Consider the following 56539-nt stretch of genomic DNA (forward strand, 5'->3'; position numbering starts at 1 on the left):
CGGAAATTCTCAAAAAAGGCCGCATTTTGCGGTTATCACCAGACTATCCCCTATTTAGGACGCTTGCCGCAAAAGGCAACCCCACACGTCTTTCTATTCTTGGCCAGCCCTCTCAGCCATGGCCGAAGGCCGGCCCCTTCACCCGGCCGGACATGACCCCGAAACCATCGATGATCGCTTCCTGATTTTCCATGCGGCCGATTTCCAGCTGCACTTCGGCAATCGCCCGCACCAGAAGCGTGCCACGCTCGTCATCGGTCGCCTCGGCGATTTCCCGCTCCAGCTCCCGTTTCTGCCAGAGCAGGGATTTCGTCCTCTTGTGCAGCGAAAGCGCCTGCACGTAACCTTCGCGCGCATCCTCCATCGCCGCCTGTTCGGTCGCCGTCCACAGGCGGGCATTGCGCACCTGTTGATCCATGACCTTCAAAAGCGCCTCGAAACCCTGCTGCGACAGCCGTTCGATCAGCCCCGCCCGCGATATGTCCGCCGCACTCTCGGCCGCATAGGTCAGCACCGTCGACCACAGCCGCTGCAGATCGCGGCTCTCATAATCGATAGCGGCGATCTCGTCATATTCCTCCAGCAGCAACTCGGGATGGTTGACGATGGTAATAGCGAGAACGCTCTCCCGCAGAGACGGCTTGGTCTGATGCCCCCTGACAAGGCCGGATTGCGTCAGCCGGTCGGAAATGCTGCTGGCCGGTGCGGACATCGCCCCGCCCCGCCCGGGCGCATTGCGCTGGAAACCGCGACCGGCGCCCTGACCGCCCTCGCGGCGGAAATTCCCGCCCTGCGAGCCGCCCTGCTGAAAGCGCGGCTGGAAGAAACCATTCAGCCTGTCGCGCATATCCTGCTGGTAAAAGCGGCGCACCGTTTCGTCGGCAATCACCGCAACGATCTGGCGCAGGCGGCTTTCAAGCTGAGCCCGTTTCTCTGGCGTATCGAAGGTAACGCCAGACGTCTCGCGGCTCCAGATCATCGCGGCAAGCGGCTTGGCTTCCGAAAGCACCCGGTCGAAGGGCGCGCGCCCCTCCAGCCGCACAAGATCATCCGGGTCCTTGCCGTCAGGCAATAGGGCAAAGCTGACGGAGCGATCCGGTTTGATATGCGGCAAGGCGAGATCGGCCGCACGGTTGGCAGCGCGAATGCCGGCGCCATCGCCATCGAAGCAGAGAACCGGCTGCGGCGACATCTTCCAGAGGAGATCGAGCTGGCTTTCGGTTAACGCCGTACCAAGCGGCGCGACGGCATTTTCGACACCGGCCTGATAAAGCGCGATGACATCCATATACCCTTCGACGGCGATGACCGTGCCGCCGGCGGCCTGCGAGGCGCGGCGCGCACGGGCGAAATTGTAGAGAACATTGCCCTTGTGAAAAAGCTCGGTCTCGTTGGAATTGAGATATTTCGCTACCGCATCCGCCGCCATGGCGCGGCCGCCAAAGGCGATAACCTTCTCACGGGACGACAGGATCGGGAACATAATGCGGTCGCGGAACCGGTCATAGGAGACCGGTACATTTTCATGCACCACCAGCCCGCAGGCCTCCATCTGCTCCTTGGACACGCCCTTGCTTGCAAGATGCTCCTTCAGCGCATTGCGGCTATCAGGCGCATAACCCAGCCGGAAGGTCTCGATGGTACGCCCGGTCAACCCGCGATCCCGTAGATAAGCCCGCGCCCGCGCGCCGAGCGCGGTCTGCAACTGATCCTGAAAGAACAGCGTCGCCATTTCCATGACGTCCTGCAACGAAGTGCGCTCGCGCTCGCGCTTCTCCGCCTGCGGATCGGGCTGCGGCATGGAAATGCCGGCCATATCGGCGATCTGTTGCACGGCTTCCGGGAAACTTAAGCCCTCAAGCTCCGTCAGAAAGCGGAAATGATCGCCGGAAACGCCGCAACCAAAGCAATGATACCGCCCCTTGCGGTCCTCGCAATGAAAGCTCGGGCTTTTTTCGCCATGGAACGGGCAGCAGGCCCAATAATCCCCCCGGGGCGCATTGGTCTTCTTCTTGTCCCAGGACACACGTCGGCCGATCACATCGGAGATGTTCACGCGGTCGCGTATCTCATCGAGGAAAGAATTGGAAAAGCGCATGGGTTACCTGTTCGAGGCCAGTCTTTCATATAAGCGCAGAAAGGCTTGAGCACCAACCCAAAGAAAGACAATACCCGATATTCACAGGCCACAGAGATGAAAACCAACGCCGCCATTGCGCCTGCTTCCGGCAAATTTATGGCAGTGCAACATCACTAAAAATTATGTTTTTGTAATTTGAGCGGCGCGTTGCGACGATGTAAAAACAAAACACAGTCAAAGGCAGTGTTTGAAATTTCCATACACCTGCCGACACCCGCAGGCACGTCCCCCCGAAAAAGCCTGCGTGGAAGAGCATTTTGATCCGCCGGAATGCATCTTCGTCGGCAGAAAAAAGGCAGGGTAGCCATGGCTACCCTGCCTTTACTTTTTCGGAAGTGGCGAAAGCTACTTCAGCAAATCCTTGACGACGCCGGAGGCCTTCGCAAAGTCGATCTGGCCGGGATAACGCTCTTTCAGCGCATTCATGCACTTGCCCATGTCGCGCAGGCCGGATGCGCCGGTCTCAGTGATGACGGCCTGGCAGAGTTCGCGCACCTTCTCAGCCGGGATTTCTTCCGGCATGAATTCCTTGATGATGACGATTTCTTCGCGCTCCTGAGCGGCAAGCTCAGGACGGCCGGCACCCTCATAGATGGTGGCGGACTCTTCCCGCTGCTTCACCATCTTGGTCAGGATCTGCATGATGTCCTCATCGCTGACGGGGTCCTTGCCCACGCCGCGATTGGCGATATCGCGATCCTTGATGGCCGTCTGGATGAGACGCACGGTCGATGTGCGGCGCGCATCACGAGCCTTCAGCGATTCCTTCAAAGTATTAGCGAACGTGTCGCGCAGCATTTTTCTTCTCCTTGGGAAAGCTCATTCCGCAGCTTCCTGATCGGCAAACTTTCCGCCTTATTTTTCGCAACGACATAAACGAGCAAACACGCTCAAGCAAATCAATTGCATAAGCCCTTGAATCTACGACAGCTTAAATCCGCGTAAATCTTGGCCCTGCGGTTGACCGCTTGGGCTGCTTTCGTTATTTTCCGGCACCTGCACGAGATTTTAACGAAGGGTCGGAACGCGAGCTTTATCGCGCGCCCCTTTATGTCACGAAGCCTGCGACAAAAATGGCCCCTTACCCCCTGCCTTTCAAGAGGCGGGGTGCGAAGCGGCAGAAACGGAACGAGATGACCGAGACAGCGCCCTGGACTACCCGCAAACCGACAGCAATGCTTGTTCTTGCCGATGGCACAGTGATCGAGGGAACAGGCATCGGCGCAACCGGCAAGGTTCAGGCCGAAGTCTGCTTCAACACGGCGCTGACGGGTTACGAGGAAATCCTCACCGACCCCTCCTATCTTGGCCAGATCGTCACCTTCACTTTCCCGCATATCGGCAATGTCGGCACCAATGAGGAAGACATTGAAGACCTGACGCCCGCCGCCCGCCGCGGCGCCGTCGGTGTCATCTTCAAGGCCGACATCACCGATCCGTCGAACTTCCGCGCCGTCAAGCATCTGGATGCCTGGTTGAAGGCCCGTGGCGTCATCGGCCTTTGCGGCATCGATACCCGCGCGCTCACGGCATGGATCCGCGAAAACGGCGCGCCAAACGCAGTCATCGCCCATGATCCGAACGGCGTCTTCGACATCGAGGCGCTGAAGGCCGAAGCCAAGGCATGGAGCGGCCTCGTCGGCCTCGATCTCGCCATCGAAGCCACATCCGGCCAGTCCTCCACCTGGACGGAAACCCCGTGGGTGTGGAACAAGGGTTACGGCACGCTCGGTGAAGCCGATGCGAAATATCATGTCGTCTGCGTGGATTTCGGCGTCAAGCGCAACATCCTGCGCCTCTTTGCCGGTCTCGATTGCAAGGTGACGGTGGTTCCCGCCCAGACCTCGGCTGAAGACATTCTGGCGCTGAAGCCGGATGGCGTGTTCCTTTCCAACGGTCCGGGAGACCCGGCCGCGACAGGCGAATATGCCGTGCCTGTTATCCAGAACCTCATCAAGAGCGAGCTGCCCATCTTCGGTATCTGCCTCGGCCACCAGATGCTCGGCCTCGCCGTCGGCGCGAAGACCGAAAAGATGCATCAGGGCCATCACGGCGCGAACCACCCGGTCAAGGACTTCACGACAGGCAAGGTGGAAATCGTCTCGATGAACCACGGTTTTGCGGTCGATACCAAGTCGCTGCCCGAGGGCGTCGAAGAGACCCATATCTCGCTGTTCGATGGCACCAATTGCGGCCTGCGCATCACCGGCAAGCCGGTCTTCTCCGTCCAGCACCACCCGGAAGCATCTCCCGGCCCGCAGGACAGCCACTACCTCTTCCGCCGCTTCGTCAACCTGCTGCGCGAAAACAAGGGTGAGGCAGCGCTCGCCGAGCGCTGATCCTTTTTAAATCCGGAAGTTACATGCGGCCCGCTTCTCAGCGGGCCGTTTGCATTTCACGCTTCACCAGCAGCACGAAGCGGATGGTCAACAGAACGGCGGCCGTCGAAAGACCGATAACGAAGCCGAACCAGACGCCGCGTCCACCAAAGCCGAGCGGAAAGGCCATCGTCCAGGCAAGCGCCAGCCCGATCGGCCAATAGGAAATCAGCGCCAGCATCGCCGGAATGCGTGCATCCTTCAACCCGCGCAGCAAGCCCGCCGTCACGGCCTGAATGCCATCCACCAGCTGGAAGATGCCGGCAATCACCACGAGACTGCTGGCATAGGCAAGCACTTCCGCAGCCTCCGGCAATTTCGGATCGAGGAACCATTTCGCCAGAAATTCCGGTACGGCCGCAAACAGGATGCCGCCGCAAATGGCAATGCCACAGGCAATGGCATAAATCATGATCGAGGCACGGATGAGATTTTTGAAATCCCCCTGCCCCCGCGCCACGCCCACGCGAACCGTCGCCGCCTGGGAAAGACCAAGCGGAATCATGAAGGCGATGGAGGCGAGCTGCAGGGCAATACCGTGGGCGGCAAGTTGCACCGTGCCGATCTGCCCCATCAGGATCGAGGCGGCAGCAAACAGCGTCACTTCGGCAAGAATGGTGATGCTGATCGGCAGGCCAAGACGCAGCACTTCAAAGAGCGCATGCCAGTCCGGCCGCCAGAAGCGCACGAACAGCTCGTATTTCTTCGTTTCCTCGCGCGTCTGCACATAAGCGACGATGAAGATGAAGCTGAAGGCATTGACGATGACGGCAACGACGGCTGCGCCATTCATGCCCATCGCCGGCAATCCGAAATGGCCGAAGACCAGCGCATAGGCCATCAGCCCGTTCATGACGAGCATGATGATGGTGACATAAAGAATGATGCCCGCACGGCCGATGGCGCTGACAAGGCCGCGCAGCACGTAAAAAAGCAGCGCCGGCACCAGGCCGAACTTGGCAATGGCGAGGTAATGGCCGGTCAGTGCCGCAACATTGGGGTTCTGCCCGAGATAGACCAGAATGCGTTCTGCATTGAAAAAGATCGGCAAGGCGAGCAGCCAATAGGCAATCGCCACCCACATGCCCATGCGCAGCGAGCGGCGTGCCGATGTTGCATCGCCCTGCCCGTAGGCCTGCGCCACCATCGGCACGACGGCGACGGAGAATCCCGAACCGAAAATGAAGACGACGAAGAAGAACTGCCCGGCCAGCACCATGGCCGCAAGCTTCTCTGCTCCCAGCTGGCCGACGATGACCATATCAGTGGTATGGATGCCAAGCTGTGCGAGCTGCGCGCCGATAAGCGGAATCCCGAGAACAAGCGTAGCCTTGAAATGCGAAAACCACGACCCCGATCCGGAAGGAACGGTTCCTGCAATAACCGACGAAGACATTGTAATTCACCTGAACCTTGGCCGTTGCCCGCGAATTGCGCAACGGCAGCAGGTTGATGAATAAAATATTCCCTTCCTGCACGCAACCGGCAGCAGCAAATGATTAAAAATTACGCAGATCGGCGGCCACGCGAAATCCGACTGTATTGCGCCCTGACAAAAGACAAATTTAGTCCAATTTTACCATTCGCCCTTATCCATTAGAACATCGGATAGTTCTTTTAAAACCAAAAGCTGCATGATGCAGAATATTCCCGCCTTTGAGGCATGTTTCCTCCATCAATGTCAAAGATGACCTCGACGGTACATCCGGCTTCAAGGATTCGTAGCTTGCCAAAGAAATCCAATCTTATGACGCGCATTCTGATTGCAGCGTCATCTCTTGTCGTCGCAGCCTTTGCGGGTTTTTCTTACTACATCGACAGCCTCCAGCATCGGGTTACGACCGAATCTGTGGCGGAAAATATCGATTCTTCGGGCAAGCAGGCCGCGCAAAGCATCGCCAACTGGCTGAACGGACGCATCATGCTGACCGAAACGGTGGCAAAGACGCTTGCCAAGCTTCCGGATGACGAAGCGAAGCTGCACTTTCTGGAAAATGACGTGCTGACGGCGCAGTTTATGTCGACCTATTTCGGCAATGCCGAAACCGGCAGCTTCACCACCTTCCCGAAGACGCCGCTGCCCGAAGGCTACGATCCGCGCAAGCGTCCGTGGTATCTGGATGCGGTGAAAGCCGGCAAGACGGTTCTGACCGAACCCTACAATGACGCCTCGACCGGCGGCCTCATCATCACCGCCGCCATTCCCGTTTCCATCAATGGCAAGCTTACCGGCGTCACAGGCAGCGACTTCTCGCTGGATTCGCTGGTAAAGATGATCAAGTCGGTGGATGCCGGCACGGATGGATATGCCTTCCTCGTCAGCAAGGATGGCAAAATCCTCATTCATCCCGATCCGAAATTCGTCGACAAGCCGCTGGCCGATCTCTTCAAGGTCGATACGCCGGCGATTTCCTCCGCGATTTCTGAGACCGAAATTGACGGCAAGGGCAAGATCACCAGCTTCATCCCGGTTGCCGGCCTGCCTTCCGTCGACTGGTATCTTGGTTTCGTGGTCGATTCCGATGTGGCTTATAGCGCCATCGGCCAGTTCCGGCTGGCGGCCACCATCGCCACGGTTCTTGCCGCCACAATCATGATCGCTCTGCTTGCGACCGTGCTGTCCCGCTTCATCGTCCGCCCCGTCACGCAAATGACGTCTGCCATGGAAGGCCTTGCCGCCGGCAATCTCGATGTCGCCATTCCCGGCCAGGAGCGAACCGACCAGATCGGCTCAATGGCGGCGGCCGTTGCCGTGTTTCGCTCGAACGCCACAGAGCGCCTGCGCCTCGAAGGGGATGCCGAACAGAACCGCACGCTTTCCGAACAGGAACGCAACGAGCGCGAAAGGACGGCAACAAAAGACGCGGCGGACATCCAGTTCGCGGTCGATTCGCTGGCCAAGGGGCTGGCGCATCTTTCGAACGGCGATCTCAATTATCGTATCGATACGCCTTTCGTGACCCGCATCGACCGCCTGCGCGACGACTTCAATAATTCCGTCGCCAAGCTCAATGAAGCGCTCAGCACCGTCGGCCAGAACGCGCTCGCCATCGACGCCGGGGCCGGCGAAATCCGCCAGTCCGCCGATGACCTGGCACGCCGTACCGAGCAGCAGGCGGCCTCCGTGGAAGAGACGGCGGCAGCGCTTGAGGAAATCACCACGACGGTGAAGGATTCCGCCCGCCGTGCCGAAGAAGTCGGCCGTCTGGTCGATCGCGCCCGCGACAATGCCGAACAGTCCGGCGTCATCGTGGAAGATGCCGTGCGCGCCATGGAAGGCATCGAAAAATCCTCGTCCGAGATCAGCAACATCATCGGCGTGATCGACGAGATCGCTTTTCAGACCAACCTGCTCGCGTTGAACGCCGGTGTCGAAGCCGCTCGCGCCGGTGAGGCCGGCAAGGGTTTTGCCGTCGTCGCACAGGAAGTTCGCGAACTTGCCCAGCGCTCCGCCAATGCGGCGAAGGAGATCAAGACGCTGATCAATGCCTCGACATCGCAGGTGCAGTCCGGTGTCGAACTCGTCGGCAATGCCGGCAAGGCGCTGGAAACGATCGTCCGCGAAGTGCAGGAGATCAACCGCCATATCGACGCCATCGTGACCTCGTCACGCGAACAGTCGACCGGGCTTCAGGAAATCAACACCGCCATCAACACCATCGATCAGGGCACGCAGCAGAATGCCGCCATGGTCGAGGAACAGACGGCGGCGAGCCACGGCCTTGCCTCGGAAGCGGCAGCGCTCAACGAGTTGCTCGCGCAGTTCCAGCTCACCACGGCCACGCGGCGGCAGGCGGAATATGGGAGGGCTGCTTGAGGAAAAACGATATTGGCCGACGCTAAAGTGGTCAGACATTCGCCAAAACACTAGCCTCTTGGCGTCATCCTCGGGCTTGTCCCGAGGATCTAACCACGTCTCATTCAATCGACACGTTGCAGATGCTCGGGACAGGCCCGAGCATGACGTAGGAGAGGTTTCAGCCTGCTTCTCACCAATCTCATGGCCAGAGCAATCCGGCCATTTTTCTTGCCCACCCCGGCAATAGACCATTCCCGCCAATGCCACGATCCGCTAGAGCTTGATCGATCACGATCATGCGGAGGGATTCATGCTGGAACTGATTTGGCGCGGCATTGCCATGGGCATTGGCGGCACCGTGTTTATGGATATATGGGCAATCATACTGCACCGGTTTTTCGGCCAGTCCGCGCCGAACTGGGCGCCGGTCGGCCGCTGGTTCTGGCATGTGCCGAAGGGCCGGATATTTCACGATAGCATCGCCACGGCTGAACCCTACGAGCACGAAATGGCGCTCGGCTGGATTTCGCATTACGCCGTCGGCATTCTCTACGGCATCATCCTGGCGCTGGTCGTTCCGGCCGCATGGTTTGCCAATCCGTCCTTCGTCGCGCCGTGGATCGTCGGCATCGTCACGGTCGGCGCTGGCTGGTTCCTGCTGCAGCCGGGGCTGGGCATCGGCTGGGCGGCATCGAAAACGCCGAACCCCACCAAGGTTCGCGTCCTGAACCTTGTCGCCCATACGGTTTTCGCGCTGGGCATGTATGCCGTAGCGCTTTTGATGCGTTGAATGAAAAAGGGAGCTGAAAGCCCCCTTTTTCGTCTGGTCTTAAATATTCGCCGAGAATGTGTCGCAATCCTCGACACGGCCGTTCTGGAAACCGCGCTTGAACCATTCCATGCGCTGCGCCGAGGTGCCGTGGTTGAAACTGTCAGGCACCACATAACCTTGCGTCTGCTTTTGCAGCGTATCGTCGCCGATCTGGTGGGCCGCGTTCAGTGCTTCCTCGAGGTCGCCGGTTTCGAGAATGCCCTTCTGTTCGGTGAACTTGCCCCAGATGCCGGCGTAACAATCCGCCTGAAGCTCCACACGCACCGACATCTTGTTCGCATCCGTCTGGCTCATCGACTGGCGGCGACGGTTGAACTCCGGCAGGACGCCGGTCAGATTCTGAATATGGTGACCCACCTCATGCGCAATCACGTAAGCCTGCGCGAAATCGCCGGCTGCGCCAAAACGCTTGTCCAGTTCGCTGAAGAAACTGGTGTCGAGATAGACCTTTCGGTCACCCGGGCAATAAAACGGGCCACTGGCGGCAGAAGCATAACCGCAGGCGGAAGACACCTGACCGGAGAATAGCACCAGCGTCGGCTTTTGATAGGTCTCGCCGGCGGACTGGAAGATACCGCTCCAGGTATCCTCGGTCTCCGCCAGCACGGTGCGCACGAAGGCGGTCGTCTCGTCGGACGACTGGCCCTGCGGCCGCGTGCCGGATTGCTGGGTTCCCGACTGCGTCGTGCCGCCGCCGTCCATCGACATATCGCCGCCGGTCAGCAGCGTCAGCGGGTTGATACCGAGCACCCAGCTGATCAGAAGAATGACCAGAAGACCGCCGATCCCAATACCGCCGCCGCGACGGCCGATTGGCACGCGCATCCCGCCTCGGGAAAAAGGATCACCCGACCCCGCCGACATGCCACGCCGGTCCTCGATATTGTCCGACTGGCGACGCCCTCTCCATTCCATGCTCTTCTCCCGGCGAATATCGCCTCAACAAGCTGCCTTATAACGGCACTATAATACATCTTGTTCCGGAAGAAAGCAGAGGCGACCAACGGAACCTCTCATACGGTCCGGCGTCGTTGTTTCAATATCGTCAGAAAGAGGAAGGCGAACACGAGTGCGCCGGCAGAAAAGGCCACAAGACCGGCTTTTCCGTTACCCAGAACAACCTCATGCATGATGCGTCCGGGAACGAAGGTGAAGCCACCGGCAATCACGATACCGCCGAGATAAACGCTCTGCATGATGCGCATATGGCGTCGGATATCGCCGCGGCGCGCGAAATAGACCGATTGCAGACACCCGTAAATGGTGAATATGGAAAGCAGATGGATCGGGCTGAAACCATAAAACACCTTCAATTCATGAATGAAGAAGGTCGAAACTGATGTCGCGACCATCAGCACCAACCAGATCTTGCCCAGCAGCCGGTGGGTGGCGGTGCCCTTGGGACGCAGGAAAATGAAGGCGCCGAGAATGGCGGCGGGCACGACGGTGGCGACATGGAATTGCACGGCAAGCGGTGCATCTAACAAAGGCTGGAATGACATGGGCGCTGTTTCGGCTCAGTTGAAATCACCGGCAATTTCGGCAAAACATGTGGACAAGAAAATCGAATTGGCGCCATCAGCAGGAAAACTTCGTGGATCACCCGTATCTGCAATCCACGCTTCGTGAAATGCACGCCATGCTGCAATCGCGTAGGCTGTGGCTGACATTTCTTGCCGTGCTAGCGATATTCATCCTGACCGGGCCTTTCGGGACCAGCGAAACCATGAGCTTCGCCGACCGGCTGCTTTACTGGACGATCGTTCAGGCTGGCGCCTGGATATTTGCCATATCCTTTTCCATCATCGCGAACAGCATCCTTGCTGGAAGCATCAGAAATATGCTGGCGCGGATGATGATCGGCTCCCTGACGGCCGCTGTGCCGATTGGACTGCTGCTGACCATCACGAATCGGGTCTTTTCCGACAAAGAAATGGGTTTCGGGCCCTTTCTACAAAGCAGCCTGTCGTCCTTACCTCTCTGTGCCATCTTTTGCCTGCTGAGCTATCTCACCGCCTGCCAGTCGCTCCAAACGGGAGCGGATGCCCCTGCCGATACAAGCGGAGATGAACCCGAGGTAAAAAAAACCGCGCCGCTGCTGGAGCGGCTGCCGCCGCAAAAGCGCGGAGAATTGCTGCGACTATCGGTGCAGGATCACTATACGCAAATCGTCACCACGCGCGGGCAGCAACTCGTTTTGCTGCGTTTTGCCGATGCACTGAAAGAAATCGGCCAGACGGAAGGCGTGCAGGTGCACCGATCCCACTGGATTGCCGATGCTGACGTCGTCTCCTTGCGTAAACAGGCGGGTCGTTTGCATGTCATTACCAGAGACGGTTCGGAAATCCCCGTCAGCCGCTCCTATAATACGGCGGTACAGGCCCGTTTCGCCGCGCAAGTCCCTATCCGTTAAGGTTTCTGTCGATTCCGGAATTTATGGGGTTCCGTTCTCAAAAACATTTGCCTATAAGCCGCTTCTAGCCTGAAAACTTTGAATTGCGCGCCCCGGCCGGTGATCTTTCACCCTGGCTGGTGTTTTGCGCAACCAAATCGCGGAACGAGAGAGCCATGCCGAAGCGCCAAGATATCAAGTCCATCCTCATCATTGGCGCGGGACCGATCGTCATCGGTCAGGCATGTGAATTCGACTATTCAGGCACACAGGCCTGCAAGGCGCTGAAGGAAGAGGGTTACCGGGTCATTCTGGTCAACTCAAACCCGGCGACGATCATGACCGATCCGGGCCTTGCCGACGCCACCTATGTCGAGCCGATCACCCCTGAAGTCGTCGCCAAGATCATCGCCAAGGAGCGCCCGGACGCGCTTCTGCCGACCATGGGGGGCCAGACGGCGCTCAATACCGCGCTTTCTCTCAAACGCATGGGCGTTCTCGACCGCTACAATGTCGAAATGATCGGCGCCAAGCCCGAAGCCATCGACATGGCCGAAGACCGCGCCTTGTTCCGCGAAGCCATGGCCCGCATCGGCCTCGAAACGCCGAAGTCCATGCTCGCCAATGCGACTGAAATCAAGGACGCCGACCGCAAGACGCACGAAGCCGCCCGCACTGAACTCAAGGCAAAACTGTCCGGCGCAGAGTTGGACAAGGCTCTCGACAACCTCGAAAACCAGTGGAACCTTGGCGAGACGGACCGCAAGCAGCGCTATATCAGCCATGCCATGGCCATTGCCGCGCAGGCCATCGACGTCGTCGGCCTGCCCGCCATCATCCGCCCTTCCTTCACCATGGGCGGCACAGGCGGCGGCATCGCCTACAACCGTTCGGAATTCTTCGAAATCATCGGCGGCGGTCTCGACGCATCGCCCACCACCGAAGTGCTGATCGAAGAATCTGTTCTTGGCTGGAAAGAATATGAAATGGAAGTGGTCCGCGACAAGGCGGACAACTGCATCATCATCTGCTCCATCGAAAACATCGACCCGATGGGCGTGCACACCGGCGACAGCATCACCGTTGCCCCTGCCCTGACGCTGACCGACAAAGAATACCAGATGATGCGCAACGCATCGATTGCGGTGTTGCGCGAGATTGGTGTCGAGACCGGCGGCTCCAACGTGCAGTTCGCCGTGAACCCCAAGGATGGCCGTCTGGTCGTCATCGAAATGAACCCGCGCGTTTCCCGCTCATCCGCGCTTGCTTCCAAGGCAACCGGCTTCCCGATTGCCAAGGTCGCCGCCAAGCTCGCTATCGGCTATACGCTGGACGAGCTGGAAAACGACATCACCGGCGGTGCGACCCCAGCGTCCTTCGAGCCGTCAATCGACTATGTCGTCACCAAAATTCCACGTTTCGCCTTCGAAAAATTCCCCGGCGCGTCGCCGATCCTCACCACCGCGATGAAGTCGGTCGGTGAAGTCATGGCCATCGGCCGCACCTTCGCCGAATCGCTGCAGAAGGCGCTGCGCGGCATGGAAACCGGCCTCACCGGTCTCGATGAAATCGAAATCCCCGGCTTTGAAGAAGGCGAAGGTTCCAAGAACGCCATCCGCGCCGCCATCGGCACGCCGACGCCGGATCGCCTGCGCATGGTCGCACAGGCGCTGCGCATGGGCATGACCGAAGAGGAAGTCCACGAAAACTCGAAGATCGATCCGTGGTTCATCGCCCAGTTCAAGGCCATCGTCGACACGGAAGCCCGCATTCGCGAGCACGGCCTGCCGCAGGATGCCGAAAACCTGCGCATGCTGAAAGCCATGGGCTTCTCCGACGCCCGCCTCGCCAGCCTGACGTCCAAGCGCCCGAAAGAAGTGGCCGAGCTGCGCAACAGCCTGAACGTCCGCCCGGTCTTCAAGCGCATCGACACATGCGCTGCCGAATTCGCCTCGCCCACCGCTTACATGTATTCGACCTACGAAATTCCCTTCGTCGGCGCGGCCCGCTCCGAAGCCCAGGTTTCCGCTCGCCGAAAGGTCGTCATCCTCGGCGGCGGTCCGAATCGCATCGGCCAGGGCATCGAGTTCGATTATTGCTGCTGCCACGCCGCCTTCGCGCTGAAGGATGCCGGCTTCGAAGCCATCATGATCAACTGCAACCCGGAAACCGTCTCCACCGACTATGACACCTCCGACCGCCTCTATTTCGAGCCGCTGACGGCCGAAGACGTGATCGAGATCATGCGCGCCGAACAGGAAAAGGGTGAGCTGGTCGGCGTCATCGTGCAGTTTGGCGGCCAGACCCCGCTGAAACTTGCCGAAGCGCTGGAAAAGAACGGCATCCCGATCCTCGGCACCGCGCCTGACATGATCGACCTTGCCGAAGACCGCGACCGCTTCCAGAAGCTCCTGATGAAGCTCGATCTCGCCCAGCCGAACAACGGCATCGCCTATTCGGTCGAACAGGCCCGCCTCGTCGCCTCGGAAATCGGCTTCCCGCTGGTCGTGCGTCCGTCCTACGTTCTGGGTGGCCGCGCCATGCAGATCATCCACTCGGAAGGCCAGCTCCAGAGCTATCTGCTCGATACCGTTCCGGGCCTCGTACCCGAAGATATCAAGCAGCGTTACCCGAACGACAAGACCGGCCAGATCAACACCCTGCTCGGCAAGAACCCGCTGCTGTTCGACAGCTATCTGACCAACGCCGTCGAAGTGGACGTCGATGCGCTGTGCGACGGCGAAAACGTCTTCGTTTCCGGCATCATGGAACACATCGAAGAAGCCGGCATCCATTCGGGCGATAGCGCCTGCTCGCTGCCTTCCCGTTCGCTGAGCAAGGAAACCCTCGATGAGCTGGAACGCCAGACGACGGCTCTTGCCAAGGCGCTCAATGTCGGTGGTCTGATGAACGTGCAATATGCCATCAAGGACGGCACGATCTACGTTCTCGAAGTCAACCCGCGCGCCTCGCGTACCGTGCCTTTCGTCGCCAAGACCATCGGTGCACCGATCGCCAAGATCGCCGCCCGCGTCATGGCCGGTGAAAAGCTTGGTCCCGCAATCGCCGCTTATGGCGAAAAGCCGGATCCGCGCAACCTGAAGCATATCGCCGTCAAGGAAGCCGTCTTCCCCTTCGCGCGCTTCCCCGGCGTCGACATCCTGCTCGGGCCGGAAATGCGCTCAACCGGTGAGGTCATCGGCCTCGACACGGATTTCGCGCTCGCCTTCGCCAAGAGCCAGCTCGGTGCCGGCGTCGACCTGCCGCGTTCCGGCACCGTCTTCGTATCGGTGCGTGACGAGGACAAGGAAGGCGTGCTTTCCGCCATCCGCATTCTCGTGGAAAGCGGCTTCAAGGTGCTGGCAACCGGCGGCACCCAGCGTTTCCTCGCCGAACAAGGCATCAACGCCGAAAAGATCAACAAGGTGCAGGAAGGCCGTCCGCATATCGAAGACGCCATCCGCAACCGTCAGGTCCAGCTGGTCATCAACACCACCGACAGCAACAAGGCGATTTCGGACTCGAAGTCGCTGCGCCGCGCAACGCTGATGCAGAAGGTGCCTTACTACACGACGATGGCCGGTGCGGAAGCTGCAGCGCTTGCCATCAAGGCGCTGAAGGCCGGCAATCTGGAAGTGAAGCCGCTGCAAAGCTACTTCAACTAAGCGGTCTGCGGGAAAGCCCGCAAGATTAAAAACAAACGCCGCGGGTCGCCATGCCCGCGGCGTTTTGTTTTGCGCAATGCCGCTGCAATCCATTTTCGGTATCAGAACGGCATCACTCCCGCACGAGGCTCATGATGTCTTTTTGCATTCCCGAAAAGCCAACCTCCACTGTCGGCCGTGCCGTTCCCCTGCGAACCAGCAGGATTAACTCATGATCGGACGCCCCCTGGGGCCGCAGCGAGTGGCATTTCCGCTTCGGATCGAACCCGCCATATTGAGCGCGATTCGGCAGACCGCGAGCGACGAGTCGCGCAGCATCAATGCCCAGATCGAAATTCTGCTGAAAGAGGCCTTACGACATCGCGCCGCTGCGGATGCAGCGAACGAGCCGACAGGCTGAGCAGAAGGCTGCCAGGTTTGGAAAATAAGGAGGGTTGAAGTTTTTGCCGCCGCCTAGGCTGCAAAAGCCTCGCGAACGCAATTGCGCCCTTCGGTCTTTGCCCGGTAAAGCGCACGGTCTGCCATTTCGGCAAGCGCCTGGAGATCGCAGCCGACATCACCGCTCGCGGCGACGCCGATGCTGATTGTCACACCGACCCGCAAACCGCCGCAATCCACCTCCGTCACCGCGACCGCGTCGCGAATGCGTTCGCCGATCATACAGGCCCTGTGTACGCCGGCGCCGGGCAGGAAAATGATGAATTCCTCGCCGCCGTAACGCGCCAGCACATCGCCGCCACGGATGCTGCCGCCGATGCGCCTTGCCACTTCCTGCAACACGCTGTCGCCGACGGCATGGCCGAAACGGTCGTTGATCGACTTGAAGTGATCGATATCGAGCAACATGGCCGCGTCGGTGGGATCGGGAGCCGCTGGCATGGTCTGGAAGAAGAAACGCCGGTTCTTGACGCCCGTCAGCGGATCGGTATTCGCCAGAACCAGCAATTTCCGTTCGGATCGCTCCGCCACCAGCATCATCACGAAGAGCGCGATGGCGAAGTTCAGCATGATGATGAAGAAAAACGCGTTGACGAGATCGATGCTGGCATAATCGGGCAAAAGCACGCTTTTCATCACCGCAAGCGATATCAGGCCGGAAATGCCGGTAATGGCGCCGAGCGCCAGTCGGGAAAGAAGCGGCTCTTTCCGCCGCCGGGCAAAAAGCACGCCCGCTCCGCCAAGATAGGCCAGAGCCGCACAGCCATTAAACAGCGCCGCGCGAAACGCATTATTGTCGGCCACCTGCAGCGCAACGCCCATCGCCAGTACCGCGATAAGACAGGTAAACAATATGGTTTTGCGATTTACGAAGCGTCCGTCGCTCAACGTCTTCAGGCCAAGCCAGATCAGCGCATATCCCACAATACCGAACAGAATACTGCCGAACTGCCAAAGGGCCGGCGATAATATCTTCCATTCGCCGTAACCGGCAAGCGTGGAGCCGACCGTCATCGCCGCGAAACCCGCAGCAAGCGGAGCGGGACCGGGCAAACCGCGATTGCTCATTTTCAGGTAGATAAAGCTCAACAGCCCAACGATGTAAGAACATTTTTGCATCAGTATGACTGTTGCAAGGTCGAGTTCACCCAGCATAATATGCCCATACAATAAATAAACTTTGAGATAATCTATTATAATATGGAGATAAAATTTCAATAAAAATTACAGATAAACAATCTGTAAAAAGCATTATTGACAATCACAGTCTACATTCAAAGTAACTCTATAATACATAAAACAATATATTAGAATCGCCTTATTATCTGCATATCCCTCCGGAAGCGCGCTATTTCCGCCTCCTTCGCCCTGACATCGGCAAGGCGCAGGAGATAGGACGGATGCACGGTCACAAAAAGCGTCCGGCCCTCCTCCATCGGCAAAGGACGCCCGCGGATTTCAGTAACCTTCTCCTTGCCGCCGGTCAGCGCATAAAGCGCGGTTGCGCCCATGGCCACGATCAGTTTCGGCCGCACGAGCGCAATTTCCCGGTTAAGCCACCAGCGACATTGCTCCACCTCTCCCGCATTCGGCCGCTGATGGATGCGCCTCTTGCCGCGTGTCTCATACTTGAAGTGCTTGACGGCGTTGGTGACGTAGAGCTTTTTGCGTTCGACACCGATCTCAACCAGCGTCCGGTCGAAGAGCTGACCTGCCGGGCCGACGAAGGGCTTGCCGGCGAGATCTTCGTGATCACCCGGCTGTTCGCCGACGATCATGATATCAGCGTCTTCAGGCCCTTCCCCGAAAACCGTCTGCGTGGCCTTGCAGTGCAGGGCGCAGCGGGTGCATTGGCCAGCCTCCCGCGCCAGCGACGCAAGGGTGCCGTCCGGCACGGGTTGCGGCATCTCGCGCGCAGACGCTGCGGCCTGCAGGCGGTGGTGAAAGGGCTGCGGCTGGCTTGCCGCCCTGGCCGCCATCTCCAGCACCCGCGCTTCCGCCCCCAGAACAAGACCGGGTATGAGGTCCGCTTCCGGCAGGTTCTTCCAGTATTTCTTCGGCATCTCCGCCGTCATCGCCTTGATCTTCAGGCGGGCGGGATTGAAAATATTGGCATAATAGGTCCTCCAGAGTTCATCCGTCTCGTCCGTCAGATCGGGTTTTACCGCCGTTTCCCGCGAAGTCTGCAGCACATTTCCGTCCCACCGCGCGGACCCCTTCGGCGTCGCGATCAGCCAGTCCATATCGGTGAACCGACGCTGAAAGAATGCCGCCGTCCGCTCGACGATGAAATGATCCGGCTCGAACCAGGCAATAAACCGCCGACGCCCGCCCTGCCCCTGCGGCAAGAGCAATTCCTTGAAACGAACGAAGGCCGTCATCTTGTGACAATCGCGGCGCACGGATTTCTCCAGCAACCGCGCCCCGGCAACGTCAGGATCGGACTTAAACTGGAACAGGGCGCGATCCCGCCTCAGCCGCCACAACAGCCGGTAAAGCAGCGCGAAGCGGCCGGGATCGCTGTGACAGATGATTGCCTGTGCCAGCGCGACGAAGGAGGCGGGGACAGCAACCTGCCCGTCCCGGATAGCGACAGCCGGCAATGGTTCGCCCGCAAAATCCAGAAGCCCCGCTTCGTCATCCCGCAGCCGCCAGTCAATCATGTCAGGCCTGACATTGGCGGCAAGGGCCGCGCGCGCGGCGTCGCGCCACTCGCCGAAATCGCCCCGCCCTTCCATAACCGGACCATACATCACAGTAGCGACAATTGTTCGGGCTGGGGCGCAAACATCGCCCGCAGATCCGGCCGCTCGGTCAGCTTGCCCGGCGTCCAGCCGTCAGCCACGACGAATGCCCTAACCTTTTTCAGCGACACACCGAAACGCGCCAGATCCTCCAGCCGCACACGCCGAAACCTGCGGGAAGACAGAATGGAGGCCACGGTCTTCGTGCCGAACCCGGGCACCCGCAGCAGCATTTCCCGATCCGCGACATTGATATCCACCGGAAACCGGTCACGCTGTTTCAGCGCCCAGGCGAGCTTCGGGTCGATATCGAGATCGAGCATGCCGTCACCACCGATCGCCGTTATCTCGCCGATGTCGAAGCCGTAAAAACGGTAAAGCCAGTCCGCCTGGTAAAGCCGGTGCTCGCGCATCAAGGGCGGCTTGATGAGCGGCAGGTTTTTCGATGAATCAGGAATGGGGCTGAAAGCGGAATAATAGACGCGCCGCAAACCATAACTGCCATAGAGCCGGGCGCTGGTGGAGAGAATGGTGCTATCGTCAGCGCCATCCGCCCCCACGATCATCTGCGTGCTCTGGCCGGCCGGCGCAAAACGTCTGGTCGTTTTTGTCCTGACGGTTGGCTCCCCCGCCTCTTCGATCTTCAGACGGATATCCGCCATGGAGCGGCGAATATTCGCAGGCTGCTTTTCCGGCGCGAAACGACTGACGCCGCTATCGGTCGGCAATTCGATATTGATCGACAGGCGATCGGCATAAAGCCCCGCCTCCTCGATGAGCTTGGGCGATGCTTCCGGAATGGATTTCAGATGAATATAACCGCGAAAACCATGGCTGACGCGCAATTCCCGCGCCACGCGCACCATCTCTTCCATCGTATGATCGGAGGACCTGATAATGCCTGAGGATAAGAACAGCCCCTCGATATAGTTGCGCCGGTAAAATTCCAGCGTCAGCCACACCACCTCCTCGGCGGTGAACCGCGCCCGCTCGACATTGCTGGAGGAACGGTTGATGCAATAGGCGCAGTCATAGATGCAGAAATTGGTGAGCAGGATCTTCAGCAGCGAAATGCAGCGCCCGTCCGGCGCATAGGCGTGGCAGATGCCCGACCCTTCCGTGGAACCCAGTCCGCCTGATGCTGCGGAGTTGCGTTTCACCGTGCCGCTCGATGCGCAGGATGCGTCATACTTCGCCGCGTCGGAGAGAATGGCCAGCCTTTGCCTGATCGATTTCTTCATGGCTATGTTCACTATATGTTCCAGTGAGGAATGTCAATATTGGCAATTAAGCTATTGATTAATTAGAAAAATATCCCCGCCGCAAATTTGCTGGCATTTCGCTGTCGTCTTCTGATATAGTCGGTTCAGTTATGATTTTGGCATGGTTCCGGAGTTCCTCTCCGGAACCTGTTTCTTTTTGTGTCTGCGAGTAAAGCGACAGGAATACGAAGGATAAAAAAATGGTAGAAAAAGTACCGATGACTCAGGGTGGATTCGTCAAGCTGCAGGAGGAGCTGCGCTTTCGCCAGCAGGAGGAGCGTCCCCGTATCATCGAGGCAATTGCGGAAGCGCGCGCCCATGGCGACCTTTCGGAAAATGCCGAGTACCATGCTGCCAAGGAAGCACAGAGCCACAATGAAGGCCGCATCACCGAGCTCGAAGACCTGACCGCGCGTGCGGAAGTCATCGATCTTTCCAAGATGTCCGGTTCCAAGATCAAGTTCGGCGCCACCGTCAAGCTGGTCGATGAAGACAGCGACGAGGAAAAGACCTACCAGATCGTCGGCGATCAGGAAGCCGATGTGAAGGCGGGCCGCATTTCCATCTCCTCGCCCATCGCCCGCGCCCTCATCGGCAAGGAAGTCGGAGACAGCATCGAAGTCAACGCGCCTGGCGGCGCCAAGGGTTACGAGATTCTCGCGGTTCAATGGGGCTGATTGGCCCGATGCGATGCGCCCCAAGCGGGCGCGTCGCTCTCTGACGAATCAACCTTCATCCGCAAAGACGGAAGCCCATCTTGTCCCACGTCAGTCTGAAAGATGTGCAGGTACTCGCGCCGAACTTCAAGCGCAGGCTCTCCGGCGTCACCTCCACCATCGTTCAGCTCATTCCAGTGCAGAACCGGCTGGGGCAGAAGGTCGCCACAATCGGCCCCGGCCTGCCGCCGCATCTGCCGCATGTGCGCTTCCGTGAACTGTGGCGGCTCTGGCAAAACGGCCCCTTCGGCGGCCCGCGCATCTGGCATGCCCGCCGCAATCTGGAAATGCTGCCGGGCATTTTCATGCGTGACATTCTGCGCATGAAGGTAAAGCTGCTCTTCACGTCAGCCGCACAGAGGCGGCATTCCGCCTATACGCGCTTTCTGATTTCGAAGATGGATGCGGTGGTTGCGACCAACACCCGCTCCGGCTCGTTCCTCGAAGTACCCCATCGCGTCGTCATGCATGGCGTCGATACCGAGCTGTTCCACCCCGCCACCGGCCCCGAAGACACGATCGCGGCAACCGGCCTGCCGGGACAATATCTGATCGGCTGCTTTGGGCGGGTGCGCCACCAGAAGGGCACCGATCTCTTCGTGCGCGCCATGATCGAACTTCTGCCTCACTACCCGCAGTGGACCGCCGTCGTCTCCGGCCGTGTAACGACAGAACACAAGGCCTTTGGTGATGCGCTCAAGGCCGATGTCGCCGCAGCCGGCCTTTCCGATCGCATCGTCCTTCAGGGCGAAGTCGACGACATCAAGCCGTGGTATCGGCGGCTGACGCTTTATGTCGCGCCATCCCGCAACGAAGGTTTCGGCCTGACGCCGCTCGAAGCCATGGCCTCGGAGACGGCCGTTGTCGCCAGCAATGCCGGCGCCTATGAGGAAATGATCGTCACGGGCGAAACCGGAGCGGTTGTCGATGCGGGTGACTACGCGTCGCTTAGAGATGCGATAAAGACCTATCTCGCCGATCCCGCCCTGGCTCAAGCCCACGCAAGCGCCGGACTGGCGCATGTGCGCAGCGCTTTTCCGCTGGAAAAAGAAGCGACGTGCCTCGGTGAAGTCTATGCGACGTTGCAGCGGGGTGATACCCCCGAAATCGGCCAAAAGTTGGCTGACTAGATTTCCACAAGGCCGACACGCTTGACCTGACGGATGGTTAGCATGGTGCGCACCGTATCGACATTTTCGTCCGCCGTCAGAACCTCGATGACGAAATCCTGAAACTCGGTCAGGTTCTTCGCCACACAATGCAGCAGGAAATCGCTTTCACCTGAGACCATCCAGGCCTGGCGCACCAGCGACCATCCGACCGTTGCGGCCGCAAAGGCCTTCAGATTGCTGTCCGACTGGCGCTTGAGGCCGATCATGCAGAAGGCGACAAGGTCGAAACCAAGCTTCGGCGCGTTCAACATGGCGTGATAACCCTCGATCACACCGGCTTCTTCCAGCTTGCGGACACGCCTGAGGCATGGCGGCGCGGAAATTCCGACCCTTTCGGCCAGTTCCACGTTGGTCATGCGCCCGTCGCGCTGCAATTCGCGCAGGATTTTCAAATCGATGGCATCGAGTTCGACGCTGGTCACGGAGAAGTACCTCGTTAAGCTGGAGAACTTCCTTGTACTATTCGGCGCAGGATTCGCAACATTATGCCACCGCCCGGTCACAAAATTGCGCACGCATCCACAACTGCCTTGTTGGTAACGCAAGGCTGCCCTTGAATAAAGACACTAGACAACCTTAAATACCGGGCAACGAAGGGGTTGCGGCCTGTCCGCCGTCTTGCGGCTGGATGGCTTTGCCGCCGAAAGACCCCGCTGCTGAAAAAAGGAATGTTTCCATGTCTGCCCGCCACACCAAGGTATTGATCATTGGCTCCGGTCCCGCCGGTTATACCGCGGCGATCTACGCGGCCCGCGCAATGCTGAAACCCGTGCTGATTGCCGGCATGGAGCAGGGTGGCCAGCTGATGATCACCACCGATGTCGAAAACTATCCGGGCTTCGCCGATCCGATCCAGGGCCCCTGGCTGATGGACCAGATGTTGAAGCAGGCAACCCATGTGGGCGCGGAAATCGTCAGCGACCTCGTGACCGAAGTTGAAACCAACGTGCGGCCTTTCGTGGTCAGGACCGATTCCGGTCAGGTCTGGACTGCCGACACGCTGATCATCGCCACCGGCGCCAAGGCAAAGTGGCTCGGCATCGAGAGCGAGCAGCATTTCCAGGGCTTCGGCGTCTCCGCCTGCGCCACCTGCGATGGGTTCTTCTATCGCAATAAGGATGTGATCGTGGTTGGCGGCGGCAACTCCGCCGTGGAAGAAGCGCTCTATCTCGCGCATATCGCCAAATCGGTCACCGTCGTGCACCGCCGCGACAGCTTCCGCTCGGAAAAAATCCTGCAGGAACGGCTTTTCGCCAAGGAAAACGTCAAAATCCTCTGGAACACGGAAATCGCCGAAATCACTGGCGCTCCCGCCAAGCCGCCCATGCCGCCCTCCGTCTCGGGCGTAAGGCTGCGTGACACCAAGACCGGTGCAATCAGCGACACACCCATTGACGGCGTCTTCGTCGCCATCGGCCACGCCCCGGCGGTCGAACTTTTCAAGGGCAAGGTGAAGCTGAAGGATAACGGCTACATGTGGACCGCGCCCGATTCCACTGCCACCGACGTGGAAGGCATCTTCGCGGCCGGCGACGTCACCGACGATATTTACCGCCAGGCAATCACCGCCGCCGGCATGGGCTGCATGGCCGCCCTCGAAGCAGAACGCTATCTCACGGCGCAACAACCGCTCGCGGTTGCAGCGGAATAACCGAAAGGCAGGATAGGCATGGCAATGCCATTGGACTGGGATAAACTGCGCATTTTTCATGCCGCAGCCGAAGCGGGGTCTTTCACCCATGCTGCCGACAAGCTGCATTTGTCCCAGTCGGCCATCAGCCGTCAGGTCAGCGCGCTGGAGCAGGATGTCGGCGTCAAGCTGTTCCACCGCCATGCCCGCGGCCTGATTCTCACCGAACAGGGCGAGTTGCTGTATCGCACCGCCCACGACGTGCTGCTGAAGCTCGAAACCGTCAAGATGCAGCTCACCGAAACGACGGAGAAGCCGAGCGGCAAGCTGCGCGTGACGACAACAGTCGGTCTCGGCCAGGGCTGGCTGACGGACAAGGTGCAGGAATTCCTGCAGCTCTATCCGGAAATGTCGATCCAGCTCATCCTCGACAATGAGGAGCTGGACGTGAACATGCGCCACGCCGATTGCGCCATCCGCCTGCGCCAGCCACAGCAGTCGGACCTTATCCAGCGTAAGCTGTTCACGGTGCATATGCATGTCTATGCCGCGCCGTCCTACATCAATCGCCATGGCGAGCCGCAATCGGTCGAAGATCTCGACAACCACCGCATCATTTCCTTTGGCGAACCCGCGCCTAACTATTTGCTCGACGTTAACTGGCTGGAGAATGCCGGACGATCTTCCGACAACACGCGCATTCCACATCTGCAGATCAACAGCCAGACCTCGATCAAGCGCGCGTGCTTGTTGGGGATAGGTATCGCCTGTTTGCCGGATTATATCGTCGGTCGCGATCCTGGCCTCATCCAGCTGTCGCTCGCCGCAGATATTCCGTCATTCGATACCTATTTCTGCTATCCCGACGAAATGAAAAACGCGGCCAAGCTGAAGGCTTTCCGTGACTTCATCGTCGCCAAGGCGCGGAACTGGAACTTCTGACGTAAAAATAATCGACGTCGAAAGATAGTCTTTTAAATTAAAAGACTTACACAGTCATAGGCAAGAGGGGCGCGCGGGCGCCCCTCTTCAGCTTTGCACATAAAATAACCGGAAATATCGAGGGCTGCGCGCCACGCATGCCTGACCTGCACAAAAAAGAGTTGTTTCGTGCACAAAAAAACACCAAATAGCTCTCAGTTGATGCACACGGTGGCTTTTCCTCCCAGTTCCACCGCATCAGCTGTTCCCCTCTGGAGGTTTTTGACCTTCACACTTAAAGGGCCCTGGATCTATCCGGCGGCCCTCTTTTTTTACCCGCAAGAATTTTCTCCAAATTGGCGAAATATCGCATGATGCAACCTTGTTTTGCATTATTGCCACTCCCATATTTCAGTAAGCTGTCACGCTCGCCCAAGGCACGCGACAGCTGTTCCCCTCTGGAGGTTTTTGACCTTCAAACTTGTCAGGCCGCGGAGACATCCAGCGGCCTTCTTTTTTTGGAATCGCCTGCCCGCTCCCCACAACGCTCACAGAGACGTGACTTGTATATCGGAAATGATCGATATACATATCGGTTATGTCAGATATTAAAGAAGCACTGATGAACCCGGAGGAAGTCCTCAAGGCCCTTTCACACCCGGCAAGGCTGAAATTTTTGGAATGGCTGAAAAAACCTGAAAGTCATTTCTGCCAGGAACATCCGCTCAGCATGGGCGTGTGCGCCAACCAGTTTCAGATCAGCGGCCTGTCGCAATCCACCGTCTCGTCGCATCTGGCGGTGTTGCAGGCGGCCGGCCTCATCAGGTCGAAAAAAGTCGGGCAATGGGTATTTTTCGAACGCAACGAAGAAACCATCGATGCCTTCCGCAATTATCTGCAAGTCAATCTCTGAGCCTCCCAAGCTTTGAGCCACGGGGTGCCGGACTGGAAACCGAAGCGGTTTTCACGCCGGCACCCGAAAAACAAAGCGCGCCTGCCGCGCAATTTCGCCAACCGACCAGAAAGTGAAGTCGCATGACCAGTCTTTTCGAACCGGCACAGGCCGGCGATATCGCACTCGCCAACCGTATCGTCATGGCTCCCCTCACCCGCAACCGTTCGCCGGGGGCAATTCCCAACAATCTCAACGCCACCTATTACGAGCAACGCGCCACAGCCGGACTGATCGTCACCGAAGGCACGCCGATCTCCCAGCAGGGTCAGGGTTACGCTGACGTTCCGGGCCTCTACAAGCAGGAAGCGATCGCGGGCTGGAAACAGGTCACCGATGGCGTGCATTCCGCCGGCGGCAAGATCGTTGCGCAGATCTGGCATGTGGGCCGCATTTCCCACACCTCGCTGCAGCCGCATGGCGGCCAGCCGGTCGCGCCATCAGCCATTCCCGCCAAATCGAAGACCTATATCATCAATGATGACGGTACCGGCGCCTTTGCCGAGACCTCAGAGCCGCGCGCGCTCACCATCGACGATATCGGCCTCATCCTCGAGGATTATCGCAGCGGCGCACGCGCAGCCCTGGAAGCTGGGTTCGACGGTGTCGAAATCCATGCCGCCAATGGTTACCTGATCGAGCAGTTCCTGAAATCCAGCACCAACCAGCGCACCGATGATTACGGCGGCTCGATCGAAAACCGCGCCCGCTTCCTGCTGGAAGTTGTCGATGCGGTTGCGGAAGAGATCGGCGCCGGCCGTACCGGCATTCGCCTATCCCCCGTCACTCCGGCCAACGATATTTTCGAAGCCGACCCGCAGCCGCTTTATAATTACGTGGTGGAACAGCTCGGCAAGCGCAATCTCGCCTTCATCCATGTGGTCGAGGGCGCAACGGGTGGCCCGCGCGATTTCAAACAGGGCGACAAGCCCTTCGATTACGCAGCCTTCAAGGGCGCCTATCGCAATGCCGGCGGCAACGGCCTGTGGATTGCCAATAATGGATACGACCGCCAGAGCGCCATCGAAGCCGTGGAAAGCGGCAAGGTCGATGCCGTCGCCTTCGGCAAAGCCTTCATCGCCAATCCGGATCTGGTGCGCCGCTTCAAGGACAACGCGCCCTTGAACGAACCGAACCAGCCGACCTTCTATGGCGGCGGAGCCGAAGGTTACACCGACTATCCGGCGCTCGCCTGATAACCGAAACGCCGCACCGCTCCTTGGCTGTGCGGCGTTTTCCTTTCAGCGCAGGCCTCTGGCCTGCCGCGCGGCAAAATCTGAGAACGCACCCATGACGAAGGCATTGGGCACATGCAGCGCTTGCAGGAAACCATTGCCCGTTTCCCGGCCAATGCTCATCAACGCCACCTGCAGACAATAGAGGGCAAGCAGCACCAGAGAACGGGTAAGATTCGGTCGCAGATCATCATCACGCAGCGCCAGGACCACCAGTGAGACGATGGGAAGAGCGATGAAGACGCCAAGCCCCTTGTGCACCGAAAGCAGCGACCCGTCATAATAGATCGACAGCCCGGCCAGCAGCACCTGCGCGAAAATCAGCACCGGCACCACAGCCGACACCACGACAAAGATACGGCGCTGGTGAGATGATCCACCCGTCGCCGTGGCCATCACACCCTCCCCCCGGCATCGACCGGACGGTGAAGGACGGCCGGCTCCCGCGCCTTTTCGATGCAGCCAAGGCTTGCCAATGTCGCCGATACCGCAACATCGATGGGCGTTTTTGGCTCCGCGCCGAGAAAATCCGTCAGCTTGCCGTTACTCATGCGGATCGGCATCTGCCAGAGATATTGCATTTCCAGCACTTCGCGGAACAAGGGAACGAAGGGTGCGGCCAGCCTTATCGCCAGCCAGAACAGCCGCCGCATCTTGACCGGATGACCGGCGGCCCGCTCGATCGCTGCCACCAATTGCAGCCCGTCGAAATCCCAGAAACCCTCCATGTGGTAGACGGCGAAAGCAGGCAGTTCGTCCGAACGATCCAACAGCCGGCCAATCGTTTCGGCCACGTCAGGCAGATAGGCCCATTGATGCCCGGTATGGGGTGCGGCGGGGTTCTGGACGCTGCGCACCGGTTTGCCCGGCCGCACCAGCATTTGCGAAAACCAGTTGTTTTTCGCATCCGGCCCGAAAAAATCCCCGGCGCGGACGATCAGCACCGGAACGCCGCGCATCGACGCCATTTTCAGCCGCCGCTCCATCTCCACGCGCAGCGCTCCCTTGCGGGTGAAAGGCTTTTGCGGGCTGTCCTCCGTCAGTAGCGGAAAGGCATCCGGCCCGAAGTTATAGACTGTTCCCGGAAACACGATCCTTGCTCCGCAGCCTTCGGCGGCGGCGATGGTGTTGTCGAGCATCGGCAGCACCTGCTTGTCCCAATCGCGATATCCGGGAGGATTGACCGCATGGACGATGAGCGTGGCGCCTTTCGCGGCGTCCATCACATCCTGCCGGTTCATAGCATCGCCAGTCACGCGCTCGATACCATCAGACGCACCGGCCACACGCTGACGCGCCAGCGCCCGGACCTGCCAGCCGCGTTGCAACAACATCTTCGAAACCTGGCTGCCGACACCGCCATTGGCGCCCAGGACCAAGGCCAGAGGGCCATTATTCTCTGCTGTATTTGCATGTTTTTCATATATCATCGTGGTTACTCCTTTTTCTGGACTGGAGTATCGGCGTGATGCGCGGTATACGAAATTGTCGAAATAGGTGGAGCGGCCATACAAAATTTTATGACCAAGAGCCGGAACGTCAGCTGGGATTTTTACCGCACCTTCCTCAGCGTGCTGCGTGACGGCTCGCTTTCCGCCGCCGCGCGCGAGCTTGGCATTACCCAGCCGACGGCGGGGCGGCACATTGGTGCGCTGGAAGAGGCCGTCGGTTTTCCGCTGTTCATCCGCTCACCGCACGGGCTGATGCCGACGGAGGCCGCTCTGGCGCTCCGCCCTTATGCGGAAAATCTGTCGGCGACGGCTGCGGCCCTCATGCGCGCAGCTTCCGGCGAGGTCGGCAAGATCGAAGGCACCGTGCGCATCAGCGCATCGGATATTATCGGCGTGGAAATGCTGCCGCCGATCGTGGCCGCCATGCAGGAGGTTCACCCCCGGCTTGAAATCGAGCTTTCGCTGTCCGATACGCTGGAAGACCTGCTGCGGCGTGAGGCCGATATCGCCATCCGCATGACCGAACCGCAGCAGGATGCGATCGTCATGCGCTATATCGGCAATTTCCGTCTGGGATTTCATGCGACACGCGACTATCTGGCAAAAGCCGGCATTCCGGAGAGCATGGAAAAGCTGGACCAGCACCGGATGGTTGGTTTCGACCGCAAGACGCCCTTCATCAGGGCAGCTATCCAGCGGATGCGTTCGCTCGATCCTGATATCCCCGATATTGAAGATATTTCCTTCGAAATCCGCGCCGACAGCAACCTCGCCCAGCTTGCCATGATCCGCGCCAGCGCGGGCATCGGCGTCTGCCAGATCGGCCTGGCGCGCAAGGACCCCCGGCTGGTTCAGGTTCTGCCTGATATCGATATTCCGCTGCACACCTGGGTGGCGATGCACGAAAACCTCAAAACCTCACCGCGGTGCCGCGCCGTTTTCAGCGCTCTGGTCGAGGGCTTGAAAGCCCATCTCAAGGAGACCGATCCGAACGCCCCGCCGAAACGGCGTTAGAGTTGTCCATTCACAGCGGACCGGAGGTGCTTGGAGCTTTACCCCCCTCTGCCCTGCCGGGCATCTCCCCCTCAAGGGGGGAGATCGGCAGGAGGCGCTACCGCCGCTTCATCCTCAAACGTTGAGATGGGCGAGCGCTTGCCGCAGATCGATCTCCCCCCTTGAGGAGGAGATGCCCGGCAGGGCAGAGGGGGTAAAGCCGCACGCGCCTTCGGGTCCGCTGTGAATGGACAAATTCTTGAAAGCCACTATTTAGCCGGCTGGCATCATAAGACCGCAGGGCCGCTTCTCCGGGAATCCGCAGCCTGCCCGTCAAAACGGTCTGGCCTGATCCGTTGTCTTGTCCACCACCTCGGCTTCCGGCCGGTCGCCGCCCTGGCTATATTCCTCGTGCCACTGGCCGCGCTCGTCCTGATAGCTGATTTCCTCGTCATCGCCGCCCACCTGCTGTTCGGCGGCGACGATGCGGGCTGCTTCGACGGCATCGGCATAGGTCGGGAAAGTTTCGGAATAGGCGCCGTTCATGCGGTAGGCGAAGCCTCCGTCATGCTCGACGATTTCATACACCACTTTGGTCATGCATGGTCCTCCTGTTTCGGTAGGCGACATGGCAACCACAACCGCGCTTCAAGCATTGCACCCGACGGGGACACCGCGGCATGAGCAGCATGTCCTGCGATATCACTATCCTACCAAAAGCATTCAAGCGCAAATCCTGCTTGATCTGAGGGACGATACGTCACAGCCTAAGCCTATCGAGGGGAAGGGAAATCGATGGTGGGTTCTATTCTGAAACAGGAGCGCATGCTGCTTCTGGCAATACCGGCGGCAATCGCCGCCTATATGTCGGAACATGCGATATTCGAAGCCGGAAAGACGGCGGCGCTGATTGCCGCAATCGTACTCATCGGGCTCATCGTTCTCGTCTCGATGCGGGTTGCCCATCACGCTGAAATTCTTGCCGCCAAGGTCGGCGATCCCTACGGCACGATGATCCTCACCCTTTCGGCGGTCGCCGTGGAAGTGCTGATCCTCGCCATCATCATGAGCGAATCCAGTTCACCAACACTGGTGCGCGATACGATCTATTCGGCCGTCATGATCGACATCAACGGCATCCTGGGCCTCGCCGCCCTGCTCGGCGGTCTACGCCACGGTGAGCAGCCCTATAATGACGATTCCGGCAAGACCTATGGCGTGATGATCCTCACCGCCATGGGCATTTCTATGATCGTGCCGGAATTCATTCCGCAACAGAGCTGGCACGTCTATTCCGCCTTCACCATCGTCGCGATGATCGCGCTCTATGCGCTCTTCCTCAAGATGCAGGTTGGCCCGCACAGCTATTTCTTCAGCTATACCTATCCCCGCAAGGCCCACCCCGCCGGTCAGGCATCCGACGGCCATGCGGAGGAGGAAGACGAAGGCAACGTGCCGTTCTCCATCGGCCTCATCATTGCCGGCGTGGTGCTGATCGGCGTGCTGGCGGAATTCATGTCCACCTTCCTGGGCGAAAGCCTTGAGGGCACGAATGCGCCGCCCGCGCTGATGGCGGTGGTGGTCGCGACGATCTCGGCCTCGCCGGAAATCCTCACCGCGCTCAGGTCCGCCTTGCGCAACCGCATGCAGGCCGTGGTCAACATCGCCATGGGCGCATCGCTGTCGACGGTGATCCTGACCGTGCCGGTCATGGAGGGCATCGCGCTTTACACCGGCCAGCCCTTCATCATGGCCATGACGCCGGTTCAGACCGTGATGGTCTTCATCACCCTCATCGCCGCCGCCATCAACCTCAATGACGGCGAAACCAATGCGATCGAGGGAATGACGCATTTCATTCTCTTCGCCACCTTCATCATGCTGCTGTTCCTCGGGCTCTGACCGAAACGAAAAAAGCCCGGCATCGCTGCCGGGCTTCTTCAGTCGATATATCCCAGGCCGATCAGCGGCAATCGGCGCAGAAACGCTGGATGCGCTTGCAGGCCTCTTCGAGAAGCGCTTCCGACGTGGCGTAGGAAATGCGGAAGTTCGGGCCAAGACCAAAGGCCGATCCCTGCACGACGGCAACGCCTTCGGCTTCCAGAAGCTCGGAAACGAAATCCGTATCCGTCTCGATGACCTTGCCCGAAGGCGCGGTCTTGCCGATCAGGCCGGCGCAGGAAGGGTACACGTAGAACGCGCCTTCAGGCGCCGGGCAGCTGATGCCCTTGGCCTGGTTGAGCATGGAGACGACGAGATCGCGACGGCCTTCGAAGATCTTCTTGTTGGCCGGAATGAAATCCTGCGTACCGTTCAGAGCTTCGACAGCTGCCCACTGTGCAATCGAGCTTGCGCCCGAGGTCTGCTGGCCCTGGATCATATCCATGGCCTTGATTAGCGGCAGTGGGCCGGCAGCGTAACCGATACGCCAGCCGGTCATGGCATAGGCCTTGGAAACGCCGTTCATCGTCAGTGTGCGGTCGTAAAGCGAAGGCTCGACTTCGACCGGCGTGACGAATTTGAAATCGCCATAGGTCAGGTGCTCATACATGTCGTCCGTCAGCACCCACACATGCGGATGCTTGACCAGCACGTCCGTCAGCGCCTTCAGTTCGTCATGCGAATAGGCCGCACCCGACGGGTTGGAGGGCGAGTTGAAAACGAGCCACTTGGTCTTCGGCGTGATCGCCTTTTCCAGCGCTTCCGGCTTCAGCTTGAAATTGTCTTCGAGCGTGGCGTTGACGAAAACCGGCGTGCCGCCGCAGATCGCCACCATTTCCGGATAGCTGACCCAGTAAGGTGCTGGAATGATGACCTCATCACCAGGGTTCAGCGTGGCCATGAAGGCGTTGAAGAGGATCTGCTTGCCGCCGGTGCCGACGATCGTCTGCTCCGGCTTGTAGTCGAGGCCGTTTTCACGCTTGAACTTGTCGGCGATCGCCTTGCGCAGTTCCGGAATACCGGAAATGGGCGTGTATTTGGTCTCGCCGCGTTTGATCGCGTCAATAGCCGCTTCCTTGATATTTTCGGGCGTATCGAAATCCGGCTCGCCGGCGCCAAGGCTAATCACATCGCGGCCCTGCGCTTTCAGCTCACGGGCTTTCTGGGTAACGGCGATGGTGGCGGATGGCTTTACGCGGGAGAGAATGTCGGCAAGGAAGGCCATTTTTAATCGGTCCTATTGGGGTTGACATCGGCAGAGGCTGGAAATCTTGTCTGCTACGGCAATTTCTATGTCGAAAGACGGACATAGTTTCAAGGTCAAAAGCCGGCTTATCTGCAGCGGCGGAGAATTTAAACCTTCCTTAACCCGGAAGTAACGCTTGATACGCTACATTGGCGAGCCTAGGGGTCGTGTCTCTATAGCTGGTTGAAAAATGGCGCCCAAAAGCATCTTTTCCAGTCTTGTCCGCGAGGTCGATGGCACATGGTCCACGGCCTACCAAACCTTCAACCTGAAATCGGCCCTGCAGCCGATTTTCCGTCGCACGGCAAGCGGCATGCTGGACATCGATTCCTTCGAGGGTCTGGTGCGGCCCCACCGCAACGGCGATCCGGTAACGCCGGGCGAATTCTTCTCGCTTGTGGCATCTGAAGACATCGAAAATATCGACAGTATCCTGCGCACGATCCATATTCTCAACACCGGCAAGCTCAGCCGATCCCGCGCCCGCATCTTCGTCAATTTCCATCCGGGCCTGTTCCAGACCCCGGCCAAGATGCGGCAAGAAGTAGAGCGCATGCGGCTGACCGCCCATGAGGCCGGCATGACGGCGGACCGCATCGTCTGCGAAATCTCCGAGAAAAAGGCCTCCGACACCCAGATGGTCGCCGACTTCGCATATCACATGCACGATATCGGTTTCCGCGTGGCGCTGGACGACTATGGCGCCGGCGATTCCGACATCGACCGCGTGAAGCTCATCAAGCCGGATTACGTGAAATTCGAAGCGGGCTGGGTGCGTGATTTCATGCAGAATTCGGCCGGCGCCGCCCTTCTGCGCGTCATCGTCCGCCAGTTCCGCGAGGACGGGATAGAGCCAGTATTCGAAGGACTTGAAACGAGCTGGCAGGTCGATCTGTGCGAAGACCTCGGCGTCCTGCTGATGCAGGGCTATGTTCTGGCAAAACCCGAACTCGCACCGACAAGTTTCGATACACGCTTCCCGGAGCTCGGAAGCGAATATTTCGCCCCTTCAAGGACGGAGAGAAACACTACGGCACCGGCATTTTCCCGGGAAGACCGCGCGCCCGATCCGCATCCGCTGCGCCAGGTCAGGACCTTCGGAAAACGCGGCCTCTGACGCGATTTACGGCGAAACACCCTCCCCAGGTGGCCCTGCCACAATATGGCCGCAATAAATACCGCGGAACGCCAGAATTCGGTCTCCAAGCCGTCCATTTCCGGGCCTCTTTTATCCTTCATGAACAGGGACAAGAGGCGACAGCCATGTTTACCAACGATCGGACTTCCGTTGAAAGGTTAAGGGCGCAGAGAACGCTGTTTTCCCTCTGGATGGCCGTTGCGGCTTTTCTTGTCATCGTCACCATGGCCGCCGGCATCGCAACCTCGGCCAATGCGGCCACCGAAGCACTCGACACCCTGCACACCTCGGCCATTCCGCAGGTGGCGGCAACCACCAAGGCAGGCCCTCACCTGCTGCTCATCGTTCTCTCAGCCGCAGCTTTTATCGGCCTCGGTATTGGCGGCCTGACGCTGACCCGGCGCAGCTTGAAGGACGAGGCTCGCCGCTACAAATAAGCAGCCGCCGCCTCGACTTGCGGCATCGGCACGTTGCTGATAAAGCACCCGGGAAACAGCCATCCGAAACTTTGGATCGGCATTTCAAAAAATCCCCTGTTTGCCACGGCCGTGACTGAATGATGTTCCCGGCCCCTGCTGTGCTGGTGCCAATAATGACGCGTGTTCAGGCCAATATGCTGCTTCTGCTCGCAGCAGCGATCTGGGGAGGCGGCTTCGTCGCCCAATCCTCCGCCATGGCCTCGATCGGCCCGTTCTGGTTCGTCGGCCTGCGTTTCGCCATCGCCGCCATTGCCGTTCTGCCCTTCGCGCTGATGGAAACACGGTCGCTGAAATCGCCGCCGCGCCGCCGTGAAATCGGCAGCTTCATCCTCGTGGGATTGGCCCTGTTCGGCGGCGCCACCACCCAACAGGTCGGTCTCCTGACCACGACCGTCACCAATTCCAGTTTCCTGACCGGGCTCTACGTCATCTTCGTGCCCGTCATCGCCGTCGTGCTTTACCGCCGTCATCCCCATTGGGTCATCTGGCCCTGCGCGCTGATGATGCTCGGCGGCATATTTCTCCTCTCCGGCGGCGCCTTCGAGACGCTGACGACAGGGGATATTCTCAGCATCATCTGCGCCTTCTTCTGGGCGATCCAGATCACGCTGGCAGGACGCTTCGTCTCCGAAAGCGGACGGCCGCTGGCGCTTTCCTGTACTCAGTTCGCGGTTTGCTCCCTTCTTAGTTGCATGATCGGTGTCGTGTTCGAACCCATCAGCATGGCGGCGATCGAAGCGTCGATGGTGGAAATTCTCTACGTCGGCCTCGTCTCTTCCGGCCTCGCCTTCGTGCTGCAGGTCATTGCCCAGCGTTACACCACGGCGCCGCAGGCCGCGATTTTCCTGTCTTCCGAGGCGCTTTTCGGCGCCCTGCTGGCCTCGATCTTCCTGAAGGAAACCATTTCCAGCGCCGGCTATGTCGGCTGCCTCATCATCTTCATCGCCATCCTGATCGTTGAACTCGTACCGGAACTGACACGCAAACGGCAAAAAACCATAACGGAAGCGGCCTGACGCGGAAAGAAAGGATTTTTCTGTTTTCGCAGAAAATCCGTCGAGCTCGTTCAAATTTTTGCTGCGAAGACCCGATGCGACCGGCAATTATTTCATCAGCCATCGCTTATGCGGAAAAAATGTGCGGTTCTCAGGTGTAATGCTACCGCAGGTTTTTTATCTGACAAAAAGCCCGTAAAAACTTTTGCTTGCCAATTTTCGATAAACGCAGCAATCTATTGCGGTTCGGGCAATTTGCGAGCATGGGAAGGCCTATAAATTTGCGCACTGGGGACGCTATAAACCTCGGGCGGTGGGACGAAAAACGTTGGATGAGAACGCCATTACTTCCTGCTGCGAAGGTCCATTTTCTCAATAGTCAAGAACTGCCTGCCAACGCCCACGCGGGGCAAAACTGTAATGCTGCCTGTAGCTGAACGCGGGCAGAGCGAAAAGGACCTGATGCATGGCCGAAACTGGCACCGTAAAATTCTTCAATACAGACAAAGGCTTCGGCTTCATCAAGCCAGACAATGGTGGCGCTGATATCTTTGTTCACATCTCTGCCGTACAGGCTTCCGGCCTGTCCGGACTTTCAGAAAATCAGAAAGTGAGCTTCGACACGGAACCGGATCGTCGCGGCAAGGGCCCGAAGGCAGTCAATCTGCAGATTGCTGGCTGACCCTAAAACGGCTTTCTTTCTAGTTGAAGCCCGGCAGGAATGCCGGGTTTTTTTATGCGCCCTGCAGGCCTCTATTGGCCGGAACTTAGAGCCCCTTGAGATAGGGGTTGTTGAGCCGTTCATCACCCAGCCGCCCACCGGGTCCATGGCCGCAGATGAAACCGACATCGTCACCCAGCGGCAGGAGCTTGTCGCGAATGGATGCCATCAATTGCTCGTGGTTTCCGCCCGGCAGGTCCGTGCGCCCCACCGATCCCGAAAACAGCACGTCGCCGACATGGGCGAAGTTCTGGTCGCGGTTGTAATAAATGACGTGGCCCGGCGCATGGCCTGGGCAATGATAGACCTCGAAGACGTGATCTCCAAAGGAGACCTTGTCGCCATCCTTCAGCCATGTGTCCGGCACGACATTCTTCAGACCACTGATGCCGTACTTTTCAGCCTGCACCTCGATCCTCTCCAGCAGCGGCCGGTCATCCTCATGCGGCCCGATGACCGGCAGGGAAAGTTTTGCACGCAGTTCATCGGCACCGCCGGCATGATCGAGATGCCCGTGCGTCAGCCAGATTTCCTTCAACGTGATACCGTTTTCAGCAACGACCTGCAGAATGACGTCCACATCCCCACCGGGATCGACGACGACGCCTTCCTTGGTATCCTGATCGAACAGGATGGTGCAGTTCTGCTCGAACGGCGTGACCGGAATAATGCCCGCCTGCAACTTTCCCATATCCTGTGTCTCCTGTCTGAAAGGTTCCGCCTCCTATAGCCCGCGACCGGTTACGGCACAATGGCGACGGAAAAGACCTCCGCTTTCCGCCGCCCCACTATTCTAAAAATCACCATTCGATACAGGGAGATAACAGGAAATTTTTGGTCTTCGGCAGGAATTTCCGGCGAAAAATGTGGAACGCCCTGTTGGCTGCGACGTTGTAGCTCCAGTCTTAAAAGGAGTGAGACACATGGACAAGACGCTTAAAATGCTGATCGCTGGCGGCGCCTTCGCCTTGATGGCAGGCTATGCAAACGCCGCCATGGTCGCCACGACTGCATCGGATATTTCCGTTCGCTCGGGCCCCGGTGAAGACTATCCTGAAGTGGGCCTCGCCACGCGCGGCAGCAACGCGGTTCTGGATGGCTGCATGGAAGGCAGCAGCTGGTGCCGCATCGAAGTCAACGGCCTGCGCGGCTGGGCTCATGCGGATTATCTGAATGTGATGTACGAGGGCTCTCCGGTCATTCTCGAACAGCGCCGCGCTGAACTCAGCGTACCTGTCGTGACCTATGAAAAGACCTCGAGCGTGCAGGCAGAACCGAACCCGGGTGACCCGAACCTTGGTCGCGTCGGCGAAGTCGATCCGCCGCAATCGGTCATCACCTATATGGACGAGCACCCTGCCGACACGATCACCTATGACGGCGACATCGCCGTGGGTAGTGTTCTGCCGGCAGATGCCCGTATGGTTGAAGTCCCCGACTATCAGTATCGATATGTCCGGGTGAACGATGTGCCGGTTCTCGTAGAACCTTCGACCCGTCGTATCGTCTACGTCTACCAGTAACGCCACCATCACGGCAAAAATGAAGGAGAGCGCGGAGTTTCCGCGCTCTTTTCTATTTCCGGTAAAGGTCACTCAGGATTCCAGTTGCACCCGCACCCGCGTCATATTATCCACCGCAACAGAAAATGATCGGCGGCATTCTCCCGAGCGGACGCATTTTCGGCTATGTTTACAGAATATTGGCGCATCGACGCCTGTCAGCCTATGATTAGACAGCCGCAGGATATGAAGGAACCGCAGTGCCACCGCAATCGCTCAAAACCGCCGCCGCCAGGCAGACACCGGCACTCCCGAAGGTAGACGACGGCAAGATCGACTTCGACACGATCGAGGCGCTGTTTTTCGCCTATCGCGATTTCGTTTCCGATCCCGACGTCATTCTGTCGAAGCTGGACTACGGCAGGGCGCACCACCGGGTGGTCTATTTCGTCAGCCGGCAACCCGGCATGACGGTAGCGGATCTGCTCGACACCCTGCAGATTACCAAGCAAAGCCTCGCCCGCGTGCTCAAGCAATTGATCGACGATGGTTACATCCGCCAGATGGCAGGCCCGGAAGACCGCCGCCAGCGCAGGCTTTACCCGACCCTGACCGGCCGCGAACTGGCGCTGGCGCTCAGCGAACCGCAGTCACGCCGCATCGACCGGGCGCTGGAAGGACTGGGGCCGGATGCCCGCGCCTGCGTGCGCAAGTTCCTGGCGCAGATGCGGAGCCCGGCGACGACGACAGCGACCGTGGAGGACGAGTGACGATGGCACAGGCTCCGACAAAACGCCCGCCGGCGGACGATGATGCGGCGCATCTCCTGATCGTTGATGACGACGCCCGCATTCGCGATCTCCTGCAGCGCTTCCTTGGCGACAAGGGCTATCGCATCTCCGTGGCCGGCGACGCGGCCGAAGCCCGGCGCAAGATGGTGGGCATCCGTTTTGATCTGCTCATCCTCGACGTGATGATGCCCGGCGAAAACGGGCTTTCGCTGACCCGCTCGCTGAACGAGAACAAATCCGTGCCGGTCATTCTCCTCACCGCCCGTTCGGAAGCGGATTCGCGCATTGCCGGGCTGGAAGCGGGCGCGGATGACTATCTCGCCAAGCCCTTCGATCCGCGCGAACTTGTCCTGCGCATCAACAATATCCTGCGGCGCAACACCTCGCCCGATACGCCGAAGATCGAACAGATCATGTTCGGTCCCTACAGCTTCTCCATTCCGAAAAAGGAATTGCGGCGCGGTCCCGAGACGATCCGGCTGACGGATCGCGAACAGGAGATCATGCTGCTTTTTGCCCTGCGCGCCGGCGATACCATTCCCCGCTATGAGTTGGTGGAGGCGGAATCGGAAGTGGGCGAAAGAACAATCGACGTGCAGATCAACCGTCTTCGCCGCAAGATCGAGGACGACCCTGCCAATCCTGTCTATCTGCAAACGGTGCGCGGCATCGGTTACCGCCTGAGCGTGGACTGACCAGCACTCAACGAAGGGCGAACGCACGGCCATGGCGAGCCTCGATTTTCTCAGCACGGTCAAAAGAAGCGGCGCGGCCAAGGCATGGCGTTCCGCTGGCAGATGGCTGCGCCACTGGCTGCCAACCGGCCTTTACACCCGCTCGCTGCTCATCATCATCCTGCCGATGATCCTGCTTCAGGCCGTGGTCGCGGCCGTCTTCATGGAACGTCACTGGCAATTGGTGACGGAGCGCCTTTCCGCCGCCGTGACGCGCGATATTTCTGCGATCATCGAGCTTCTGCAGACGGACCCCGAAGAAGACGATTATCAGCGCGTCATCCGCATCGCCCGAGAGAAACTCGACCTCAGCGTCTATATCGAACCGAAGAGCGATCTGCCGGCACCCCGGCCCGAGCCGCTGTTTTCGATCCTCGACAGGATTCTGGCCGATCAGTTGAAACAGCAGATCGGCAGGCCGTTCTGGATCGACACCTATGGCAACGGCTCGCTGGTGGAAATCCGTGTTCAACTGGAAGACAAGACATTGCGCGTCTTCACCAGCCGTAGTTCGGCCTATGCCTCCAATACCCATATCTTCCTCGTCTGGATGGTCGGCGCGTCACTGGTGCTGATCGCCATTTCCATCCTGTTCCTGCGCGGGCAGATCAAGCCCATCGAAGCGCTTGCCAAGGCGGCAGAAAGCTTCGGCAAGGGCCAGAGGATCAGCGGCTATTCCCCGCGCGGGGCGGACGAGGTGCGGCGTGCCGGTCTCGCCTTCATCCTGATGCGCGAGCGTATTGAGCGGCAGATGGAACAGCGCACGGCCATGCTGAACGGTGTGAGCCATGACCTGCGCACCATCCTCACCCGCTTCAAGCTGCAACTGGCGCTCGCCGGCGACAATCCCGACCTCGAAGGGCTGGACAAGGATGTCGACGACATGCAGTCGATGCTGGAGGCTTACCTGACTTTCGTCCGCACCGATGTCGAAGAGGATGTCGGCACGCTGGAGCTTCCAGCACTTCTGGAGAAGATCGGCCATGATTTCGAGCTGCACGGCAAGAAATTCAGCTACGAACTCTATAATATCGAGAGGATCATCGCCCGGCCGAACGCGCTGTCCCGCCTCGTCGCCAATCTGGCCGAAAATGCGCGGCGTTACGCCAGCAACCTCCACGTCGATATCCGCAAGGCGCCACGCTCCATCATCATGACCTTCGACGATGACGGTGTGGGCATTCCGGAAATCTCCCGCGAAGACGTGTTCAAACCATTCTTCCGGCTGGACGAGGCGCGCAACCTCAATGCCTCGGGCACGGGCCTTGGCCTCTCCATCGTGCGCGATATCGCCCGCAGCCATGGCGGCGACGTATCGCTCGATGAAAGTCCAATGGGCGGATTGCGGGTAATCGTCAAGATTCCGGCGTAACGGCAAACAGCCGTCAGCACATCTTCTCGCCGTTCGGCACCGCTCGTTCCACCGCGGCCAGCACGATATCGCCGTTTGCATCGGCAAAACCGAGCGTCAGAACTTCGGACCGGAAAGGGCCGATCTGGCGCGGCGGAAAATTCACCACGCCCAGAACCTGCCGGCCAACCAGGCTTTCCGGCGTATAATGTACCGTAATCTGCGCCGAGGATTTCTTGATGCCGATCTCGAGTCCGAAATCGATCTTCACCTTGATCGCCGGCTTGCGAGCCTCGGGAAATGGCTCCGCCTCCACGATCGTGCCGACGCGAATATCGACCTTCTCGAAATCGGCATAGGAAATTTCGCCGCTCATGACCCGTCCCTTCAGCCCGCCAGTTCTTCGGCACGCGTTTTTGCGGCGGCGACGGCTCGGTCGAACAGGGGCTGCATACCGTCTTCGGCCATCAGTACGGAGAGCGCCGCCGCCGTGGTACCACCCGGCGAGGTCACATTCTGGCGCAGCCGCGCCGCCTCCTCGGGGGACTGATGCAGGAGTTCACCGGCACCGGCCACGGTTTCGCGCGCCAGACGCATGGCCACATCGGCCGGCAGACCAGCCTTGCGGCCAGCTTCCGCCATGCATTCCACCAGATAGAAGACATAGGCCGGACCGCTTCCCGAAACTGCGGTCACCGCATCGATGTCGCTTTCGGCCTCAACCCATTCGACCGGGCCGCTGACCTTCAGCAACCCGTCCACAACGGTTTTCAGCTCAGGCGTTACCAGGTCATTGGCATAAGCGCCGGTGACGCCGCGGCCGACCATGGCGGGCGTATTGGGCATGGCGCGGACGGCGGCAACCGCGCCGAAATGCGAAGCGAACGTGGCAATTGTCGTGCCCGCCGCGATGGAGACAACGACCGTTTCCGGGCCCAGCAGGGGCTTCAGCGACGGCAGAACAGCATCCATCATCTGCGGCTTCACCGCCACGAAAAGAATGCCGGCCTTGACGCCTTCAGGCACGCTTTCGCTGTGGGTCGCGCCGGCTTCCGCAATCGTCGTGCGCATGGCGTCGGAGGGGCGTGGATCGATGACGAAGACCTTCGATCCCGGCACACCCTTTTTCAGCCAGCCCGAAAGCATGGCGCCGCCCATATTGCCGGCCCCCACGAGGACGAGCGGACCGGAAGCCTTGTACACCATGCTCAAGCTTCTCCCACGGTCTCGAACATGACCGCTTCGATTGCGCTTTTGGCATCCAGCCCCGACCAGACGACGAACTGGAATGCCTGATAATATTGCTCGCAAGCCTCAAGAGCGCTGGAAAGCAGCACTTCCACCTGCTGGTTGTTCGGCTCGGCACCGCCGGACAGAAGCAGGGACTGGCGGAAAATGACGACGTCTTCCTGCCGCCACAAATCGAAATGACCCATCAGCACCTGACCGTTGATTTGCGACAGCAGGCAAATCACTTCGTTGACACGGTGGTCGGGCACCTTGATGTCGAAGGCGCAGGCAAGATGCAGCGCTTCGAAATCCTCCATCCACGCAAACGAAACGTGATAGTCGGCCCAGTGGCCCGCCACAGTCATGGCGATCTCGTCCTCGCCCGACCGCTCGAACGACCAGTCATTCGAGGCAGCGACAATCTCGATCATATCGACGGGATTGGACTGACGCTCAATTTCAAATTCTATCAGACTCATGCGGCACCTTCTCAGCCGGTCAGAATGTCGTGTTTTGAACGCCGGGCACAAAACGCACATACGAACCGGGATAAACATTTGAGACGATTGCCCGACACCACCAGAATAACGCATTCACCCTGTCTGGAGCTTACCGGTCTTTTCGAATCATCATTTAAAATCAGTGTATAATGGCCGAGTCCGGCTGCCACCCCTTCCCCGCCATTTTTGCTTTTTGAACAGTGGATATCTCCTCCCCCATCACCTCAGGCGAGAGTCTTAAGCGACTCTGCCGATTGCGTTTTTTGGAAGTGTCCACAGGCCGGAAAAATTCGCGTCGGGGGACCGATTTTGACAACCAAGGTCAAGTCGGACGGAAGGGGCCGAAAAACAAGAAGTCCCGGAATCGCAAGCGATCCGGGACTTCTCAGAAAAAGCGCTAAAAATCAGTCCTTGGCGGAAAGCTTTGCTTCCAGGGCCTCGATACGGGCGCGCAATGCGTCGTTTTCATCCCGTGCCTGAATGGCCATTTCGCGAACCGCGTCGAATTCCTCGCGGCGGACAACGTCCAGACTGTTCAGCCAGCGATCCGCCTGAGCGTGAAACGCCGCTTCGGCTTCCTTACGCACGCCCTGCGCGGCACCTGCCGCATCGGTCATCAGCTTGGCGAATTCATCCAGAAAACGATTGGTGCCTGTCGTGCTCATGGCGCTTGTCCTTCGTCGGTTCAGGGGCATCGTCGTGCCCGCTGTTGATAGCATTCAGGTAGGCACTCCACCGTCGCCTTGCAAGCGAAATCGAAAAATCCCAAGAGCTTGCGTCACCCTGGGTATGTTAAGCCATAGCTTAAAGAATCACCTTGACCGCCGCCACCGCAATCGCCATTTTCCTTGGCGTCAGGGGACCGGTGAGCATCATCGCCCGGCCCCTTGAGGCAATGGATGATCCGTTGTCCGCCCAGCAACGATGACGGAATATATACGGATTGATAGCCGCTCCCACTTCCCTCGCCATCATGCCTTTCCCTAATATCGATCCGATAGCGCTGTCCATCGGTCCCCTGGCGATCCACTGGTACGGCATTGCCTATGTCGCGGGCATCATGCTCGGCTGGTTTTACGCCCGCCGCCTCGCCCGCACGGATCGGCTTTGGCCGAACGACGTCTCGCCCATCTCGGCCCAGCATCTTGACGATTTCATCCTCTGGGCAGCCGGCGGTATCGTGCTTGGCGGGCGTATCGGTTACATCCTGTTTTACGACATGGCAGCCGTGGCCGCCAATCCCATCAGAGCAATCGAAATCTGGAATGGCGGCATGTCGTTCCATGGGGGCCTGATCGGCACGACAGTCGCCATGATTCTCTTCGCCCGCCGGAACGGCATTCCGGTCTGGAGCATGTTCGATATCATTGCCGCCGTCGCGCCCATCGGCCTGCTGTTCGGCCGCATCGCCAACTTCATCAACGGTGAATTGTGGGGTCGCATCGCCGATGTGCCATGGGCGGTCGTCTTCCCGACCGGTGGCCCCTTTGCGCGGCACCCGAGCCAGCTTTATGAAGCCGGCCTCGAAGGACTGGTGCTCGTCATCCTTCTGGCCATCGCCATCTATGCTTTCAGGGCACTGAAAACACCCGGCACGATTACCGGCATCTTCGTATGCGGTTACGCGCTGTCGCGCATCTTCGTGGAATTCTTCCGCGAACCAGACGCCCAGATCGGTTATCTCGCCGGCAACTGGCTGACCATGGGCATGGTGCTTTCCACGCCGATGTTCCTTTTGGGCCTCTGGGCCGTTCTGCGGGCACGCAGCGCGACGAAAAGCGCCTGAGCGGTATGATCTCCCATGACCACACCGCTTGCGCAACGTATCAAATCCCTTATCCGGCTTAACGGTCCGCTCAGCGTCACCGACTTCTTTTCGCTGTGCCTCGCTGATCCCGAACACGGTTATTACAAGAGCCGCGAGCCCTTCGGACGCTCGGGTGATTTCATCACCGCGCCTGAAGTCAGCCAGCTTTTCGGCGAAATGCTCGGCGTTTTCGTCGTCCACGCCTGGCAGCGACATGGCGCGCCGGCGCAAACGCAGCTGGTGGAAATCGGCCCCGGCCGCGGCACCATGATGTCGGACATGCTGCGTGTCATCCGCCGCATCGCGCCGCCGCTTTATGAAACGATGCGGGTGCATCTGGTGGAGACCAGCCCCCGTCTTTCCGCCATCCAGAAGGAAACGCTGGCACCACATGCGGACCGGCTGACCTGGCATGACAGTTTTGACGACGTGCCGGAAGGTTTCCTGCTGCTTGTCGCCAACGAGCTGTTCGATGCCATTCCGATCCGGCAATTCGTCAGGACTCCGCAGGGTTTTCGGGAACGTGTCGTCAGCCTTGATGCCGATGACGAACTCGTTTTCTCGACGGGCCTTGCCGGCATAGACCCGGCGCTCTTGCCGCCGCAGCCAGAACGGCAACCGCTTGGCACCATATTCGAGATTTCCCCTGCCCGCGAAGCCGTGATGACCGCGATCTGCCAGCGCCTGTCGGCCCATGGTGGCACGGCGCTCGCCATCGACTACGGCCATCTGGTCGGCAGCTATGGTGATACGCTGCAAGCCATGCGCAGCCACGCCTTCGATCCAGCGCTTGCGCATCCCGGCGAAGCCGATCTGACCAGCCATGTGGATTTCGAAAGCCTTGTGAAAACGGCGCAAGCGACCGGCGTGCATGTCAACGGCGCCCTGAGACAGGGCGATTTTCTCCACGGCCTTGGCCTCAAGGAAAGGGCGAGCGCGCTTGCCGCCAAGGCGACGCCCGACCAGACGCTTGAAATCGCCGAAGCAGTAAACCGCCTCGCTGGCGAAGGCGCCGGCAAGATGGGGGAACTTTTCAAGGTTATCGCCGTTTCAAGTCCCGCGCTTCATCTTCTGCCGTTTCGCGCGGTGGATTGACAGCGCAATCACCTCTGGGCCAACATCGCCGCGACACACGAAGCAGGCACACTGCATCACACCGCCGCGCAATGCCGCGGCAACAGGAAACATCTCGCTTAACCTGCTCCACTGGCCAACAGCGATATTCTCCAAGGAATTCCCCCACCATGCAGAACGCAACGCTGCCGCTCCCGCTCCAGTCCCCACTGCTCGCCGCGTCAGGTGAAAACCGTGTCCGCCACGGTTTCTTCACCCGGCAGGGCGGCGTTTCGGAAGGGCTTTATCAGGGCCTCAATGTCGGCCTCGGCTCCCATGACGAACCCGAAAAAGTGCAGGAAAACCGCCGGCGCGTGACGCAATGGTTCGGTCTGCCCTCGGGCCGCCTCGCCACCGTGCATCAGGTCCATTCCCCTGACGTCCTCGTGGTCGATGAAACCTATGACGGCAACCGTCCGCAGGCGGATGCCATGGTGACGGCAACGCCGGGTTTCGTGCTGGGCGTGCTGAGCGCCGATTGCGGACCGATCCTGTTTGCCGATGCCAAAGCGGGCATCGTGGGTGCGGCCCATGCCGGCTGGAAGGGGGCTCTCTTCGGCGTGCTCGAAAATACCATCGAGGCTATGACAAAGCTCGGTGCCAACCGTGAACGCATCGTCGCCTCGCTTGGCCCTTCGATCAGCCAGGACAATTATGAGGTCGGGCCGGAATATGTGGCGCGCTTCACCGATATCGATCCGGCCTATGCGGATTATTTCGCTGAGACGGAAAGGCAAGGCCACGCATTGTTCGACCTCAAGCAATTCACCATCAACCGCCTGACCAAGGCCGGTGTGAAGGCGGAGAATCTCGGCCTCTGCACCTATCCTGACGAACATCGCTTCTATTCCTACCGCCGCACCACCCACCGCGCCGAACCCGATTATGGCCGGCAGATTTCCGCAATCGCAATTCTGGAGGACTGACATGGCCCTGCATTTCGAGCTTTCGGAATTCGATGCCCGCCGCGAGCGTCTGCTCACAAAAATGGCCGAGGAGAAGCTGGACGCCCTGCTGCTTTTTGCGCAGGAGAGCATGTATTGGCTGACCGGCTACGACACATTCGGTTACTGCTTCTTCCAGACGCTTGTGGTCAAGTCCGACGGTTCCATGACGCTTCTGACCCGTTCGGCCGATCTGCGGCAGGCCCGCAATACCTCCATCGTCGACAATATTCTCGTCTGGGTCGACCGGCCCAATGCGGACCCCACACTCGACCTGAAAAACCTGCTGAGCGATCTCGACCTGCTCGGTGCCAAGATCGGGGTGGAATATGACACCCATGGCATGACCGGCCGTGTCGCCCGCCTGCTGGACAACCAGCTCGCCAGCTTCTGCCAGATGAGTGACGCCTCCTATCTCGTCAGCACGCTCAGGCTCGTCAAAAGCCCGGCCGAGATCGCCTATGCCCGCAAGGCCGGACAATTGGCCGATGAGGCTCTGGATGCGGCATTACCGCTCATCAAGCCCGGCGCGGACGAAGCCGCGATCCTTGCCGCGATGCAGGGCGCTGTTCTCGCCGGCGGCGGTGATTATCCCGCCAATGAATTCATCATCGGTTCCGGGGCCGATGCGCTGCTGTGCCGTTACAAGGCCGGACGCCGCAAGCTCGACACGAAGGATCAGCTGACGCTGGAATGGGCCGGTGTCAGCGCTCATTACCATGCCGCCATGATGCGCACGGTGGTGATCGGCGAACAGGATTTCCGGCAGAAGGAGCTTTACAGCGCCTGCCTGCAAAACCTCACCGCCATCGAAGAGGTGCTGCGGCCGGGCAAGACTTTCGGCGATGTCTTCGACGTGCATGCCCGCGTGATGGACGAACGCGGATTGACCCGCCACCGGCTGAACTCCTGCGGTTATTCGCTGGGCGCGCGTTTCTCGCCTTCCTGGATGGAGCACCAGATGTTCCATGCCGGCAATCCGCAGGAGATAACCGCCGATATGACGCTCTTCGTGCATATGATCGTGATGGATTCCGATTCCGGCACGGCCATGACGCTCGGCCAGACCTATCTGACCACGGAAGGCGCGCCGGAAGCGCTCTCGCGTCATAACCTCGATCTTCTCACAGCTTAAATCGCCGCCGGGTTTGACAGAGCGGGAAAACCGCCCTTACATTGCCGCCACCTTGGGCAAGAAGGAGCGGAACATGAGAGGGAAAATCGCATGAGCCGGACGGGGTTCGCCCCCCTTTTTCCGGCCGTCATTGTTCCAGTACTGATGCTGGCCCTTTCGGGCTGCAACACGACGGAGGCGCTGACACCGCAGGTGAATGTCGGCCACAATGCCTCGCAATCGACGCCGGTAACGCAGGGCGATCTCGACCAGATGGCCGCCGCCGCCGACCGTGCGCCGGCAGGCGCGCCGGCAACCACGACCTCCGTGCCCGCCTATGCGCCGCAAAACTCGTTGCAGGCACAGGCACAGGCGCTATCCAGCGGCAGCCAGTATGGCGAGCCGCTTCGCCAGACCCCGAACACGGCCCAGCCTCCCGCGGCCGCCCCCGCGCAGCAGACGGCGTCGCTCGCGCCCGCCTCCTCGGCAAATTCCATCCGCTTCCTGCCGATCATCGGCGCGCCCGTTCAGGCCGTCACGCCGCTGTCGCGCCAGCTCGGTGCCGAAGCGCGGGCCAAGGGGCTGACCATCCGCGCCTCCAACGACAATTCGGCGGAAAACATCCTGAAGGGATATTTCTCCGCCTTCGCCGATGGCAGCAAGGTCAATATCGTTTACGTCTGGGACGTTCTCGACGCCAATGGCGTGCGGCTGCATCGCCTGCAGGGGCAGGAGACGGTGGCGGCAAAAGGCAGCGATCCATGGGCGGCCGCGACCGACACGGTGATGCAGGATATCGCCGCAAAAACCCTGAACGACTATACGTCCTGGAAGCATTCTCAACGCGGATGAGGTGAAACGGCGGGAGAAGTCATAGAGATTTCACGAAAATCATTGCGAAAGCGCGGAGTCCTCTTGCAATCGGAAGCAACAGCGCTATTAAGGCGCGCATGGCAACAAGGCGTATCCGGCAAAGGCTTTTCGGCCGGATGTTCCTCCCCTTGAACGACGCTTGGTTACGGTGGATTGAGCCCCGTGGCGCAAGGCGATGGCATGGAAACAGGCGGCCGCAATGAAGGTTTTCGCAGGCAATTCGAACCGGCACCTCGCCGAAGCGATCTGCAAGTATCTTAACGTTCCTCTCGGAAATGCCACTGTAAAGCGGTTTGCTGACCAGGAAATATTCGTAGAAATCAGCGAGAACGTGCGCGGCGAGGACGTTTTTATTGTCCAGTCCACCTCCTTCCCGGCAAATGATCATCTGATGGAACTTCTCATCATGATCGATGCCATGCGCCGCTCCTCGGCAAAACGTATCACCGCGGTGCTTCCCTATTTCGGTTACGCCCGCCAGGACCGCAAGGCCGGCCCCCGCACCCCGATTTCCGCCAAGCTCGTTGCCAATCTGATTACCGAAGCCGGCGCCGACCGCGTTCTCACGCTTGATCTTCATGCCGGCCAGATTCAGGGCTTTTTCGATATCCCCACCGACAACCTCTTCGCAGCGCCCATTCTCGCCCGCGACGTGAAGGACCATTACGACACCAACAACGTCATGGTCGTTTCGCCTGATGTCGGTGGCGTGGTCCGCGCCCGTGCCCTGTCGAAGCGCCTCGACTGTCTGCTGGCGATTGTCGACAAACGCCGTGACCGTCCGGGCGAATCCGAAGTCATGAACGTCATCGGCGATGTCTCGGGCAAGGACTGCATCCTGATCGACGATATCATCGATTCCGGCGGCACGCTTTGCAACGCCGCGGAAGCGCTGCTGAAAAAGGGCGCGACCAGCGTCACCGCCTATATCACCCACGGTGTACTTTCCGGCGGCGCGGTTGCCCGCGTGGCCTCCTCGAAGCTGCGCGAACTCGTCATCACCGACAGCATCCAGCCGACCACAGGCGTGCAATCCGCGCACAATATCCGCGTGGTCAGCACCGCAGGCCTGCTTGGCGAAGCGATCAATCGCACCGCGCAGGAACAGTCGGTATCCGGCCTGTTCGACTGAGGCACCGTCTCCCTCGCAAGATCGCGTATCCACACAGCGACACCCCGGACTAGCTCCGGGGTCCAGCGTGATCATGTTTTTGATAGCAAAAGAGTCTTTTCACGGCGCGAACGCGCCGTAACGGGATGCCGGCTCAAGGCCGGCGTGACGGGAGGGAAGCTTGTCAGCTCGCTGAGCGATCTCTGCATGCATGGAGATCGCAAGACTTCACCCTGCAGCCATTCAGGAAGATGCCGCGCCCGCATCCGGGGGGCGCTGCAAACGGGAGGCTGCGGCCTTGATTTTCGGCCACCAGCGCCGAACACGGGCAAGGACGGCATGGCGACCAGTGCGCCAAAGGCTGATCGTATCGGCCGAGACGGCATCACCGGTAAAGAGGTGACGGTGGCGGCTTATCGTCAGCGCCCGGTAGAGAAACAGCGTCGTCAGGGCGGAAAACAGGATGGACATCACCACATCGCTCAGGAAATGGCCGCCGGCTGCGATGCGAAGACCGGACATGAGGATGATTGCCCCGCCAGCAAGGACGCCCACCACCAATCGCCCAGAGGGACGCAGACGCGGCCAGACAAGCACGCAGAACGGCAGGAAAAAGCTCGCGATCAGCGCGGTTTCCCCGGAAGAAAACGAACAGTTCGAATAACATTGCGTGCTGAACTGGAAAGGGGGCGTGAACAGCTGATGCCCGCCAAATTCGGTAACGCTGAACGGACGCGCCCGACCGATCATGGCCTTCAGCACGCCATTGACGAGAAGCCCGGCACACAGGATCACCGGCCCACACAGGAAGGCCCAGACCCGCCAGCCGGTTCGCTGCAGCGTACCGAGCCGCAGATTGCCGACGAGGACCAGGAAAGCCAAAAGCGTGGCGAGCTCCGCACCCTCGCGCAAAGTATCGCGCAACCATTCGGGAAACGGCTCCCGACCGGGCCACGGCTGCCCCACCGGCGAAAAGAACAGGGCGGAAAACCGGAGATCGATGGAGGGGAAGGTCGCAAACAGAATGACGAGCGCCAGAGCTGCGAGCGTCACCCAGATGGTGATCCGCATATGGGAGAGATCATTGTCCATTGACGCCCTCCGGAATGCACTGCGGCGGCAGGCGCCAGAGCCCGATTTCCCGACCCTCTAAAAAGCCCGGCCCGGCGGTCCAACGGGCAACCGGCGCCTCGCCGGCAAGGCATGCCGGCAAACCATCCGCACTTGCCAGAAACAGCGGATTCTTCGCTTCGCCTGACTTCAGCGGATAAAGAAGCGCATAGTGGCTGGACGGAACACCGGTTTCGGGCAATGCCCGCGTCAGTACCTGTTTCTCATCCCGCAACTGGTAAAAAAGCTCGGCCAATATCGAACGATCATTGGCGACGATGGCGTCTGCCCCCGCCTCACGCGCCCGTGACAGGCCGGTCGATACCAGCTCGGAGCGTCCGAGATAACGCGCCATCGCCAGTTCACCTTTCGGCAGGCGTAACTCCGTTCCGGCAATCGTCATCAGCGGCAATGCGATGGCGACGATACCGCCGAGCGCCAGTGTGGACACGATGAGCCAACGCCGCGCCGCCAGCACCGGAACCGCCAGAAGCACGCCGGCCGCATAAGCCCCCACCGCCCAATTGGCGAGTGCGCGAGACATCAGGCCCTGCGCCGTAATCAGAAGCACGATCGGCACCGAAAGCGCGACCAGCGCGCGGGCTTCGGCCGTCTTTGCGCGGATTGTCGCGACAATCATGCCGACAAAAACGAAGGGTCCGACCACGCCGGCCTGCGAGAAGAAGAATTCCAACGCGGAACCGATCTTCAGCTGGACGCCATGCCAGTTGGCATTATCAGCCGTATGGCGCGCGGTCATGAAATCATGCGCGGTGTTCCACCACAGATTGGGGGCGATAACGGCAATGCAAACCAGCACGGCGATCGCCGCGTCACGCAGCCGGATGCGCCACGCCTCGCAAAGCCAGCCGGCGGCGATGAAGCAGGGCAGAAAATAGATCATCGCATATTTCGACATCAGGCCAAGGCCGAAACAGAGGCCGAGAGCGATGCTCCAGCCCAGCGCGCCCCTGCGTTCGGCCCGCGCCAGCGCAAGCTTTCTGACCGAAATCATCGACAGCACGATGAACAACATCATCGGGGTATCGGTCGAGATCAGCAGGCTGCCGAGCGTCACGGCGGGCAGCGTCAGATAGACAAGGGCAGCCAGCGAGGCCAGCCTGACATCATAGATCATACGGCCCAGCACAAGAATGGCCGCCGCCGCAACGCCATGCACGACAGGTGCGGCCAGCCGCACCTGGAACGTGCCCTCGCCGCCGCCCAGAATGGTTGCCGCGCGAATGAGCCAGCCGATCAGCGGCGGCTTGGAATAGGCGCCGAGCGCCATCTCCCGGCCCCATAACCAATATTGCGCCTCGTCGACGAAAAGATCGGTACGGTTGAAAGCCAGCCCAACAACCCGCAGCGCTGTCACGACAATGATTGCCGAGACCGCAAAGGTCAGCCACCGGTGCTGTTCGCCCGCCTGCGCATGAGGTAGGGCCACACCCTCATGCATGCTGGCGGCGTTCTGCATGGATCAACCAGAGATTTCGAGCGTAGATGAGAAGGCCGGATGCCTGCCCGATAACGAAGACCGGGTCGCGCCGCCACAGTGCATAGGAAAGCAGCACCACGCCGCCGAGAATGGAAAAATACCAGAAGGCCACCGGCATGATCGAGCGGTTCGCCCGTTCAGAGGAAATCCATTGAACCAGAAAACGCATGGTGAACAGCATCTGGCCCATGAAGCCGGTCAGGACCCATACGAATTCCTTCCAGCTGTTCACATGCAGCATGGACCATAAAGCCGGTGCATTCACGGCAATGTCTCCGTTTTGAAAGTTTCAGCCCAGTTTGACCGCTTGCGCCGGCGCAGCAGCCAGGCGACGCCGATCAGATCGTGGATGCCGACAAGCGCGCGGCCGATATTGGTGTAGTGGGAATTTCCGTGCAGCCGCGCCCGATGCGTGACGTCGACATGGGCCACCTGCCAGCCGTCGCGATTAAAAAGCGCCGGGAAATAGCGGTGGTGGTGATCGAAATAGGGCAAGGCGAGATAGGCGTCGCGACGGAAGGCCTTGAGCCCGCAGCCGGTATCGCGCGTTCCGTCCTTCAGGATGCGGGCCCGCAACCCGTTGGCAAAGCGTGAGGAAAGGCGTTTTCCGAGCGTATCGCGCCGGCCGACGCGCTGGCCGGCCACAAGGCCGAGCCGACCTGGTGCATTGGCGGAAAGAAGCGGCGCAAGAAGTGCGGGCAGATTGTCCGGCGGGTTCTGGCCGTCGCCGTCAAGCATGCAGATAACAGGTGCGCGCGCAGCCTGCACGCCGCTATGGATCGCCGCCGATTGCCCGCCCTGACGGTCGTGCCGGACCAGCCGCAGCATGGGGTAACGATCACAGAGTGAAAGCACCGCATCCACCGTCCGGTCAGAGGAGGCATCGTCCACCACTACGATTTCGAACCGGCCGACCGGCTGGCAGGCCGTCACGATCTCGGCCACGAGCGTTTCAACGCTCGCTTCCTCATTGTGCATCGGCACGATAACGGCGAAATCCGGGGTCGATCGCAAAGGGGCTCCGTCATATCCATCTGCTCGGGTTCCGCAGACATCATCGATAGTGGCGAGAGAAGGAGCGCGAAAAGCTTGCATGAACATGAACAGCCGTTGATCTGCGCTGGATATGCGCCAGTTCTATTGCAGTTTTATAACGGCATGTGCCGGTGGAGCATCCGCAGTGGTCGAAGTTTTTCTCGCGGAATGCGGGAAATAATCCTATAATTCGCAACCCTTTAACGCGACCGTAAGCAATTTTTGCCACCGTGCGGCAACGTTTTTTGGGGGGAGGAAACAGGATGCCGGGTGTAAATCCGACTGCTGTCAAAGCTAAATCATTGTCAATCAAGGCTAAATTCGCGGCGCTCGTTACAGGCGCTACGCTGGTTTCCTGCCTGTCCGTGGGGCTGTTATCCTACGAGATGGGCAAGTCTGGCCTTATCGACGCCAGCGAAATCAGGCTCGAAACGGTTGCGAGCAACCAGTCCAAGCAGCTTGACGCCTATACTTTGCGTGTCGAACAGAGCATCACCGAACTGTCGCAGAATGCCGCGATCGCCCAGGCGCTGGAAACGATGACCACGGTCGTGCCGACGGAAAAGGATGCCATCATCCAGGCTTTCCGCCGCGAAGGCGTCTCCGAGGAGGAGCGCGCCTCCTTCAACGGCGAAGGATTGCGACTGCTTTATGCCATTCGCCATGCGACCATCAACGCCGCCATCGCCAGCGTCTGGCGCAATACCCGCGTCAGCGACATCTATGTCATCGACAAGAACGGCCTCATTATCTATTCCGTGACCAAGGCAAAGAACTTCCTGACCAACGTGACGGAACCGCAGAACGCCGCGATCAACGACCTGTTCCAGCGCATCGAAGCCGGCAAGGACGGCGTCATCAGCACAACCGGCTTCACCGGCGGCGACAATGATTCGGCCATGATCGGCATGCCGCTCGCGGTCTCCAACTGGGGTCAGATTCAGCGCAAGGGCGCTGTCATCATGCGTATTGCCACCGATCGCATCGGCGCGGTGGTCACACCCGAAGAAACCGGCAAGACCATCGATGACGCCATTCTTCTGAGCGCGGAAGGCAAACGCCGCGCCGGCGTGCTCTCGGGTGGCGCGGATGCCCCCATTTCCGAAAATCTCGCGGCCCTTTCGGGCGCAAGTGATGCCGGAATGGTGCTAGCACAGACACCTGTCGGCAACATCTTCTATGCCTATCGCCCGGTCACCGTGTTTGGCCAGAAGCATCTTCTGGCGATCGGCCAGCAGGAGAGCAAGGTCCTGGCCGCCGCCAACGATCTTGCCTTCTGGGCGGCCGTTGCGACCCTTGCCGTGCTTGCGATCATGACGCTGATCGGCATTTTCGTCTCCGCAAGCCTCACCAAGCCATTGACCGGTCTTGCCGGATTGATGGAGCGCCTCAACGGCGGTGAGAACAATATCGAGATCAAGGCGGTTTCCCGCGGCGATGAGATCGGCACCATGGCGCGCGCGCTCGAATCCTTCCGCCAGGGCATTCTGGACAAGCAGCGTATGGAAACCGAAGCCCATCGCAAGGGCGAGGAACTGGATGAGGAACGCGCCCAGCGCGAAATGGAAAAGGCAAGAAGCGCCAAGGAACTGGAAGAGGCCGTCGATGCACTGGCGACCGGTCTTGCCAATCTGGCCGCCGGCAGGCTCGATCTTCGCATTGAAAAATCCTTCGTGCCGTCGCTCGATCATCTGCGCGTCGACTTCAACAACTCCATGGCCGGACTGGAAGCGACGATCTCCAATATCGGAGAAAGCGCCAATGCCATCCGCTCCGGCTCAGGCGAACTGAAGAGCGCATCGGAAGACCTGTCGCGGCGCACAGAACGCCAGGCAGCAGCCCTCGAGGAAGCGGCCGCGGCACTCGGAGAGATGACGCAGGCCGTCGATCTCTCCCTTTCGCGTTGCAATGTTGCGGTCGAGGCAACGGCGGGCACGATGCAGGACGCCCACAAGTCCACGGCGGTCGTGAAAGAAGCGATCGTCGCCATGGAACGCATCGAGACCTCGTCGGCCAAGATCCGCCAGATCATCGACGTCATCGACCAGATCGCCTTCCAGACCAACCTGCTGGCCCTGAATGCCGGCGTGGAAGCCGCCCGCGCCGGCGAAGCCGGAAAGGGCTTTGCCGTTGTGGCGCAGGAAGTGCGCGAACTGGCGCAGAAATCGGCTGCCGCCGCACGCGACATCACGACGTTGATCGCAACCTCGGCAGGCGATGTGGAAAGCGGCGTGGCGCTGGTGCTGAAGACCGGCGAAAGCCTGGAGCAGATCCAGAAACGCATCCAGTCGGTCAACGACCAGATCGGCGAAATCGCCACCGCATCGCGCGAACAGTCCGGCCGCCTCAGCGAAATCAATGCTTCGGTCAACGAACTCGACCATGTTACGCAGCAGAACGCGGCGATGGTGGAGGAAACCACCGCTTCGGCCTTCTCGCTGGCAAGCGAGGCGGATGGCCTTACCGAACAGGTGGGGCAGTTCTCAGTGGGTGAGACCCGACACCGAGACCAGCGCTACGCGGCGTAAGCAACAACCAAAAAGGCCGGAGACAAAACCTCCGGCCTTTCATTTTGCTTAAAACTCCGATCCGGGCTCCCAGGGGCCGAAGCCCCTGGGAACACGCCGGCGACCCGGCACCGTTGCCCTCGCCGGCTTCCGGGGAGGACCTCAGAAGAAACCGACCTTGTTGGGGCTGTAGGAAACCAGCAGGTTCTTGGTCTGTTGGTAGTGATCGAGCATCATCTTGTGGGTCTCGCGACCGATGCCCGATTGCTTGTAGCCGCCAAAGGCAGCACCCGCCGGATAGACGTGATAGCAATTCGTCCAGACGCGGCCCGCCTCGATGCCGCGGCCGGCCCGGTAGGCGATATTGGTATCGCGGCTCCAGACGCCGGCACCCAGACCGTAAACCGTGTCATTGGCGATTTCGAGCGCCTCTTCCACCGTCTTGAAGGTGGTGACGGAAACGACAGGACCGAAGATTTCCTCCTGGAAAATCCGCATCTTGTTGTTACCTTCAAAGACGGTCGGCTGGATGTAATAGCCGTCCTTCAGGTCGCCCGTCAGCGTCTTGCGGTCACCGCCGGTCAAAACCTTGGCGCCTTCCTTCTTGCCAATATCAAGATAGCGCATGATCTTGTCGAACTGTTCCTGCGAGGCCTGCGCGCCCAGCATGGTCGACGGATTGAGCGGATCGTCCTGACTGATGGCCTGAACGCGCTTGATCGCCTTTTCCATAAAGCGGTCATAGATCGATTCATGCACCAGAGCACGCGAGGGGCAGGTGCAGACCTCGCCCTGGTTCAGCGCAAAGAAGGCAAAACCTTCGAGCGCCTTGTCGAGGAAGGCATCGTCCTCGTTCATCACATCGGCAAAGAAGATGTTCGGCGATTTGCCGCCCAGCTCCAGCGTGATGTTGGTGACGTTGTCGGCCGCATAACGCATGATTTCCTTGCCGACCGAGGTGGAACCGGTAAAGGCGATCTTGGCGATGCGGTTGCTCTGCGCCAGCGGCTTGCCGGCTTCAACGCCCGTACCGTTGACGATGTTGAGGACGCCGGGCGGCAGCAGATCTTCGATCAGCTCCATCACGACAAGAATGGAGGCCGGGGTCTGTTCCGCCGGCTTCAGTACCACGCAATTACCGGCGGCAAGCGCCGGTGCAAGCTTCCAGGCGGCCATCAGGATCGGGAAGTTCCACGGAATGATCTGGCCGACGACACCGAGCGGTTCATGGAAGTGATAGGCAACCGTGTCGTTGTCGATTTCGCCAATCGTGCCTTCCTGGGCGCGGATGCAGCCCGCAAAATAACGGAAATGGTCGATCGTCAGCGGAATATCCGCATTGGTGGTTTCGCGCAGCGGCTTGCCATTGTCCCAGGTTTCCGCCTGGGCGATGAGGTCGAGATTGTCTTCGATCCGCTGGGCGATCCTGAGCAGGATGTTGGAGCGTTCCGTGATGCTCGTCTTGCCCCATTTTTCGCGGGCCTTGTGGGCAGCGTCGAGCGCGAACTCGATGTCGGATGCGTCCGAGCGCGGCACTTCGCAGATCTTGTGGCCGGTCACCGGTGAGAGATTGTCCATGTAGCGGCCAGACTTCGGCTCCACCCATTTGCCGCCGATGTAATTGCCGTATTTCAGCTTGAAGGGCGCTTCGCCCGCTTTCTGCTGAACCTGAATATTCATGATTTCATCCTCCCTGATGAAAACGATCCTGAGCGGACCGCATGGGAGGAAGGTGGGCCTAGATGGCGCGGTTCGGTAGAGGGGCGGCGCGGTTCCGCAGCGCACATTGTCTCACATCTGCGACAAAGCCGCCTCGATCCGGCGTGATCGGCCGAATCCCGCGCCTGCAGGCCTTAATGAACGTCGAATTTCTTCATCTTGCGATGAAGCGTGGCACGGCTGATGCCGAGCAGCGAGGCGGCCTGCGTGACATTGCCGTTGGTGCGCGACAGGACACGGCGGAGCGCCGAGCGTTCCGCCTCTGCAAGATCGGACCCGCCGTCGTGGCGTTGTTCCTGCAGAATATCCGCAGCAGGCAGTCCCTGCGCGATCCTGATATCATCGAGCTTCAGCGCA

55 protein-coding genes (1 of these 55 only partly in view) are annotated in these 56539 nt (G+C 59.6%); 29 read left to right on the forward strand and 26 right to left on the reverse strand.

All coding sequences use genetic code 11. The features are described 5' to 3' along the window. Window positions 1-112: 112 nt before the first annotated feature. Together dnaG and CFBP5499_RS09985 are read right to left on the reverse strand one after the other, a co-directional pair. Window positions 113-2098, reverse strand: coding sequence for a DNA primase (gene dnaG, locus CFBP5499_RS09980; protein WP_080824639.1), 1986 nt, complete (start codon window positions 2096-2098; stop codon window positions 113-115). 387 nt (window positions 2099-2485) lie between these two features. Beyond that, on the reverse strand, window positions 2486-2938 hold the full coding sequence (locus CFBP5499_RS09985; RefSeq protein WP_080824638.1) for a GatB/YqeY domain-containing protein: 453 nt from the start codon (window positions 2936-2938) through the stop codon (window positions 2486-2488). 335 nt (window positions 2939-3273) lie between these two features. Here CFBP5499_RS09985 and carA point away from each other — a divergent pair, with 335 nt between their 5' ends. Then, window positions 3274-4479 carry a glutamine-hydrolyzing carbamoyl-phosphate synthase small subunit gene (gene carA / locus CFBP5499_RS09990; RefSeq protein ID WP_080824637.1) on the forward strand — a complete coding sequence of 402 codons (1206 nt, stop codon included), beginning with the start codon at window positions 3274-3276 and terminating at the stop codon, window positions 4477-4479. Between the two features lie 37 nt (window positions 4480-4516). Here the strand turns inward: carA and CFBP5499_RS09995 are convergent, their stop codons facing one another. Further along, complete coding sequence (locus CFBP5499_RS09995) at window positions 4517-5914, reverse strand: MATE family efflux transporter (protein ID WP_080824636.1); 1398 nt, start codon at window positions 5912-5914, stop codon at window positions 4517-4519. 330 nt (window positions 5915-6244) lie between these two features. Between CFBP5499_RS09995 and CFBP5499_RS10000 the strand changes: the two genes are divergently transcribed. Continuing rightward, on the forward strand, window positions 6245-8335 hold the full coding sequence (locus tag CFBP5499_RS10000; protein ID WP_080827256.1) for a methyl-accepting chemotaxis protein: 2091 nt from the start codon (window positions 6245-6247) through the stop codon (window positions 8333-8335). Window positions 8336-8627: 292 nt separating this feature from the next. After that, window positions 8628-9107 carry a DUF2938 domain-containing protein gene (locus CFBP5499_RS10005; protein WP_080824635.1) on the forward strand — a complete coding sequence of 160 codons (480 nt, stop codon included), beginning with the start codon at window positions 8628-8630 and terminating at the stop codon, window positions 9105-9107. A 39-nt stretch (window positions 9108-9146) separates the two neighbouring features. Here the strand turns inward: CFBP5499_RS10005 and ypfJ are convergent, their stop codons facing one another. The 3 genes from ypfJ to CFBP5499_RS30470 form a co-directional block, all read right to left on the reverse strand. Then, a complete protein-coding gene (gene ypfJ, locus CFBP5499_RS10010) occupies window positions 9147-10064 on the reverse strand; it encodes a KPN_02809 family neutral zinc metallopeptidase (protein ID WP_080824634.1) in 918 nt (305 codons plus the stop codon). A 98-nt stretch (window positions 10065-10162) separates the two neighbouring features. Continuing rightward, on the reverse strand, window positions 10163-10651 hold the full coding sequence (locus CFBP5499_RS10015; protein WP_080824633.1) for a DUF2306 domain-containing protein: 489 nt from the start codon (window positions 10649-10651) through the stop codon (window positions 10163-10165). Window positions 10652-10666: 15 nt separating this feature from the next. Beyond that, window positions 10667-10819, reverse strand: coding sequence for a hypothetical protein (locus CFBP5499_RS30470; RefSeq protein ID WP_233284199.1), 153 nt, complete (start codon window positions 10817-10819; stop codon window positions 10667-10669). Here CFBP5499_RS30470 and CFBP5499_RS10020 point away from each other — a divergent pair. The 3 genes from CFBP5499_RS10020 (at window position 10780) to CFBP5499_RS10030 (ending at window position 15606) form a co-directional block, all read left to right on the forward strand. Beyond that, window positions 10780-11562 (forward strand): LytTR family DNA-binding domain-containing protein, encoded by a 783-nt coding sequence (locus CFBP5499_RS10020; protein WP_233284147.1) that lies wholly within the window; start codon window positions 10780-10782, stop codon window positions 11560-11562. The genes CFBP5499_RS30470 and CFBP5499_RS10020 overlap by 40 nt on opposite strands. Before the next feature lie 155 nt (window positions 11563-11717). After that, on the forward strand, window positions 11718-15206 hold the full coding sequence (carB, locus tag CFBP5499_RS10025) for a carbamoyl-phosphate synthase large subunit (RefSeq protein ID WP_080827255.1): 3489 nt from the start codon (window positions 11718-11720) through the stop codon (window positions 15204-15206). Between the two features lie 211 nt (window positions 15207-15417). Further along, window positions 15418-15606, forward strand: a complete 189-nt coding sequence (locus CFBP5499_RS10030) for a hypothetical protein (protein WP_080824632.1) — start codon at window positions 15418-15420, stop codon at window positions 15604-15606. A gap of 53 nt (window positions 15607-15659) precedes the next feature. Here CFBP5499_RS10030 and CFBP5499_RS10035 read toward each other — a convergent pair whose 3' ends face one another. The 3 genes from CFBP5499_RS10035 to CFBP5499_RS10045 form a co-directional block, all read right to left on the reverse strand. Beyond that, window positions 15660-16799, reverse strand: coding sequence for a GGDEF domain-containing protein (locus CFBP5499_RS10035; protein WP_080824631.1), 1140 nt, complete (start codon window positions 16797-16799; stop codon window positions 15660-15662). 152 nt (window positions 16800-16951) lie between these two features. After that, window positions 16952-18397 (reverse strand): UdgX family uracil-DNA binding protein, encoded by a 1446-nt coding sequence (locus CFBP5499_RS10040; RefSeq protein WP_080824630.1) that lies wholly within the window; start codon window positions 18395-18397, stop codon window positions 16952-16954. After that, window positions 18397-19629, reverse strand: a complete 1233-nt coding sequence (locus tag CFBP5499_RS10045; RefSeq protein WP_080824629.1) for a putative DNA modification/repair radical SAM protein — start codon at window positions 19627-19629, stop codon at window positions 18397-18399. Before CFBP5499_RS10045 ends, CFBP5499_RS10040 begins: the two co-directional genes overlap by 1 nt. 221 nt (window positions 19630-19850) lie before the next feature. On the opposite strand from CFBP5499_RS10045, the gene greA reads away from it, so the two are divergent. Both greA and CFBP5499_RS10055 read left to right on the forward strand, forming a co-directional pair. Continuing rightward, entirely contained in the window at window positions 19851-20327 is a 477-nt protein-coding gene (gene greA / locus CFBP5499_RS10050; protein WP_026363859.1) for a transcription elongation factor GreA, read from the forward strand. 80 nt (window positions 20328-20407) lie between these two features. Continuing rightward, on the forward strand, window positions 20408-21496 hold the full coding sequence (locus CFBP5499_RS10055; protein ID WP_080824628.1) for a glycosyltransferase family 4 protein: 1089 nt from the start codon (window positions 20408-20410) through the stop codon (window positions 21494-21496). Here the strand turns inward: CFBP5499_RS10055 and CFBP5499_RS10060 are convergent. Next, window positions 21493-21960: an Lrp/AsnC family transcriptional regulator gene (locus tag CFBP5499_RS10060; protein WP_173987334.1), complete on the reverse strand. Its 468-nt coding sequence runs from the start codon at window positions 21958-21960 to the stop codon at window positions 21493-21495. The two genes, CFBP5499_RS10055 and CFBP5499_RS10060, sit on opposite strands and share 4 nt — an antisense overlap. Window positions 21961-22214: 254 nt before the next feature. Between CFBP5499_RS10060 and trxB the strand changes: the two genes are divergently transcribed. The 4 genes from trxB to CFBP5499_RS10080 all read left to right on the forward strand — a co-directional run bounded on the left by trxB (window position 22215) and on the right by CFBP5499_RS10080 (window position 26237). Continuing rightward, entirely contained in the window at window positions 22215-23189 is a 975-nt protein-coding gene (trxB, locus tag CFBP5499_RS10065) for a thioredoxin-disulfide reductase (RefSeq protein WP_010972126.1), read from the forward strand. A gap of 24 nt (window positions 23190-23213) precedes the next feature. Next, complete coding sequence (locus CFBP5499_RS10070; RefSeq protein WP_035214662.1) at window positions 23214-24110, forward strand: LysR family transcriptional regulator VtlR; 897 nt, start codon at window positions 23214-23216, stop codon at window positions 24108-24110. Between the two features lie 601 nt (window positions 24111-24711). Next, the gene (locus tag CFBP5499_RS10075) at window positions 24712-25002 is read left to right on the forward strand and encodes an ArsR/SmtB family transcription factor (protein WP_080827254.1); all 291 of its coding nucleotides are present in this window, start codon (window positions 24712-24714) and stop codon (window positions 25000-25002) included. A 122-nt stretch (window positions 25003-25124) separates the two neighbouring features. Continuing rightward, complete coding sequence (locus CFBP5499_RS10080; protein ID WP_080824626.1) at window positions 25125-26237, forward strand: alkene reductase; 1113 nt, start codon at window positions 25125-25127, stop codon at window positions 26235-26237. A gap of 45 nt (window positions 26238-26282) precedes the next feature. Here CFBP5499_RS10080 and CFBP5499_RS10085 read toward each other — a convergent pair whose 3' ends face one another. Then, window positions 26283-26672 (reverse strand): DUF6220 domain-containing protein, encoded by a 390-nt coding sequence (locus CFBP5499_RS10085; RefSeq protein WP_080824625.1) that lies wholly within the window; start codon window positions 26670-26672, stop codon window positions 26283-26285. After that, a complete protein-coding gene (locus CFBP5499_RS10090) occupies window positions 26672-27706 on the reverse strand; it encodes an NAD-dependent epimerase/dehydratase family protein (RefSeq protein ID WP_080824624.1) in 1035 nt (344 codons plus the stop codon). Before CFBP5499_RS10090 ends, CFBP5499_RS10085 begins: the two co-directional genes overlap by 1 nt. Before the next feature lie 90 nt (window positions 27707-27796). On the opposite strand from CFBP5499_RS10090, the gene CFBP5499_RS10095 reads away from it, so the two are divergent. Further along, window positions 27797-28741, forward strand: coding sequence for a LysR family transcriptional regulator (locus CFBP5499_RS10095; protein ID WP_080824623.1), 945 nt, complete (start codon window positions 27797-27799; stop codon window positions 28739-28741). A 312-nt stretch (window positions 28742-29053) separates the two neighbouring features. Here CFBP5499_RS10095 and CFBP5499_RS10105 read toward each other — a convergent pair whose 3' ends face one another. Continuing rightward, window positions 29054-29320 carry a DUF2188 domain-containing protein gene (locus CFBP5499_RS10105; protein ID WP_080824622.1) on the reverse strand — a complete coding sequence of 89 codons (267 nt, stop codon included), beginning with the start codon at window positions 29318-29320 and terminating at the stop codon, window positions 29054-29056. Window positions 29321-29515: 195 nt separating this feature from the next. On the opposite strand from CFBP5499_RS10105, the gene CFBP5499_RS10115 reads away from it, so the two are divergent. Continuing rightward, window positions 29516-30622 (forward strand): calcium:proton antiporter, encoded by a 1107-nt coding sequence (locus tag CFBP5499_RS10115; protein ID WP_080824620.1) that lies wholly within the window; start codon window positions 29516-29518, stop codon window positions 30620-30622. Between the two features lie 61 nt (window positions 30623-30683). On the opposite strand, the gene CFBP5499_RS10120 is transcribed toward CFBP5499_RS10115, so the two are convergent. Further along, window positions 30684-31886 (reverse strand): pyridoxal phosphate-dependent aminotransferase, encoded by a 1203-nt coding sequence (locus tag CFBP5499_RS10120; RefSeq protein WP_080824619.1) that lies wholly within the window; start codon window positions 31884-31886, stop codon window positions 30684-30686. A gap of 211 nt (window positions 31887-32097) precedes the next feature. Here CFBP5499_RS10120 and CFBP5499_RS10125 point away from each other — a divergent pair, with 211 nt between their 5' ends. The 4 genes from CFBP5499_RS10125 to CFBP5499_RS10140 all read left to right on the forward strand — a co-directional run bounded on the left by CFBP5499_RS10125 (window position 32098) and on the right by CFBP5499_RS10140 (window position 35201). Continuing rightward, window positions 32098-33024, forward strand: coding sequence for an EAL domain-containing protein (locus tag CFBP5499_RS10125; RefSeq protein WP_080824618.1), 927 nt, complete (start codon window positions 32098-32100; stop codon window positions 33022-33024). A 146-nt stretch (window positions 33025-33170) separates the two neighbouring features. Then, entirely contained in the window at window positions 33171-33482 is a 312-nt protein-coding gene (locus CFBP5499_RS10130) for a hypothetical protein (protein WP_080824617.1), read from the forward strand. Window positions 33483-33637: 155 nt separating this feature from the next. Next, window positions 33638-34540: a DMT family transporter gene (locus CFBP5499_RS10135; protein ID WP_080827253.1), complete on the forward strand. Its 903-nt coding sequence runs from the start codon at window positions 33638-33640 to the stop codon at window positions 34538-34540. Between the two features lie 445 nt (window positions 34541-34985). Then, the gene (locus CFBP5499_RS10140; protein WP_003494703.1) at window positions 34986-35201 is read left to right on the forward strand and encodes a cold-shock protein; all 216 of its coding nucleotides are present in this window, start codon (window positions 34986-34988) and stop codon (window positions 35199-35201) included. 85 nt (window positions 35202-35286) lie between these two features. On the opposite strand, the gene CFBP5499_RS10145 is transcribed toward CFBP5499_RS10140, so the two are convergent. Further along, window positions 35287-35931 carry an MBL fold metallo-hydrolase gene (locus CFBP5499_RS10145; protein ID WP_080824615.1) on the reverse strand — a complete coding sequence of 215 codons (645 nt, stop codon included), beginning with the start codon at window positions 35929-35931 and terminating at the stop codon, window positions 35287-35289. 232 nt (window positions 35932-36163) lie between these two features. Between CFBP5499_RS10145 and CFBP5499_RS10150 the strand changes: the two genes are divergently transcribed. From CFBP5499_RS10150 to CFBP5499_RS10170, 4 genes are all read left to right on the forward strand, one after another. Beyond that, window positions 36164-36763 (forward strand): DUF1236 domain-containing protein, encoded by a 600-nt coding sequence (locus CFBP5499_RS10150; RefSeq protein WP_080824614.1) that lies wholly within the window; start codon window positions 36164-36166, stop codon window positions 36761-36763. A 239-nt stretch (window positions 36764-37002) separates the two neighbouring features. Further along, entirely contained in the window at window positions 37003-37512 is a 510-nt protein-coding gene (locus tag CFBP5499_RS10160) for a MarR family winged helix-turn-helix transcriptional regulator (RefSeq protein ID WP_080824612.1), read from the forward strand. A gap of 2 nt (window positions 37513-37514) precedes the next feature. Then, a complete protein-coding gene (locus CFBP5499_RS10165) occupies window positions 37515-38228 on the forward strand; it encodes a response regulator (RefSeq protein ID WP_137066277.1) in 714 nt (237 codons plus the stop codon). Between the two features lie 31 nt (window positions 38229-38259). Continuing rightward, window positions 38260-39639 carry an ATP-binding protein gene (locus CFBP5499_RS10170; RefSeq protein WP_080824611.1) on the forward strand — a complete coding sequence of 460 codons (1380 nt, stop codon included), beginning with the start codon at window positions 38260-38262 and terminating at the stop codon, window positions 39637-39639. Between the two features lie 13 nt (window positions 39640-39652). On the opposite strand, the gene CFBP5499_RS10175 is transcribed toward CFBP5499_RS10170, so the two are convergent. The 4 genes from CFBP5499_RS10175 to CFBP5499_RS10190 form a co-directional block, all read right to left on the reverse strand. After that, on the reverse strand, window positions 39653-39994 hold the full coding sequence (locus tag CFBP5499_RS10175) for a tRNA-binding protein (RefSeq protein ID WP_080824610.1): 342 nt from the start codon (window positions 39992-39994) through the stop codon (window positions 39653-39655). A gap of 11 nt (window positions 39995-40005) precedes the next feature. After that, window positions 40006-40824 carry a pyrroline-5-carboxylate reductase gene (gene proC / locus CFBP5499_RS10180; protein ID WP_080824609.1) on the reverse strand — a complete coding sequence of 273 codons (819 nt, stop codon included), beginning with the start codon at window positions 40822-40824 and terminating at the stop codon, window positions 40006-40008. Window positions 40825-40826: 2 nt separating this feature from the next. Further along, window positions 40827-41327: a YbjN domain-containing protein gene (locus CFBP5499_RS10185; protein ID WP_080824608.1), complete on the reverse strand. Its 501-nt coding sequence runs from the start codon at window positions 41325-41327 to the stop codon at window positions 40827-40829. Between the two features lie 425 nt (window positions 41328-41752). Beyond that, entirely contained in the window at window positions 41753-42013 is a 261-nt protein-coding gene (locus CFBP5499_RS10190; protein ID WP_080824607.1) for an accessory factor UbiK family protein, read from the reverse strand. A gap of 308 nt (window positions 42014-42321) precedes the next feature. Between CFBP5499_RS10190 and lgt the strand changes: the two genes are divergently transcribed. From lgt to CFBP5499_RS10220, 6 genes are all read left to right on the forward strand, one after another. Then, on the forward strand, window positions 42322-43134 hold the full coding sequence (gene lgt, locus CFBP5499_RS10195; RefSeq protein WP_175416776.1) for a prolipoprotein diacylglyceryl transferase: 813 nt from the start codon (window positions 42322-42324) through the stop codon (window positions 43132-43134). A gap of 15 nt (window positions 43135-43149) precedes the next feature. After that, the gene (locus CFBP5499_RS10200) at window positions 43150-44250 is read left to right on the forward strand and encodes a class I SAM-dependent methyltransferase (RefSeq protein WP_080824605.1); all 1101 of its coding nucleotides are present in this window, start codon (window positions 43150-43152) and stop codon (window positions 44248-44250) included. A gap of 149 nt (window positions 44251-44399) precedes the next feature. Continuing rightward, window positions 44400-45194: a peptidoglycan editing factor PgeF gene (pgeF, locus tag CFBP5499_RS10205; RefSeq protein ID WP_080824604.1), complete on the forward strand. Its 795-nt coding sequence runs from the start codon at window positions 44400-44402 to the stop codon at window positions 45192-45194. A 1-nt stretch (window position 45195) separates the two neighbouring features. Continuing rightward, window positions 45196-46347, forward strand: coding sequence for a M24 family metallopeptidase (locus CFBP5499_RS10210; RefSeq protein WP_080824603.1), 1152 nt, complete (start codon window positions 45196-45198; stop codon window positions 46345-46347). Between the two features lie 90 nt (window positions 46348-46437). Further along, entirely contained in the window at window positions 46438-47178 is a 741-nt protein-coding gene (locus CFBP5499_RS10215) for a hypothetical protein (protein WP_080824602.1), read from the forward strand. Window positions 47179-47398: 220 nt separating this feature from the next. After that, window positions 47399-48331, forward strand: a complete 933-nt coding sequence (locus tag CFBP5499_RS10220) for a ribose-phosphate pyrophosphokinase (RefSeq protein ID WP_010972147.1) — start codon at window positions 47399-47401, stop codon at window positions 48329-48331. 222 nt (window positions 48332-48553) lie between these two features. Here CFBP5499_RS10220 and CFBP5499_RS10225 read toward each other — a convergent pair whose 3' ends face one another. Genes CFBP5499_RS10225 through CFBP5499_RS30015 form a run of 5 tightly spaced genes read right to left on the reverse strand, consistent with a single transcriptional unit; the run spans window position 48554 to window position 52269 of the window. Next, complete coding sequence (locus CFBP5499_RS10225; RefSeq protein ID WP_080824601.1) at window positions 48554-49402, reverse strand: phosphatase PAP2 family protein; 849 nt, start codon at window positions 49400-49402, stop codon at window positions 48554-48556. Then, a complete protein-coding gene (locus tag CFBP5499_RS10230) occupies window positions 49392-50900 on the reverse strand; it encodes an ArnT family glycosyltransferase (protein WP_175416678.1) in 1509 nt (502 codons plus the stop codon). The genes CFBP5499_RS10225 and CFBP5499_RS10230 overlap by 11 nt, the downstream gene beginning before the upstream one ends. Continuing rightward, window positions 50875-51162: a lipid-A-disaccharide synthase N-terminal domain-containing protein gene (locus CFBP5499_RS10235; protein WP_080824599.1), complete on the reverse strand. Its 288-nt coding sequence runs from the start codon at window positions 51160-51162 to the stop codon at window positions 50875-50877. The genes CFBP5499_RS10230 and CFBP5499_RS10235 overlap by 26 nt, the downstream gene beginning before the upstream one ends. Window positions 51163-51182: 20 nt before the next feature. Next, on the reverse strand, window positions 51183-52022 hold the full coding sequence (locus tag CFBP5499_RS10240) for a glycosyltransferase family 2 protein (RefSeq protein ID WP_080824598.1): 840 nt from the start codon (window positions 52020-52022) through the stop codon (window positions 51183-51185). Continuing rightward, entirely contained in the window at window positions 51976-52269 is a 294-nt protein-coding gene (locus tag CFBP5499_RS30015; protein ID WP_175416560.1) for a hypothetical protein, read from the reverse strand. The genes CFBP5499_RS10240 and CFBP5499_RS30015 overlap by 47 nt, the downstream gene beginning before the upstream one ends. Here CFBP5499_RS30015 and CFBP5499_RS10245 point away from each other — a divergent pair. Continuing rightward, window positions 52220-54484 carry a methyl-accepting chemotaxis protein gene (locus CFBP5499_RS10245; protein WP_080824597.1) on the forward strand — a complete coding sequence of 755 codons (2265 nt, stop codon included), beginning with the start codon at window positions 52220-52222 and terminating at the stop codon, window positions 54482-54484. The genes CFBP5499_RS30015 and CFBP5499_RS10245 overlap by 50 nt on opposite strands. Window positions 54485-54625: 141 nt before the next feature. On the opposite strand, the gene adh is transcribed toward CFBP5499_RS10245, so the two are convergent. Beyond that, on the reverse strand, window positions 54626-56143 hold the full coding sequence (gene adh, locus CFBP5499_RS10250; protein WP_080824596.1) for an aldehyde dehydrogenase: 1518 nt from the start codon (window positions 56141-56143) through the stop codon (window positions 54626-54628). A gap of 173 nt (window positions 56144-56316) precedes the next feature. Beyond that, window positions 56317-56539: the 3' portion of a helix-turn-helix domain-containing protein gene (locus CFBP5499_RS10255; protein ID WP_080824595.1), read on the reverse strand. The gene runs 737 nt beyond the window's last position; the window shows 223 of its 960 coding nt (coding positions 738-960); the start codon falls outside the window, past its right edge; it ends in the stop codon at window positions 56317-56319.

Origin of the sequence: Agrobacterium tumefaciens, assembly GCF_005221325.1 — a bacterium.
Lineage (GTDB): Bacteria > Pseudomonadota > Alphaproteobacteria > Rhizobiales > Rhizobiaceae > Agrobacterium.

Coding starts and splice junctions, on each gene's coding strand:
- CFBP5499_RS10200 (WP_080824605.1), top strand. CDS start 43,150: ATGACCACACCGCTTGCGCAACGTATCAAATCCCTTATCCGGCTTAAC.
- dnaG (WP_080824639.1), bottom strand. CDS start 2,098: ATGCGCTTTTCCAATTCTTTCCTCGATGAGATACGCGACCGCGTGAAC.
- greA (WP_026363859.1), top strand. CDS start 19,851: ATGGTAGAAAAAGTACCGATGACTCAGGGTGGATTCGTCAAGCTGCAG.
- CFBP5499_RS10075 (WP_080827254.1), top strand. CDS start 24,712: ATGAACCCGGAGGAAGTCCTCAAGGCCCTTTCACACCCGGCAAGGCTG.
- CFBP5499_RS10090 (WP_080824624.1), bottom strand. CDS start 27,706: ATGATATATGAAAAACATGCAAATACAGCAGAGAATAATGGCCCTCTG.
- CFBP5499_RS10115 (WP_080824620.1), top strand. CDS start 29,516: ATGGTGGGTTCTATTCTGAAACAGGAGCGCATGCTGCTTCTGGCAATA.
- lgt (WP_175416776.1), top strand. CDS start 42,322: ATGCCTTTCCCTAATATCGATCCGATAGCGCTGTCCATCGGTCCCCTG.
- CFBP5499_RS10045 (WP_080824629.1), bottom strand. CDS start 19,629: ATGAAGAAATCGATCAGGCAAAGGCTGGCCATTCTCTCCGACGCGGCG.
- CFBP5499_RS10170 (WP_080824611.1), top strand. CDS start 38,260: ATGGCGAGCCTCGATTTTCTCAGCACGGTCAAAAGAAGCGGCGCGGCC.
- CFBP5499_RS10120 (WP_080824619.1), bottom strand. CDS start 31,886: ATGGCCTTCCTTGCCGACATTCTCTCCCGCGTAAAGCCATCCGCCACC.
- CFBP5499_RS10140 (WP_003494703.1), top strand. CDS start 34,986: ATGGCCGAAACTGGCACCGTAAAATTCTTCAATACAGACAAAGGCTTC.
- CFBP5499_RS10035 (WP_080824631.1), bottom strand. CDS start 16,799: ATGCTGGGTGAACTCGACCTTGCAACAGTCATACTGATGCAAAAATGT.
- CFBP5499_RS10190 (WP_080824607.1), bottom strand. CDS start 42,013: ATGAGCACGACAGGCACCAATCGTTTTCTGGATGAATTCGCCAAGCTG.
- CFBP5499_RS10145 (WP_080824615.1), bottom strand. CDS start 35,931: ATGGGAAAGTTGCAGGCGGGCATTATTCCGGTCACGCCGTTCGAGCAG.
- trxB (WP_010972126.1), top strand. CDS start 22,215: ATGTCTGCCCGCCACACCAAGGTATTGATCATTGGCTCCGGTCCCGCC.
- CFBP5499_RS10005 (WP_080824635.1), top strand. CDS start 8,628: ATGCTGGAACTGATTTGGCGCGGCATTGCCATGGGCATTGGCGGCACC.
- CFBP5499_RS10165 (WP_137066277.1), top strand. CDS start 37,515: ATGGCACAGGCTCCGACAAAACGCCCGCCGGCGGACGATGATGCGGCG.
- CFBP5499_RS10080 (WP_080824626.1), top strand. CDS start 25,125: ATGACCAGTCTTTTCGAACCGGCACAGGCCGGCGATATCGCACTCGCC.
- CFBP5499_RS10220 (WP_010972147.1), top strand. CDS start 47,399: ATGAAGGTTTTCGCAGGCAATTCGAACCGGCACCTCGCCGAAGCGATC.
- CFBP5499_RS10215 (WP_080824602.1), top strand. CDS start 46,438: ATGAGCCGGACGGGGTTCGCCCCCCTTTTTCCGGCCGTCATTGTTCCA.
- CFBP5499_RS10130 (WP_080824617.1), top strand. CDS start 33,171: ATGTTTACCAACGATCGGACTTCCGTTGAAAGGTTAAGGGCGCAGAGA.
- CFBP5499_RS10135 (WP_080827253.1), top strand. CDS start 33,638: ATGACGCGTGTTCAGGCCAATATGCTGCTTCTGCTCGCAGCAGCGATC.
- CFBP5499_RS09995 (WP_080824636.1), bottom strand. CDS start 5,914: ATGTCTTCGTCGGTTATTGCAGGAACCGTTCCTTCCGGATCGGGGTCG.
- CFBP5499_RS10230 (WP_175416678.1), bottom strand. CDS start 50,900: ATGCAGAACGCCGCCAGCATGCATGAGGGTGTGGCCCTACCTCATGCG.
- CFBP5499_RS10235 (WP_080824599.1), bottom strand. CDS start 51,162: ATGCTGCATGTGAACAGCTGGAAGGAATTCGTATGGGTCCTGACCGGC.
- CFBP5499_RS10185 (WP_080824608.1), bottom strand. CDS start 41,327: ATGAGTCTGATAGAATTTGAAATTGAGCGTCAGTCCAATCCCGTCGAT.
- CFBP5499_RS10245 (WP_080824597.1), top strand. CDS start 52,220: ATGCCGGGTGTAAATCCGACTGCTGTCAAAGCTAAATCATTGTCAATC.
- CFBP5499_RS10020 (WP_233284147.1), top strand. CDS start 10,780: ATGCACGCCATGCTGCAATCGCGTAGGCTGTGGCTGACATTTCTTGCC.
- CFBP5499_RS10175 (WP_080824610.1), bottom strand. CDS start 39,994: ATGAGCGGCGAAATTTCCTATGCCGATTTCGAGAAGGTCGATATTCGC.
- CFBP5499_RS10070 (WP_035214662.1), top strand. CDS start 23,214: ATGCCATTGGACTGGGATAAACTGCGCATTTTTCATGCCGCAGCCGAA.
- CFBP5499_RS10125 (WP_080824618.1), top strand. CDS start 32,098: ATGGCGCCCAAAAGCATCTTTTCCAGTCTTGTCCGCGAGGTCGATGGC.
- CFBP5499_RS30470 (WP_233284199.1), bottom strand. CDS start 10,819: ATGTCAGCCACAGCCTACGCGATTGCAGCATGGCGTGCATTTCACGAA.
- adh (WP_080824596.1), bottom strand. CDS start 56,143: ATGAATATTCAGGTTCAGCAGAAAGCGGGCGAAGCGCCCTTCAAGCTG.
- CFBP5499_RS10095 (WP_080824623.1), top strand. CDS start 27,797: ATGACCAAGAGCCGGAACGTCAGCTGGGATTTTTACCGCACCTTCCTC.
- CFBP5499_RS10210 (WP_080824603.1), top strand. CDS start 45,196: ATGGCCCTGCATTTCGAGCTTTCGGAATTCGATGCCCGCCGCGAGCGT.
- CFBP5499_RS10030 (WP_080824632.1), top strand. CDS start 15,418: ATGATCGGACGCCCCCTGGGGCCGCAGCGAGTGGCATTTCCGCTTCGG.
- CFBP5499_RS10240 (WP_080824598.1), bottom strand. CDS start 52,022: ATGTTCATGCAAGCTTTTCGCGCTCCTTCTCTCGCCACTATCGATGAT.
- CFBP5499_RS10015 (WP_080824633.1), bottom strand. CDS start 10,651: ATGTCATTCCAGCCTTTGTTAGATGCACCGCTTGCCGTGCAATTCCAT.
- proC (WP_080824609.1), bottom strand. CDS start 40,824: ATGGTGTACAAGGCTTCCGGTCCGCTCGTCCTCGTGGGGGCCGGCAAT.
- pgeF (WP_080824604.1), top strand. CDS start 44,400: ATGCAGAACGCAACGCTGCCGCTCCCGCTCCAGTCCCCACTGCTCGCC.
- CFBP5499_RS10225 (WP_080824601.1), bottom strand. CDS start 49,402: ATGGACAATGATCTCTCCCATATGCGGATCACCATCTGGGTGACGCTC.
- carB (WP_080827255.1), top strand. CDS start 11,718: ATGCCGAAGCGCCAAGATATCAAGTCCATCCTCATCATTGGCGCGGGA.
- CFBP5499_RS10105 (WP_080824622.1), bottom strand. CDS start 29,320: ATGACCAAAGTGGTGTATGAAATCGTCGAGCATGACGGAGGCTTCGCC.
- CFBP5499_RS10040 (WP_080824630.1), bottom strand. CDS start 18,397: ATGTATGGTCCGGTTATGGAAGGGCGGGGCGATTTCGGCGAGTGGCGC.
- carA (WP_080824637.1), top strand. CDS start 3,274: ATGACCGAGACAGCGCCCTGGACTACCCGCAAACCGACAGCAATGCTT.
- CFBP5499_RS10150 (WP_080824614.1), top strand. CDS start 36,164: ATGGACAAGACGCTTAAAATGCTGATCGCTGGCGGCGCCTTCGCCTTG.
- ypfJ (WP_080824634.1), bottom strand. CDS start 10,064: ATGGAATGGAGAGGGCGTCGCCAGTCGGACAATATCGAGGACCGGCGT.
- CFBP5499_RS09985 (WP_080824638.1), bottom strand. CDS start 2,938: ATGCTGCGCGACACGTTCGCTAATACTTTGAAGGAATCGCTGAAGGCT.
- CFBP5499_RS10085 (WP_080824625.1), bottom strand. CDS start 26,672: ATGGCCACGGCGACGGGTGGATCATCTCACCAGCGCCGTATCTTTGTC.